The organism is Streptomyces sp. RK62 (assembly GCF_018070255.1).
Taxonomy (GTDB): Bacteria; Actinomycetota; Actinomycetes; order Streptomycetales; family Streptomycetaceae; genus Streptomyces; species Streptomyces nigra.
The window spans coordinates 1-57,671 of sequence record NZ_JAGPYD010000015.1; the positions used below are offsets into that span (position 1 = coordinate 1).

Consider the following 57,671-nt stretch of genomic DNA (forward strand, 5'->3'; position numbering starts at 1 on the left):
GCAGATGCTGGAGACGGGGTATCAACATATCTGGCGTTGACTTTTGGCACGCTGTTGAGTTCTCAAGGAACGGACGCTTCCTTTGTACTCACCCTCTCGGGCTTTCCTCCGGGCGCTTCCCTTCGGTGTTCCAAACTCTATCAGTGTTTTTCCGTCTCTCTGACCACCGATCCGCAGGCATGCAGAAAGGGATCCGAGAAGTGGATCTGACATCGTTTGGTTGCTGCCGGGTCGCGACGCACGCTGGCGTCGGTCACCCCCTGGCAGGGGTACGACTGTACACGCGGCCGACGAGCGGGGGCAAATCGGATTGCTGTATGGTCTAGACCACTCTGAGGTGCTCACGCAGAATCGGCACTTCATGTGACATACCCTGCTCAACAGTGTCGTCCCGCACAGGCTGAGACGGCCCTACGGATCTCCACCCCTGGGAGGCTCCCATGACCACCGTGACGTCCCCGCTCGCCGGACGCGCCGTAGGACTGGCGTCCGTACCGGATCCGGTCTTCTCCGGAGCCATGGTCGGCCCGGGTACCGCGATCGACCCCGTCCGTGAGCCCTCCGAGGCCGTGTCTCCGGTGGACGGAGTCATCGTCTCTCTTCATCCGCACGCGTTCGTCGTCGTCGACGACCAGGGTCATGGCGTTCTCACCCACCTCGGCATCGACACCGTGCAGCTGAACGGCGAGGGTTTTGAGCTGCTGGTGAGCAAGGGCGACACCGTGACGCGCGGCCAGGCCGTCGTGCGCTGGGACCCGTCTGCGGTCGAGGCCGCCGGCAAGTCCCCCGTGTGTCCGGTCGTGGCGCTCGAGGCCACGACCGAGGCCCTCTCGGACCTCCGCGAGAGCGGCGAGGTGAAGGCCGGCGACAGTCTCTTCACCTGGCAGTGACTTCTGTGCCGTCGTAGGGCGGCGCACAGGTAGCGATGACAACCACCGCGGCGGCGGGGCCCGCCGCGCCAACGGAGACGGGTGAGATGGAGACAACGCTGCGAGGCGTCGGCGTGAGCCATGGTGTGGCGATCGGCGAGGTACGGCACATGGGTACGGCGGTCCTGGAGCCGCCGGCCAAGCAGATCCCGGCGGAGGACGCGGAGCGCGAGCAGGGGCGCGCTCGTAAGGCCGTGGAGGCGGTGGCCGCCGACCTCATGGCGCGCGGCAACCTGGCGGGCGGAGAAGCGCAGGCGGTCCTCGAGGCGCAGGCCATGATGGCCCAGGACCCCGAGCTCATGGCCGACGTTGATCGCCGTATCGCCGTCGGCAGCACGGCCGAGCGTGCCGTGTACGACGCGTTCGCCGCCTATCGCGAGTTGCTGGCCGGTGCCGGTGAGTACCTGGCCGGGCGCGTGGCCGACCTCGACGACGTGCGGAATCGTATCGTCGCCCGGCTGCTGGGCGTCCCGATGCCCGGTGTCCCGGACAGCGACGAGCCGTATGTGCTGGTGGCCCGTGATCTGGCTCCGGCCGACACGGCGCTGCTGGACCCGACGCTCGTGCTCGGGTTCGTGACCGAGGAGGGCGGGCCGACCAGCCACAGCGCGATCCTGGCGCGAGCGCTCGGTGTGCCGGCCGTGGTCGCGCTCCCGGGTGCCGGTGAGTTCGCCGAGGGCACGGTCGTCGCGGTGGACGGCAGCACCGGTGACGTCTTCGTGAACCCGAGTGCGGAGAAGCGTGCCGAGCTGGAGGCCGCTGCCGCCGAGCGCAAGGCCGCTCTCAGCGCCTCGACCGGGCCGGGTGCGACGGCAGACGGGCACAAGGTGCCGCTGCTGGCCAACGTCGGCGGGCCGGCCGATGTGCCGGCGGCCGTCGGGGCCGGGGCCGAGGGTGTGGGTCTGTTCCGCACCGAGTTCCTTTTCCTCGACGACAGCAAGCAGGCGCCGTCCGAGGAGAAGCAGATCGCGGCCTATCGCCAGGTGCTGGAGGCCTTCCCCGAGGGACGCGTCGTCGTGCGTGTCCTGGACGCGGGTGCGGACAAACCGCTGGACTTCCTGACGCCTGCCGACGAGCCGAACCCAGCGCTGGGCGTGCGCGGGCTGCGGGCGCTGCTGGACCACCCGGAGGTGTTGCGGACGCAGCTGACGGCGCTGGCCAAGGCTGCCGAGGGGCTGCCGGTCTACCTAGAGGTCATGGCCCCGATGGTGGCCGACCGCGCCGACGCCAAGGCGTTCGCGGACGCCTGCCGTGAGGCTGGGCTGCGGGCCAAGTTCGGCGCGATGGTCGAGATCCCGTCGGCCGCGCTGCGGGCCCGGTCCATCCTGCAGGAGGTCGAGTTCCTGTCGCTGGGGACGAACGATCTGGCGCAGTACACGTTCGCCGCGGACCGTCAGGTGGGTGCGGTGTCCCGTCTGCAGGATCCGTGGCAGCCCGCGCTGCTCGACCTGGTCGCGCTGTCCGCCGAGGCGGCGAAGGCCGAGGGCAAGAGCTGTGGTGTGTGCGGTGAGGCCGCGTCGGACCCGCTGCTGGCGTGTGTGCTGACCGGTCTGGGGGTCACCTCCCTGTCCATGGGATCGGCGTCGATCCCGTACGTCCGGGCGACGCTGGCGAAGTACACGCTGGCCCAGTGCGAGCGTGCGGCGGCTGCGGCGCGTGCGGCGGACAGCGCCGAGGAGGCGCGGAACGCCGCTCAGGCGGTGCTGTCGGGCGAGTGAGCCGGACACGTTCGGCGCTTCGACGGGGCGCTCCACCTGCGGGTGGGGCGCCCCGTTCGCGTCAGTGGTGGTGTGCCGGTGGCGTCCCGCCGTCTCCGAGGTCCGGCGGTACGCAGTAGTCGACTCCGGATTCCGGGGAGACCAGGTCGCCGGACTCCACGTCGGTGCAGTAGGCGTCGAAGACCTCGCCGGCGGTGAGGGGCACGAGGCCGGAGCCCTGGTTTCCGCGCAGCCGCCAGCCGTAGATGCGGTCGGTGGTTCCCGGGGTGCTGGTGCGCATGACGAGGCCGCCAGGGCCGCCGGTGGCCAGGCCGAGGGCGAGGACGGTGGTGAACTCCAGCAGTTCGGCCTCGTCGAGCTGCTGGGTGCCGTCGGGGTCCTGGTCGGCGTGCAGGACGGCGAGGAGGGTTTCCGGGGTGCCCGTGACGCTGCACACGAGGTGGCGGTTGCCGGGTGGCGCGGTGTCGAGGATGCGGGTGATGAGGGCCGAGGCGCGGTTGAAGGCCGCGCGGCCGATGTCCTCGCCGCAGGTGACGCAGGGGCCGAGGCGAGCCAGGAGTGTCGCGGCGTACTCCCAGGTGGCCTGTCGGACGGCTTCGTCGACGAGGGCCGGGACCAGTTCGGTGAGGGGGCGGCCGTCGTAGGGGACGGTGGGGCCCGTGGTCGCGAGTTCGGCGGTGAAGCGGGTGCGGCTGGCCGGGGTGTCGGGTTCGAGGCCGGTGCCGGCGCAGAAGACGGCGTAGTCCTCCGGGTCGAAGAGGGCGATGGTGGTGTGGGTGCCCTGGGCCGCGCGGCTTCGGAGCAGCGCTTCGACCTGTTCGAGATAGGTCGTGTGGTCGTCGAAGGTGAAGCTGCGGTACCGCCGCATGGCGCGGAAGTCGTGTTCGTCGGTGAGCAGGCCGATCGTGCCGGCGATCTCGCGGCGCAGGACGTGTCGCATCGTGCGGCGGTCGGTGTCCGTCATGGTTCCCCCTGTGAGCAACGGTCGATCAATGCTCACTCACAGTAACCAGGGCCACTGACAACCGGCCCCGGGCGGGCCGGGGCCGGGGTTGGTCAGGCGGGGTTGGTCAGGCGCGCTTGCGGGCCAGGTCCTCGTAGAAGTGGAGGAGGTCGAGGTTGTCGATGGAGCCGGGGTTGACCGCCTTGTCCAGCGGGGTGCCTTGCAGGAGGCGCTTGACCGGGACCTCGATGCGCTTGCCGGTGAGGGTGTGCGGGACGCCGGGGACCTCGATGATCTCGTCCGGGATGTGGCGCGGGGAGAGCTGTTCGCGGATGGTCTGCTTGATGCGGCCGAGGAGGGCGTCGTCGAGGACGGCTCCGGGTGCCAGGTGGACGAAGAGGGGCATCCAGTAGCCGCCGTCGGGCTGCTCGATGCCGATGACGAGGGATTCCTTGATCTCGGGGAGGCGTTCCACCGCCTCGTAGATGTCGGCGGATCCCATGCGGACGCCCTGGCGGTTGAGGGTCGAGTCGGAGCGGCCGTGGATGACGACGGAGCCGCGTGAGGTCACGGTGATCCAGTCGCCGTGGCGCCATACGCCGGGGTAGGTGTCGAAGTAGCTGTCGTGGTAGCGGGTGCCTTCCGGGTCGTTCCAGAAGTGGACCGGCATGGACGGCATGGGGTTGGTGACGACGAGTTCGCCGACCTCGTCGACGAGGGGTTTGCCGCTGGGGTCCCAGGACTGCAGGTCGGTGCCGAGGCAGGGGGCCTGGAGCTCGCCGATGTGGACGGGCAGGGTGGGGACGGCTCCGGCGAAGCAGGAGCACACGTCCGTGCCGCCGCTGACGGAGGCGATCCACAGGTCGTCGCGGACCTCGTCGTGGAGCCAGCGGAAGCCGTCGGGCGGCAGGGGCGATCCGGTGGTGGCGACACATCGCACCGTGGACAGGTCGAAGTCGCGGGACGGGTGCACGCCGGCCTTGCGGCAGGCCATGACGTAGGCGGCGGAGGTGCCGTAGAGGGTGGCTCCGGTGCGTTCGGCGATCCGCCACTGGGCGCCGGTGTCGGGGTAGCCGGGGCTTCCGTCGTAGAGGACGACCGTGGTGCCGGTGATGAGGCCGGAGACGAGGAAGTTCCACATCATCCAGCCCGTCGAGGTGTACCAGAAGAACCGGTCGCCGGGGCCGAGGTCGCAGTGCAGGCCGAGTTGCTTGAGGTGTTCGACGAGGATGCCGCCCTGGGACTGGACGATGGCCTTGGGCAGGCCGGTGGTGCCGGAGGAGTAGAGCACCCACAGGGGGTGGTCGAAGGGCACCTGCTCGAAGACGGGTTCCTGGTCGGCGGCGGTCAGGGCGGACCAGTCCAGGGCGCCCTCGGGTGCCTCGGTGCCGAGGAGCGGGATGTGCACCACCGCGCGCAGGGTGGGCAGTTCGCGGCGCAGTTCGGTGACGACGGCGCGGCGGTCGTGTTCCTTGCCGCCGTAGCGGTAGCCGTCGACGGTGAACAGGACGACCGGTTCGATCTGCTGGAAGCGGTCGAGGACGCTGCGGGCGCCGAAGTCGGGGGCGCAGGAGGTCCAGACGCCGCCGACGGCGGCCGTGGCGAGCAGGGCGACGACGGCCTGCGGGATGTTGGGCAGGTAGCCGCTGACGCGGTCGCCGGGGCGTACGCCGAGGGCGCGCAGTTCGGCGGCGAGGGAGCCGACCTGGCGGCGCAGTTCCGCCCAGGTGACGGGGCGGGGTTCGTGGGTCTCGTCGACGTGCAGGAGGGCCGGTTCGTCGGCGCGGGTCTCGGCGGCGCGCAGGGCGTGCTCGGCGTAGTTCAGGGTGGCGCTGGGGAACCACTGGGCGCCGGGCATCGAGCGGTCGCCCAGCACGCGCGTGTAGGGGCTCGTGAAGCGGACGTCGAACCACTCCGTGACGGCTTTCCAGAAGGTGTCCAGCTCGTCGACCGACCAGCGGTGCAGGGCCGCGTAGCCACCCTGGGCCGGGGCTCCGTGGTGCTCGGCGGCCCAGGCCTGGAACTTGGTGATCTGGGCGTCGGCGATGCGCTGCGGATCTGGCTGCCACAGCGGCTGGGCGTTCTCGATCGTCATGGGGTGGCTCCCGGACTCTGCGCGTCGTGTGCGTCGGCCGCGCACGGGCGGGGGTGTGCGCGTGACGCGGATGACACGGACGATGCCATGTGATCGACTTCGGCACCAGGGTGCACCGCACATAGTCCGTGTCGTGAAGATGTGGTCCGGGCACGAGTGAACGGCAGTTGAACGGCCCTCCGCGCGTGGGGTCCCCGATGGCAGGCTGAGCAGCATGAACGGTCGTGACCTGGTGCGTTCGATGAGGGCGGTAGGCGCTGTGGGGACGGCCCACGCCGTACGCACCATGAGGGCGGCATGGCGTGCCCGGCGTGCCGACGCCGCCGGGCTGCCGCCGCGGGGTCCGGAGCGCGCCCGGGTGCCGGGCACCGTGCAGGAGGTGCGGCCCGGTCCGGGGGGTGGGGTCATCCGGTTCAGCCGTTCCGAGCTGCGTGTGATCGTGGCGGTGAACGGGGCGGTCTTCTGGGGGTGGGACGGGGCTTCGCCGGAGCCGTCGTACGCGCTCGCCGGTTCTCCGGAGCCCGATGCCCGGGCGGTGCTGGAGCCGGACACGGAGGGCGGCTGGCGGGTGGTGGCCGAGCGGGTGACGGTGGTGATCTCGCGGCACGGTGCGGTGGAGGTGCAGACGCCCGGTGGGGTGCTGGTGCGCCGCGAGCTGCCGCCGCGCTGGTGGGAGCCGGTCGGGGGCGGGGTGGCGCGGTGGACGCAGCGCTCCGAGGTCGCCGCGGACGCCCGGTTCTTCGGTCTGGGCGGGCGGGCGTCCGGGCCCCGGCTGCGGAACGGCACGTACCGGCTGTGGAACACGGACCCGGGCCGTGCGTTCGGTCCTGGCGACGATCCGCTGTACATCACGATGCCGGTGCAGGTGGTGGTGGCGGACGCGGCGACGCATCTGGTGTTCCACGACACGTCCTGGGACGGCACGGTGACGCTGCGCGAGGGTGAGGAGGGCGCCGGCTCGGGGCACGACCGCCCGGGGGCCAGTGAGCTGCGGATGCAGGGCGGGCCGTTGCGCTGCTGGGTGATGGTGGGCACCCCCGCGCGCGTGCTGCTCGTATGGGCCTCGCTCACCGGTGCGCCGACGCCGCCTCCTTCATGGGCGCTGGGGCACCATCACGCGCGGTGGGGCTTCGGCGGTGCGCAGGAGGTGCGCCGGATCGTGTCGGGCTACCTGGAGCGGGGGCTTCCCCTGGACGCGGTCCATCTGGACATCGACCACTACGACGCGCACCGGGTGTTCTCGGTCGACCGCGAGGCGTACGGGAAGCTGCCGGAGCTGGCCGAGGATCTGCGCGGGGACGGCGTGCGCCTGGTGTCGATCGTGGATCCGGCCGTCAGCGCGGAGCCCGGCCATGACGTGTACGACGGCGGGATGGCAGAGGACGCGTTCGTGCGGGGCGCGGCGGGCGGTGTGGTGCGCGGGGTGGCCTGGCCGGGCGAGGTGGTGTTCCCGGACTTCACGGACGCGCGCGTACGCCGATGGTGGGGTGCTCTGTACGCGGAGCGACTGGGGCAGGGCTTCGCGGGGTTCTGGCACGACATGAACGAGCCGACGTCGTTCGCGGCCTTCGGGGAGTCGACGCTGCCCCGGTCGGCCCGGCACGCGCTGGAGGGCCGGGGCGGGGACCACCGGGAGGCGCACAACGTGTACGCGCTGAACATGGCCAGAGCAGGCTATGAAGCGCTGCGGGACCTGGCTCCGGAGCAGCGGCCCTTCGTGTTCTCGCGGTCCGGCTGGGCGGGGATGCAGCGCTACGGAGGCGCGTGGTCCGGGGACGTGGCCACGGGCTGGCCGGGGCTGCGCGCGTCGCTGTCGCTGGTCCTGGGGCTGGGGCTGTGCGGGGTGCCGTACTCGGGGCCCGATGTGGGCGGTTTCGACGGCTTCCCGTCGCCGGAGCTGTATCTGCGCTGGTTCCAGATGGCCGCCTGTCTGCCGCTGTTCCGCACCCATGCGAGTCTGCGGGCGGGACGCAGGGAGCCGTGGGAGTTCGGCCCCCAGGTGCTGGAGCACGCGCGCGAGGCGCTCGTCGAGCGGCGCCGGCTGGCGCCGTACTTCGTGACGCTGGCGCATCTGGCCGGCCGTACGGGCGCGCCCTATGTCCGTCCCCTGTGGTGGTCGGCGCCGGAGGACCGGCGGCTGCGTGACTGCGAGGACGCGTTCCTGCTGGGTGACGCTCTGCTGGTCGCGCCGGTGCTGGAGCGGGGCGTCGAACGGCGTGCGGTGCGGCTGCCCAACGGGCGTTGGTACGACACGGCGACGGAGAGGGCGTACGAGGGCCCCGGGGAGGTGCTCGTCGACGCGCCGCTGTCACGGATTCCGGTGTTGGCGCGTTCGGGCGCCGTCGTCCCCGTGCGGGGGGACGACGGCGGGCTGGAGCTGGAGGTGTGGGCTCCCGCCCCCGGGCGTACCGGGGGCGGGCTGGTGGTGCCGGACCCGGGGGACGGCTGGGCGGAGCCGGAGATCGAGCGCTATGTCACCCGCTGGGAGGGCGGGAGGCTGGTCGTCGAGCTGGAGCACGAGGACGGCATGATCGCGTCACCCCGCCCGGTGCGGGTCCGCGGGCTCGGCGGGCGCCGGGCTCAGATGTAGCGGCCCTCGAAGAACGCCTGGACGGCCAGCGTGTGCAGCGGGAACGCGAGCTCCTCGGGCCGGCGCAGGAGCTGCCATCCCTCGGTCTCGTCGGTGGCGGCGGATTCGGGGAGCCGGTCGGCGGGCCGTTCGGGGAGCAGGCCGAAGAGCAGCAGATGGCCGTCGGGCGAGCTCATGGCGTCGACGAGCCGTACGTCGCGTGCGGCGGCGTCGAGGCCGGTCTCCTCCTTGAGTTCGCGGACGACGGCCTGGCGCCAGTCCTCCCGGTCGTCGATGTAGCCGCCGGGCAGGGCGATCCCCCCGCGCGCGGGGGCGATGCTCCGGGTGATGACGACCAGGGCGGTCCCCTTGGTGTCGTACACGGGCTGGAGGGCGATGGCCACGGGCAGCGGGTTGCGGTAGGCCACGGTGCCGCACGCGGAGCAGGTGCGCGGCCAGCCGGAGACGCCCTCTCCGTAGGGCGCGCCGCAGCTCGAACAGTGGGAGTTCGCTGCGGAGTTGGGGGCGGAGTGCTGAGATTCGGACACGCGCGGACTGTATCCGATCAGTGGAAGGGCGTCTTCCGGGGGCCGGTCTGTTGTTCGTCGGACGGGCGCACGGGGGCGCGGATGGGCTGGAATGCGCCGTTCGCGCGCGGGGTCCGGGCGGTCGGTGTGCGCTCCCCTGCCGTTCCGCGGCTGCCTCTGGCACACTTCTGACGGTCCGTCAGGAGTAGCGCCGGGAGGGCTCATGCCACGTACGCGCACGCCCGTGATCGCCGGGTGGTTCAGCGGCGACGGGGAGGACTTCCGGTTGCTGGGCACGCGGTGCTCCGCCTGCTCCACGGTCTTCTTCCCCCGGGAGGACACGCACTGCCGCAACCCCCACTGCCCCGGCGGCCGGCTGGTGGAGGCGCCGCTGTCGCGGCGCGGGCACGTCTGGTCGTACACCGACAGCCGCTACCGCCCTCCGTCACCCTATGTGACCGATCGGGAACTCCCGTGGGCCCCGTACACGTTGATCGCTGTGGAGCTTCCGGCCGAGCGTCTCGTGGTGCTGGGGCAGGCGGCTCCCGGGGTCACCGTCGCCGATCTGACGGTGGGCATGGAGGTGGAGGTCGTCCCCGGTGTGCTGCACGAGGACGCGGAGACGGCCTGGACGACCTGGCAGTGGCGGCCGACGGGGGTGGGGGCATGACGGGGGACGTGGCGGTGCTCGGCGCGGGCATGCATCCGTGGGGGAAATGGGGACGCAGCTTCGTCGAGTACGGGGTGACGGCGGCCCGCGCGGCGCTCGCCGACGCGGGGCTGGAGTGGCGGGACATCGGGTCGGTGGTCGGTGCGGACACCGTGCGTGGCGGCTATCCGGGGTATGTGGCCGGGGCGACGTTCGCGAAGGCGCTCGGCTGGCAGGGCACCCGCGTCACGAGCGTCTACGCGGCCTGCGCCTCCGGGGCGCAGGCCATCGCGACCGCGCGGGCGCAGATCCTGGCGGGGCTGGCGGACGTGGTGCTGGTGGTGGGCGCCGACGCGGCTCCCAAGGGGTTCTTCCGGCCGGCGGGCGGTGACCGGCCGGACGACCCGGACTGGCTGCGCTTCCGCGTCCTCGGGGCGACGAACCCGACGTACTTCGGGCTGTACGCGCGCCGGCGGATGGCCGTGCACGGGGACACACTGGAGGACTTCGCGCAGGTCAAGGTGAAGAACGCCGCCCTGGGCGCCCGGAACCCGTACGCCCGCTACCGCAGGGCCTTCACCGCCGAGGAGGTCGCCGCGTCCGCCGTGGTCGCCGATCCGCTGCGGCTGCTCGACATCTGCGCGACCTCCGACGGCGGGGCCGCGCTCGTCCTGGCGGGCCTGGACTTCGCCCGCCGGCACGGCGCCGGTGACGCCGTACGGATCCGCGCGGTGTCCACGGTGACGCCGCGCTTCCCGAACACCGTGCTGGACCTGCCCGACATCGCGACGGACTCCGCCGTAGCGGTGCCGCCGGCGCCGGAGACGTTCCGGGAGTCGATCGCGCGGGAGGCGTACGAGGAGGCGGGGGTCGGCCCCGAGGATCTGTCCCTCGCGGAGGTCTACGACCTGTCCACCGCCCTGGAGTTGCAGTGGTACGAGGATCTTGGGCTGTGCGGTGCGGGCGAGGCCGTGAAGCTGCTGCGGGACGGCTCGACGGCGCCGGGCGGCCGGATACCCGTGAATCCGAGCGGCGGTCTGGCGTCCTTCGGTGAGGCGGTCCCCGCACAGGCCATCGCTCAGGTGTGCGAGCTGACGTGGCAGCTGCGCGGGTCCGCGGGCGACCGGCAGGTTCCGGGGGCCCGGGTGGGCATGGCGGTGAACCAGGGGCTGTTCGGGCACGGGTCCGCGGTGGTCGCGGTGCGGTGACGGGCCGGGCCGGTTGCGGTGCGTGACCGCGACACGGCCGATCACCGCCCGAATCCGTTGCGTGGCGGCGAGGAGGGGCGGTCCCGGCCCGGCATCGGTGCGTAACCGTGGTGGGTGGCCGGACGACCCCGCTCCGGCCCCCTATCGGGGCGAAGGGCACGGGCAGCCGCCTACGCGGGCGGTGGCGGACCTGGGCAGAGGGTGAGATTCTTCTGTCACGAGGTCGGCGGAAGCCATCCGTACGACTTTCAAGTGAGCCATGGTCAGTGGCCACTGTCCGGCTCGGCAGGAGCTGTCCTGCCTGTCGATCCGTGCAGGGCCCCGTCGTTCGTCCCGTACCCGAGCGGGCGTGCCGCGGGCCGGGTCCGTGACGGTCCGTGAGCCGTCGGCACGCCCCACAACCGCCGGCGTCCGCGACCTTGACGCCCCTCGGACGCCGGTGAACACTTCCCGGTGTCAGCCGACATCGCCCCATATTTTGTCGGCGTATCCACGCAGCGCGCCGCGCGGTTGCGCCCGCATCAAGGCCCCTCCCCCACTGGCGACTCGGTTGCGACGGCACGCTCGTCACGGACGCCGGACGGGGCGCGGGACACGCCCCGCCTCCGGCTGAAGTCGCCAAGGGAACGCACCCCGCACGGAGAAACCGGGGCCGATCGTCCCGGCCAGGCCTAGGAGCCGCCATGAGCAATGGAGACATCTTCCTCGGTGAGGTCATAGGCACCGCGATCCTGATCCTGTTCGGCGCCGGCGTGGTCGCCGCCGTCGTACTCAACTACTCGAAGGCGAAGGACGGTGGCTGGATCGTCATCGCGTTCGGATGGGGCTTCGCCGTCATGGCGGGCGCGTACACCGCCGCCCCGTTGTCCGGAGGCCATCTCAATCCGGCCGTGACCTTGGGGATCGCCATCGACACGGGCGACTGGGACAAGGTGCCCCTGTACATCGCGGGCCAGATGGTGGGCGCGATGCTGGGGGCGGTGCTGTGCTGGCTGGTCTACTTCGCGCAGTTCCAGGCCAACGCCGACAAGGACATCGCACAGCCGACGCTGGGGATCTTCTCCACGGCGCCGGCGATCCGGCATCCCGTGGCGAACCTGATCACGGAGATCATCGCGACCATCGGGCTGGTGCTGCCGATCCTGGCGTTCGGTCTGACCAAGGGACTGGTCCTGTCCGGGACCGGCATCCTGATCGTCTCGTTCCTGGTGGTCGGCATCGGTCTGTCGCTCGGTGGCCCGACGGGATACGCGATCAACCCGGCCCGTGACCTGGGCCCGCGCATCATCCATGCCCTGCTGCCCATCCCCAACAAGGGGACGTCGGACTGGGGCTACGCGTGGATTCCGGTGGTCGGACCGCTGATCGGCGGGGCGCTGTCGGGGCTCATCTTCAACGCAGCTTTCTGACGGAAACGACGAAGGGGACGTCATGACGGACAAGTTCGTCGCCGCTATCGATCAGGGCACCACCTCCAGCCGCTGCATCGTCTTCAACCACGACGGCGCCATCGTCGCCGTCGACCAGCGGGAGCACCGGCAGATCTTCCCGAAGCCCGGCTGGGTGGAGCACGACGCGACCGAGATCTGGTCCAAGGTGCAGGCGGTCGTCGCCGGCGCGCTCGCCAAGGCGGGACTGAAGGCTCACCAGCTCAGCGCGCTGGGCATCACCAACCAGCGCGAGACGACCGTCCTGTGGGACCGCGCGACGGGCAAGCCGGTGCACAACGCCATCGTGTGGCAGGACACGCGCACGGCCCAGCTGTGCCAGCAGCTGGGCGGCGCGGAGGGGCAGGACCGTTTCCGTGAGCAGACCGGTCTGCCGCTGGCCAGCTACTTCTCGGGGCCGAAGGCAGCCTGGCTGCTGGACAACGTGCCCGGCCTGCGGGACCGGGCCGAGCGCGGGGAGATCGCCTTCGGCACGATCGACTCGTGGTTGATCTACAACCTCACCGGCGGCACCGACGGCGGGAAGCACGTCACCGACGTGACGAACGCCGGGCGCACCATGCTGATGAATCTGCAGACCCTGCAGTGGGACCCGTCGATCCTGTCGGCCATGAACGTCCCCGAGGCGATGCTGCCGGAGATCAAGTCGTCCGCCGAGGTGTACGGCACGGCCGTCGGGCAGCTCGCCGGGGTGCCGGTCGCCTCCGCGCTCGGCGACCAGCAGGCGGCCGTGTTCGGGCAGGCCTGCTACGACGTCGGCAGCGCGAAGAACACGTACGGCACCGGCAGCTTCCTGCTGCTCAACACCGGCAACCGCCCGGTGCCGTCGAAGAGCGGCCTGCTGACGACCATGGGATACAAGATCGGCAGCGAGGCGCCGGTGTACTGCCTGGAGGGCGCGATCGCCATCACGGGCGCGCTGGTCCAGTGGTTCCGCGACCAGCTCGGCATCATCCGTACCGCCGACGAGATCGAGCCGCTGGCGGCGAGCGTCGAGGACAACGGCGGCGCGTACATCGTGCCCGCCTTCTCCGGACTCTTCGCGCCGTACTGGCGTTCGGACGCACGCGGTGTCGTCACCGGTCTGACCCGGTATGTCACCAAGGCGCATCTGGCCCGGGCAGTGCTGGAGGCGACGAGCTGGCAGACCCGCGAGGTCGTGGACGCCATGGTCCAGGACTCCGGGGTGCACATCACCAGTCTGAAGGTCGACGGCGGCATGACGAAGAACAACCTGCTCATGCAGCACCAGGCCGATGTGCTGGACGTGCCGGTGATCCGGCCGAAGATCTCCGAGACGACCTGTCTGGGTGCCGCGTACGCGGCGGGGCTGGCGACCGGCGTGTGGAACGACCTGGACGAGCTGAAGGCGCACTGGGCGAAGGACGCCGAGTGGACGCCGTCCATGTCGGCCGAGGAGCGGGACCGCGAGTACCACAACTGGCGCAAGGCGGTGGAGAAGAGCTTCGGCTGGGAGGAGGACGGCGAGAGCTGAGGCCGGCTCCCGGGACCGGCCCTCCCCTGGGGGGTGCCGGTCCCGGTGTAAGGATCCCCGGACGGGGCACACGCGTGTTCGGGCCGCGCGAACCCACAGGCGCGCCGGCCCACGGGCCGCGGCCCGTACCCCGGTCGGCGGGGGTACGGGCCGCGGCCCTCGCCGGTTCGGCGGCGGGGTCAGGTGGTGACGGCCTGGCGGCGCTCCGCCTGGAACGCCATGGCGTGCTGCACGACCCCGATCAGAACTTCCTTGACCGACTCGCGGTCCCGGGCGTCGCACAGCAGCAGCGGTACGTCCGGGTCGAGGTCGAGGGCCTGCCGTACGTCGTCCGCGGGGTAACGGGCGGCTCCCTCGAAGCAGTTGACGGCGACGACGAAGGGGATGGCGCGCCGCTCGAAGTAGTCGACGGCCGCGAAGCAGTCCTGGAGGCGGCGGGTGTCGGCCAGGACGACGGCTCCGAGCGCCCCCTCGGACAGCTCGTCCCACATGAACCAGAACCGTTCCTGCCCGGGTGTGCCGAAGAGGTACAGCACCAGGTCCTCGCGCAGGGTGATACGGCCGAAGTCCATGGCCACTGTGGTGGTGCGCTTCCCCTCGACTCCGCTCGTGTCGTCGACCGGCCGTCCGGCCTCGGTGAGCAGCTCCTCGGTGCGCAGCGGCCGGATCTCGCTGACCGCGCCGACGAGCGTGGTCTTCCCCACGCCGAAGCCGCCGGCCACGAGGATCTTGAGCGTGACGGGCTCGACCGGAGGCTTCCCGCGCTCAGAACGCCCGAAGATCATCGATCTCTTCTCCTGCTTGATGGGGGTCGCGCGGCGGTGGGCCGTAGCCTCCGCCGCCGGGGGTTTCGATGACGAGTACGTCGCCGGGGCCGACGTCGGCCGAGTCGCTTCCGGCCAGTGTGGTCACGCTGCCGTCCGCGTGTTCGACGCGGTTGCCGCCGAGGGCGCCGGGGGCGCCGCCCGCCATGCCGTACGGCGGCACCCTGCGGTGCTGGGACAGCGTCGAGACGGTCATGGGTTCGAGGAAGCGGATGCGGCGGACGGCGCCGTCGCCGCCGCGCCACCGTCCGGCGCCGCCGCTGCCGGGCCGTACGGCGAACTCGTCGAGCCGTACGGGCAGCCGCCACTCCAGCACCTCGGGGTCGGTGAGGCGGGAGTTGGTCATGTGGGTCTGGACGACGGGGGCGCCGGGGAAGCCGTCGCCCGCGCCGGAGCCGGAGGCCACGGTCTCGTAGTACTGGTGGCGTGCGTTGCCGAAGGTGACATTGTTCATGGTCCCGGAGCCCTCGGCCTGGACGCGGAGGGCGGCGTACAGGGCACCGGTGATCGCCTGGGACGTCTCCACGTTGCCCGCGACGACGGCGGCCGGGGGCTCCGGCGCGAGCATGGAGCCGGGCGGTACGACGATGCGCAGGGGGCGCAGACAGCCGTCGTTGAGGGGGATGTCGTCGGCGACCAGGGTGCGGAAGACGTACAGGACCGCGGCGTTGACGACGGCGAAGGGGGCGTTGAAGTTGCTGGTCAGCTGGGGGGAGGTACCGGTGAAGTCGACGGTGGCGGTGCGGTGGACGCGATCGACGCGCACGCTGATGCGGATGACGGCGCCGGAGTCGGTCTCGTAGGAGTACTCGCCGTCGTCCAGGGCGTCGATGACGCGGCGGACGGCTGCCTCGGCGTTGTCCTGGACGTGCCGCATATAGGCCTGGACGACGTCGAGGCCGAAGTCGTCGATCATGCGGGCGACTTCGTCGGCGCCCTTCCGGTTGGCCGCGATCTGGGCCCGCAGGTCCGCGAGGTTGGTCCGGGGGTTGCGGGAGGGGTACGGCGCCTCGGTGAGCAGGCGGAAGGTCTCCTCCTCGCGGAAGCGGCCGTTCTCGGCGAGCAGCCAGTTGTCGAAGAGGACGCCCTCCTCGTCGATGGTGCGGCTGTTCGCCGGCATCGAGCCGGGGGCGATGCCGCCGATCTCCGCGTGGTGGCCGCGTGAGGCGACGTAGAAGAGGATCCGCTGTTCACCCTCTGTGTCCGCTGCCGCGTCCGTCGCCGGGTCGGTGCCGAAGACCGGGGTGATCACGGTGACGTCGGGGAGGTGGGTGCCGCCGTGGTACGGGTCGTTGACGGCGTAGGTGTCGCCCGGACGCATGCCGGCGCCGCGGCGGCGGATGACCTCCTTGACGCTCGTGCCCATGGATCCCAGGTGGACGGGGATGTGGGGGGCGTTGGCCACCAGGTTCCCGTCGGGGTCGAAGAGCGCGCAGGAGAAGTCCAGGCGCTCCTTGATGTTGACGGACTGGGCGGTGGATTCGAGGCGGGCGCCCATCTGCTCCGCGATGGACATGAAGAGGTTGTTGAAGACCTCGAGCAGAACGGGATCGGCTTTTGTGTCCAGTTCGGAACTCTCCGTGACCGCCATGCGTTCCATGACCAGATGCCCGTCGTCGGACGTCCCGGCCCGCCAGCCGTCGTCGACGACGGTCGTCGCACCCGACTCGGCGATGATCGCCGGGCCGGTGACCAGGGCCCCGGGAGCCAGCTGCTCCCGGCGGTGCAGGGGGACGTCGCGCCAGGTGCCGCCCGTGTGGAGGGGGACGGTGCACGGGGCGTCCGGGCTGCCCTCGGGGGCGGTGGAGCGGGGTGCGAGAGCGGACAGATCGGGGGGTTCGGTGATGCCGGTGGCTTCGACGGAGAGGGCTTCGACGACGATCGGGCGGTCGAGCGTGAAGGAGTACGTGGCGCGATGACGTTCTTCGAAGGCCCGCCGCATGGTGTCGGGGTCGGTGAGTTCGACGGTGAGGGTGGTGTCGGTGCCGTCGTAGCGCAGTTGGGCGCGGCGGATGACCCGGATGCGGTCGGCGGGGACGTCCTCGTCGAGGAGTTCGGCGCGCGCCGCCGCCTCCAGGTCGTCCGCCGTCTTGTGGACGCCGCCCATCGACGCGGGCTCCAGCGGTGCCTCGACCGACTGTTCCCGCATCGCCGTGGTATCGGCGAGGCCGATGCCGAGCGCGGAGAGGACACCGGCCATGGGCGGTACGAGGACGGTCCGGATGCCGAGGGAGTCCGCCACCTTGCAGGCGTGCTGGCCGCCGGCGCCGCCGAAGGTGGTGAGGGCGTAGCGGGTGACGTCGTGCCCCTTCTGGACAGAGATCCGCTTCACGGCGTTGCCGATGTTGGCGACCGCGATCTGCAGGTAGCCCTCGGCGACCTGCTCGGGGGTGCGGTCGTCGCCGGTGCTCTCCCGGATCTCGGCGGCGAGCGCGGTGAAGCGTTCCCGGACGAGGTCGGCGTCGAGGGGCTGGTCGCCCCGGGGGCCGAACACGGCGGGGAAGTGGGCGGGCTGGATACGGCCGAGCATGACGTTGGCGTCGGTGACGGTGAGCGGGCCGCCGCCCCGGTAGCAGGCGGGCCCCGGGTCCGCGCCCGCGGAGTCCGGCCCTACGCGGTAGCGCGATCCGTCGAAGTGCAGCACCGAGCCGCCGCCGGCCGCGACGGTGTGGATGTCCAGCATGGGGGCGCGCAGGCGTACCCCGGCGATCTGGGTGGTGAAGACGCGCTCGTAGTCGCCGGCGAAGTGGGAGACGTCGGTGGAGGTGCCGCCCATGTCGAAGCCGATGACCCGGTCGTACCCCGCGAGCTGCGACATCCGGGCCATGCCGACGATGCCGCCCGCCGGACCGGAGAGGATGGCGTCCTTGCCGCGGAACTGCCCTGCTTCGGCGAGACCGCCGTTGGACTGCATGAACATCAGCCGTACGCCGTGGAGTTCGTCGGCGACCTGCTGGACGTAGCGGCGCAGGACGGGCGACAGGTAGGCGTCGACGACGGCCGTGTCCCCGCGGGGCACGAGCTTCATCAGCGGGCTGACCTCGCTGGACAGCGAGATCTGCGGGAATCCGATGCGCGCGGCGAGCCGGCCGACGGCCTGTTCGTGCCCGGGGTGCAGATGGCTGTGCAGGCAGACCACGGCGACGGCCCGGATGCCGTCGTCGTACGCCTCCTGCAGCGGGCCGGTGAGTGCCTCCAGGTCGGGAGGGCGCAGGACGGTCCCGTCGGCCGCGATGCGTTCGTCGACCTCGACGACCCGCTCGTACAGCAGCTCGGGGAGGTCGATGCGGCGGACGAAGATGTGGGGGCGGTTCTGGTAGGCGATGCGCAGGGCGTCACGGAAGCCCTGGGTGATCACCAGCAGGGTTCGCTCGCCCTTGCGTTCGAGAAGGGCGTTGGTGGCGACCGTCGTGCCCATGCGGACGGCTTCGACGGGGGCGGTGGAGCCGTCGAGCAGCTCGCGGACGCCCGCGACCGCCGCGTCCGCGTAGCGGGCCGGGTTCTCCGACAGGAGTTTGTGGGTGAGCAGCCGGCCGTCCGGGCGGCGCGCGACGATGTCCGTGAAGGTGCCGCCCCGGTCGACCCAGAACTGCCAGGCTGTCACGTCTCTACCCCGCTTCCGCGCCGCTCACAGCGCCCGCAGGCCGTCGATCACGTCGCGCAGGATACTCTCGTCGACCATCTCGGCCGGTGGGACGGGGCGGTTCACATGGACGAATTCCGCGTCCACGAGGTCGCCGACGAGGACCCGCACCACGCCGACGGGCAGGTCGAGCTCGGCGGAGAGTTCGGCGACGGACTGCGGGGCCTCACGGCACAGTCCGACGATCTCCACGTGTTCCGGGGAGAGCGACGCGTCGGATTCCGGGTCGCCCGCGTGCGGTTCCGTGATGACGACCGCGATCAGGTCGAGGCGGTGCTGGGCCGCACTCGTGGTGCGGCCGCGTGTCATCGCGTAGGGGCGGACGACCGGACCGGCCTCGTCGTCGAACCAGTGGCTTCTTCCCTGACCGTCAGCGCTCATGCCTTCCCACTACCCGCCCGAGGACAGTTCGGTGCGCGGTGCGGTCCCCAGATGCACGCCGACCCGCTTCACGAGGAGCGTCATCTCGTAGGCGACCTGGCCGACGTCGGAGTCGGCGTCGGAGAGCACCGCGAGGCAGCTGCCGTCACCGGCGGCCGTCACGAACAGGAAGGCGTCGTCGAGCTCGACGACGGTCTGCCGGACGCTGCCGGCCTCGAAGTGCCGGCCCACGCCCTTGGCGAGGCTGTGGAACCCGGAGGCGACGGCGGCCAGGTGCTCGCTGTCCTCGCGGGTCAGGTCCTTCGACGCGCCGGTCGGCAGGCCGTCTCCGGAGAGCACGACGGCCTTGCGGATGCTCGCGACCCGGTCCACCAGGTCGTCGAGAAGCCAGTTCAGCTCGCCGTTCTGGGTGGTCGTGGCGTGGTCGGTCGCCTTTGGTGCGGTCATCGACCGTCCCCCTCTGTCGTTCCCTGTGGTGCTGTGCCGCCCGGGGCGGTGTCGTCGCCCGCGGCGTTCTCCTTGCGGCCCCGCTGCCAGCCGCGCTGGAGTGAGGCCATCCGGCTGCGTACCTCGTCCGCGTCCCGTTCGCCGGGGTCCGGCGCCGCGGGGCGGGGGGCGGCCGCCTTCTTCAGCTGGGGCGCCAGGCTGGCCTGCCGGACCCGCCTGGGCAGCGCGCCCGTGTCGGCCTCGGGCGGCTGCGGGGCGGTGGTCCGGTCCGGGGTGGTGTCGTCCGGTCCCGCGGCCGCGATCTCGGGGCGCCGGGCGCGTCCGGTCAGGGCGGCGGGCTCGTGCGCGCCGGTGCCGGGTCCGGCGGTGTGCGGTGCTTCGGAGTCGAAGCGGGCGGATCCGCCGGAGCGGGGGGAGTCGGTGAGACGCGCGGAGTCGGTGGGGCCACCGGGCCGCTGCGGTTCCGCGGCGCCGGCGATGCCGCCGCGCGGGCCCGTGCCACGGCGCCGGGTGGGCAGCGGGGCGGGGCCGTCGGACAGCGGACGGCTCGGACCGTACGAGGAGTCCGTCTCGGTCTTGTCCAGGCGTGGCCGGTGGTCGGTGACGGGGCGTCCGTGCGAGCTGACCAGCTTGGGGGTCCGGCGCCGGGGCAGCGGGACCGGGGCGTTCGGGTCGTCCTCGCCGTCCGAGGCGTCGTGGACGCCGGTGACCGGACCCCGCTCGCCGCGCCGGCTCGCCGCGTCGTCGTCGGAGGGGCCGAAGGCGCGCCGCGGGTGGAAGAGGCCGCCGCGCTCGCCGTCCTCCTCGTCGAGGGGGTCCGGGAAGTCGCTGAGGGCGTCGAGGTCGACGGGGGCCTCCAGCTCCACCGGGCCGTCGAGGAGCGCCGCCGGCAGGCCCGGAGAGCGGGCCGGGACCTTGGAGAGCACGGCTCGCCGCGACTCCTCCAGTTCGGCCTCCTTCGAGGGGGTGGGGCGGTCCAGGCGGAAGCCGATGCCGTTGGTGTCCGGGACGTCGTCGGTGAGGAGCGCGTCGGGGATGAAGACGACGGCGGTGGTGCCGCCGTACGGCGAGGGCTGGAGCGAGACCCGGACGTTCTGCCGCTGGGCGAGCCGGCTGACCACGAAGAGACCGAGCCGGTCGGTGTCCGACAGCTCGAACTCGGGGGTCTCGGCGAGCCGGAGGTTGGCGTCGAGCAGGGCGTCGGCGGCCATACCGAGGCCGCGGTCGTGGATCTCCAGGGTGAAGCCGTTGGCGACGCGCTCACCGAGGACCTGGACGGCGGTGTGCGGCGGGGAGAACACGGTGGCGTTCTCGAGGAGTTCGGCGACGAGGTGGGTGAGGTCGGCGACGGCCGGTCCGGTGACGGCGACGCGGGGCAGCCGGCGCACCTCGATGCGCTCGTAGTCCTCGACCTCGGCGACGGCGGCGCGTACGACGTCCATGAGCTGAACGGGTTTGCGCCACTGCCGGGACGGGGCGGCACCGGAGAGGATCACCAGGCCCTCGGCGTGACGGCGCATACGCGTGGTCAGGTGGTCCAGCCGGAACAGGTCGGCGAGTTCGTCGGTGTCCTCGGTCCGGCGTTCCATGGTGTCGAGGAGGGTGAGCTGCTTGTGCAGCAGGACCTGGCTGCGGCGGGCGAGGTTGACGAAGACCTCGGAGACGCCGGCGCGCAGTTCGGCCTGCTTGACGGCGGCCTCGACGGCGGCCCGCTGGAGGGTGTTGAGGGCCTGGCCGACGTCGCCGATCTCGTTCTTGTCGTAGGCGAGGCGCGGGACCTCGGTCTCGACGTCGACCTGTTCCCCGGCGGACAGCCGGCGCATCACACTGGGCAGCCGGACGCCGGAGGCCTCGTGGGCGTCGAGGCGCAGCTGCCGCAGGTCGCGGACGAGGCCGCGGCCGATCCGGACGGACAGGAAGAGCGAGAACAGCACGGCGAGGAGCCCGAGGACACCGGCGACGACGGCCTTCACGATGACGCCCATCGCGACGGGGCGGACGCGGTCCTGGTAGCGGTCACCGGCTTCGTCGTTGAGCTTGCCGAGCTCTTCGAGCACATCGCCGGCGGCGGTGTCCCAGTCCTGGGCGTCCACGGTGCTGGGGCGTCCGGGCTGGGAGAAGATGACGGACTGTTCGGCGACCCGGAGGGGGGCGGTGAGGCCGTTCTTCCAGAAGTGCTCGTAGCGCTGACGCTCGGCCGAGGGCAGGTCGGTGAGGCTGAGGTCGTACATCAGGGTGCGCTGGGCGATGAGATCGGAGACGTCGCGGATCTCGTCGCGGGTGAGCCGGCCGACCACGAGGGCGGAGCTGAGCAACGCGTCCTCGCGGGAGAGCAGTTCGCGGGCGCGCGTGATGTTGAGGAGGGCGCGGGCCTCCTTGTCCATGGCGACGTTGTCGATGCCGTCGAGGGAGGCGAGGAGGGCGTAGCAGGGGTCGACGAGGAGGTTGTACTGGTGGAGGGCCTCGGCCCGCTTGACCGTGCCGTCCTCGACGCTGCGGCGCAGGGGCCCGATGCCGTCGAAGGCGTCCAGCATGGTGGTGAGGCGCTGGGTGTCGCCGGCGTCCAGGCCGTCGCGGACGTCGGGGTCCTTGGCGTTCCTGCGGATCTCGGCGACGGCGGTGTCGGTGGCGCTGCGGCTCTCCCGCAGGGCGGACAGGGCGTCCGAGGCGCGGCGGTCGGCGAGGTAGACGAGGGCCTGCCGGCGCTCCTGCTGGATGACGCGGACGGCGTCCTCGGTGGAGTAGCCGATCTTCTCGACGAGGGAGGAGACCGTGAACAGCTGGGTCACCTCTCGCCCGGTGAGTACCGTGGCGAATCCCCAGATCGCGGTCAGGGACACCAGCGGCACGAGAAGCAGCGCCACCATTTTCCGGCGGATCGACTTCCCGCGAAAGCGCATGGCCTCCCCCAGCTCGGTCCCCCTGCCGACCAGGGGGCACACCTGTGCGTCAACAATGGGCGCGAGCCTACTACCGACGCACTGGTAACTCGAAGAGACATCCGGAGCCTGAACTTCCGCGCGGGTGGCGAGACATGGCGAGTTGTCCGGGCATTACGGGAATTACCTCCAGCAAACGCCGGGCGCGCCGGTGAGGCGTTCCGGCCCGCCTCCTCGGCCAGTTGGCCGGAAATCTCTCTTCAGCGGGAATCTTCACGAGGTGTCGATCGTCCTTATCCATGGGAAATGGGGGCGGATTGGACCACGAGAGCCGCATCCTGCCCCCCGGCCGCGTAAAACAGCGCAAGCCGGGCAGTCGCTGAGGGGCTGGGTCTTGGGTTGCGGGCGAGCGGTCCGCGGACGGTGGGGAGTGACACGGTGACGGTTACGGCGGAGCAGCGCGAGGTGTCCCGGGGCAGCGCTGCGGTGCACCGCGTGCGGCGGGAGCCCGGGGTACGGGATCGCGACATTCCGGTGGGCGACGGAGAGCGGGCCGAGCGCGCCGAACGTGATGAGCGGCCGTACTACCGGCCACTGTGGGTGGAGGACCCGGCGCCGCGGCGGCGGATGCCCGATCCGGTGCGGACGGCCGCGGTGCGGGCGGTGCTCATCGTCTCCGTGACGCTGATCCAGGCGATGGTGGCGTTGCTGTGCACCCTCGCGGGGTCCTGGCTGGCCTTCCCGATGGTCATCAGCAGTGTGGTCAGCGTCGTCGTGGCGACCTGGGCCGCCCTCGACGTCTGGGTGACGCGCCAGGTGTGGAACCAGCGGCATGGTGTGGTGTCGACGCCCGCCAGCACCGCCCGGTCCCTGCGGCGTGAGCGGCGTGCGGCCCGGCGGCAGGCGCGGTCGGCCGAGCGGGCCCAGGCGCGCATACGCAGGCGGGCCGGGGCGGGACAGCTGTCGCACCCCTGACACCCGCCGGCCACCGGGCCGGTCGCCCGAGCGCTCCCCCGGCTCCGTCGAAGAGCCGAGGGACGCCCCCCGCACCTTGTCTCAGGGCAGCGCGACTCACACCCCCTGGGTGTCCACGGGCGCGGGCCGCTTGAACATCCGGGTGGCCGTGATCTCGCTGTGCCCCGCCTCGCCCGCCTGCTGCTGCGGCAGTCCGGGACGCAGGTGCTCCTCCACGCTGATGTACTTCAGGCCGGCCCTGAGGTCGGCGTCGTTCCGCAGCCGGATCACGAGCGGGAACTCCGCGAGGGCCGTCGTGTCGAACAGACCGGTGGTGTAGAGCAGTTGGACGCCGAGGGCGTCGGACACGGCGCGCTGGAGCTCCAGCAGATACGTGGCGTTGGCCCGCCCGATGGGGTTGTCCAGGAAGAGCGTGCCGGCGTGCCGGTGCTTGTCCCGGCCCCGGTCGTTGGACCGCAGGGCGGCCATCGTGCAGTACAGGGCGATGGCGGCGGTGAGCAGCTGGCCTCCGGAGAACACGTCGCCCATCTGCCCGACGGGCACCCGCTCGGCGCGCAGCACGGCGTCCGGCTTGAGGATCTCGACGGCGACACCCTTCGGCTGGAGCGCCGCGGCGACACCCCGCAGAAGCAAAGACATCCCGTCCCGGCGCAGATCGGAGTTCTTCTTCACGGCCGCCCGGGTCGCCTCGTCGATGACCTCGCCCAGCCGTTCGGTGAGCGTGGCCTGGTCGGGCTCCTCGAAGCGGATGCGCAGGAACTCCTGACCGGACCACTCACCGAGCCCCTCGGGCAGCCGGGACAGCCGCTGGGCGGACCGCAGGGTCGCCAGGGCCGACTCCACGAGGCCGCGCAGACGATCGACGATCGAGTCGCGGTTGCGCTCCAGCTGGGCCAGCTCGTCGGTGAGCACGCGCAGCCGGGGGGCGAAGGCGTCCGCCCACTTCTGGGCGTGCTCGGGGAGCGCGGCGGCGGGCAGCTCGCGGATCTGCTGGCGGGCCGGGGTGCGGACCTGCTCGTAGCGGGTGGAGTTGGCGTGCCGGACGAGGACGTCGCTGGCCTCGCGCACGCCGGCCTCGGCGGCGGAGAGGTCGGCGGCGCAGCCGCGCAGCGACCGGCGGGCCTCGGCCGCGGACCGCCGGGCCTCCTCCAGGCTGCCGGGGTAGGGCTCGACGGCCTCCTGCTCCTCGTCGGAGGTGTGCTCGCGCAACAGATCGCGCAGCATCGCGGCGATCTCGTCGAACCCGCCCGCCGCGTCCTCGGCGGCTCGATGGGCGTCCAGAAGCTCCGTGTGCGCGTCGCGTGCCTGGGCGAGGGCCTCGCTGTGGGCGGCGAGTTCGGCGGTCGCCGTGCGCAGCAGGGACTGGGCGTGCTCGGCGTCGCGCGGACGCAGCTCCTCCGGCAGCTCGGTGTGCGCCTCCCCCTCCTGGGGGGCGTGGCGCTCGGCCTCGCCGCGCAGCCGGCCCAGCTGCTCGCTGGCGCCGGACATCCGGGTCTCCAGGAGCTGGACCAGCTCCTCCGCGCGCGAGACGGCCGCCTGCCGGGACGGGCCGTCGGAGCCGTCGGGTGATTCGAGGAGCTGTTCGGCCCGGGTGCGGACCTTGTTGCTCAGCCGGTCCAGCTCGGCGCGGGCCGCGCTCTCGTCGCTCTCCGCGCGGGCCTGCTCGGCGCGCAGGTCGGCGCCGACACCGACCTTCTCGTACACCTGGGACGCGGCCCGGTACGCCTCGCGCAGCGCCGGCAGGGACGCCTTCGGGGAGTCCGCGTCGCTGTCCGGTACGTCGTCGGGGGCGCCGGCGATCTCGGAGCGCTCGGCGCGCAGGGCGCGGGCGGTGCGGCGCGCGTCGTCGGCGGCGCGCTGGGCGGCGCGGCGGTCCTCGTCGGCGGCGCGGGCGCGCTCCAGACAGGACTGCGCGCGTGCCTCGGACTCGGCGGCCTCGTCGGCGAGTTCCCGCAGCCGGACCTGCCAGCCGGCCCGCTCGCGCAGCCGGAAGGCGAGGCCCGCCAGGGCGTCGGCGGCGCGCCGCGCCTTCTGCGCGGCCTCCTGGCGTTCGTCGCGGACGGCCGCGGCTTCGGCGGCGGCCTCGTCGGCCTCGGCGCGCACGCTGCGGGCCTCGGCCAGCTCCGCCTCGGACTCCTCGGCGAACGCGCGCGCGTCCCGGGCGGCCTGGGCCAGCTCCACGAGCCGGCCGGCCGGGCAGCCGGTGCGCCAGGAGGCCAGCCGTGCCGCCAGCTCCCGGTCCTTGCCGAGGCGGGCGGCGAGGCCGCGGATCTCCTCGTCGCGCTCGGTCGCCCGGGCCCGCAGCGCCTGCCGCTCCTCGTCGGCGGCGTGCTCGTCGTGCATGGCCGGGTTCGGCGGGACGAGGAAGACGTCCGTGTCCGGCGCGTCGGCGGCCGGGGTGGGGGCGAGCAACGCGGCGGCGGTGCCGACGGCGACGGTGGACCGGGGCAGCAGCGCGGCGTCGGCCAGCGCCTCGCGGGCCCGGGCGTGCGTGCCGGGGTCGGTGATGATCACGCCGTCGACGAGTTCGGGGCGGGCGGCGAGCACCCGTGCGTGGTCGACGGGGTCGACGGCCTGGGCGAGGTAGCGCCAGCCCGGCAGCGCGGGGATGCCCTGCTCCCCGAGGAACTCCACGGTGGCCAGGACGTCGGGGCCGGGCGGGAGCAGCCCGCCGTCACCGAGCGCGCCGAGGATGCGGGCGTCGTCGGCGGCGGCCGTCCGCAGGTCGAAGAGCTGGCGCTCGGCGGAGGACACGGCGTCGTCGAGCAGTTCGCGCAGTTCGTCGGCGAACCGGTCGAGGTCCTCCGGCGTGAGCGCGCCGTCCACGGGGCCGCTTGCATCCGTGCGCGCCTTCACGGCGGCCTGGTCGCCCGCGCGCGGGGAGGGTACCGAGCCGCGCCGGGGGCCCGACTCGCCGGACAGGCCGAGGAGTTCTACCAGGCGCTCCTCGGCTGCGAGGCTCTCGGCGAGACGGCGTTCGGCGTCGTAGGCACGCTCCGCGGCCAGGGCGGCGTCGGCCGCGCGGGCCGCCGTCAGCTCGGCGCGGGACTCCGTGGAGGCCGCCTCGCGCGCGTGCTCCGAGGCGCGGCGGGAGGCCTCGCGGGCGGTGTCCCAGGCGGCGACGGCGGTCTTCTCGGCGTCGCTCGCCGCGAGCGCGGCACGGGCCGGATCGGCGTCGGGTGCGCTGTCGTCGAGCCAGCCCGCGCGGACGGCCTCGGCGGTCTCCTGCTCGACCTCGGTCAGCCGCTGCCGCAGATGCCCGGCCTCGCTGCGGGCGCGCTGCGCCTCGGTCGCGGCGGCCGTGGAGTCGCGGTGGGCGGCCTCGCCGGCCTCCTGGAGCGCGGCGGAACGCTCCTCGCCCTCGTTGGCCTGCGCCTCGGCGCGCTCGGCGGCCGCGTGCAGGGCCCGTACGAGGTCGACGGCGGCCTTGGCGCGGGCGGCGAGCGCGGGGGCCGCGTCGCGTTCGGCCTCCTGGATGGCGGCGGCCACGCGCGCCACCCGGTCGGCGGCGGCGCGATGCCGCAGGACGACTTCGGCGGCCTGCCAGGCGGCGTGCAGGGTGCGTGCGTCGGCCAGCTCGCGCTTCTGCGCGGCGGCGGACTTCTCGGCGGCGGCGAGCGCCAACGAGGCGTGCCGGTAGGCGAGTTCGGCGGCGATCAGCGCGCTGCGCTCGCGCGCGGACTCGGCGTGGGTGACGGCGTGGGCGGTCTCGGTGACCCGCTGGGCGAGGTCGGCGGCCCGGACGCGTTCCCGCGTGCCGCGCGCGGAGAGGCGCCGGGCCAAAGCGCGGGTGCGACGCTCGGCGCCGGCGTGGACGTCCCGCGCGCGGGTGCGCGTCTCGGCGGCCTCGACGATCCGGCCGAGCAGGTCGACGGACCCGGCCGTGAAGTCCCGTTCGGCGATCAGCTCGGCGCGCCGGCCCAGCTTGTTGCCGAAACCGCTGACCAGGTCGGCGAGCCCGTCGGTGTCCCGGGTGTCGGTCACGGCCCGCAGCAGCAGGTCGGTGAAGTCGGAGTCCTTCTTGACCGCGAAGAGGCCGGCCGCCTCGCCCTCGTCGGCGTTCATCTCCCGCTGGTACCGGAAGAGTTCGGGGTCGAGGCCCAGATCGCCGAGGTGCTCGATCCAGCGGTCGTGGATGTCCTCCCAGTGCACCTCCAGGTGCGGATACGCCTTGCCCGCCTCGGTCAGGGCGTCCCGGAAGCCCTTCATGGTGCGTCGGCGGCCCTGGGCGCCGGACTGCCCCTCGACCGGCGGGCGTACGGCGGTGGACTCGGCGACGGGGAGGTTGTCCAGACTGAGGCCGGGGCCGGGGCGGAAGGAGTACCAGGCCTCGGCGAACTTCCGCGGGTCGTTGGAGACCTGGCGGCCCCGCCACTCGCTGACCTTGCCGACCACCACGCACTCGCCGGTCAGGGTGTGCTGCCACTCCAGGGCGACATGCCCGCAGTCGTCGGCGAGCAGGAACTTGCGCAGCACTCCGGAGCTGGCGCCGCCCAGGGTGTTGCGGTGGCCCGGCAGCATCACCGAGAAGATCAGCTTGAGCAGGACCGACTTGCCTCCGCCGTTCTCCAGGAAGAGCACGCCCGCGGGGGCGGGCCGACGCGGCGGGCCGACCGGCTCCTCCTCGAAGAACTCCGCCTGGGTGGGCGCGGGGTCGGGCACGGGCTCGCCCACACCGCGCAGGTCAAGCACGGTGTCGGCGTAGCGTGCACCGGCCGGTCCGATGGAGTAGAGGCGGACCCGGGACAGCTCGTACATGGCGGACTCTCGTAAGTCTTCGGCAGGTGGGGGAGGTCGGTGGGGCTCAGGCCGAGTGGAACGGCAGCCCGGCGTCGGCGACCAGGTCCAGCGCGTCGGTGTCCTCGGCGGGCAGCAGGGTCGGTGTGCCGTCGGTGACCGGGACGACGCCCAGCTCCAGCAGCTCGGTCATGGCGGCGCTGCCCGCCATGTCGCGGACCTGGAGCTGGTAGCGGGCCGTGGTGCGGTAGGTGCCGCCGTGGTCGTCGCCGGTCCGCTGGAGGAAGCCGGAGTCGGTGAGGAAGGCGACGGCCTTGCCGACGATGCCGGTGGTGGAACCGGCGAGCCGCCGCGCGTCCTTGGTGGCGCCGGTGGCGCTGCGTCTGATCCAGATGCGCCAGGCGGCCTCCAGGCCGGGGGCGTCCGTGGCGGGGTCGGTGTTCTCCCCCTGCTCCTCGGCACGCTCCTCCAGCCGGCGGCAGGCCTGCCGGACGAAGGCGTCGACGCCGTTGACCGTGACGCGCCCGATGTAGCCGTCGTCGGCGAGATCCTCGGGACGCGGGAACGCCATGGCGGCGACGGCGAGATGGGCCAGCCCGTGCAGGAAGCGGTCACCGCCGTCGGCGGACGTCCGGCGGGCGTAGTCGCTCATGCGCACGGCGAACACCGAGTCCTCGGCGGCGGTGACCGCCATCCCCGCGCGCGGGGACACCTCCAGGACGACCAGGCCCAGGCCCGTGGCGACGGCGTCGGCGAGCCGAGCGAAGGACGGGTCCTCGCGGTAGCGGCGCAGCAGTTCGGTGTACTCCTGGTCGCGCGCGGGCTGCAGCTTGGGCTGGAGCCCGAAGGAGACGAGCCGCGCCGCGTCGGCGGCGTCGGCGGGGGTGACGGCCGCGGGCGCCGTTGATGCGGCGGCCTCCGGCTCACTCCGATCGACGTGCTCGGTCACGGTTGCGGCTCCTTGTGGGGGTGGTGCGGGGTCGAACGGTGATACGAGGGCATGGGGTGCGCCACGTGCTGATGGCGCCGAGTCCTACGGTGCGCGGTACGGCTCATGCCGCTTCCGTCCGGTCGGCGGCCATGCCGGCCGCGTCGAGCAGTGCCATGCCGACGATGAGGTCGGCTCCGCCGAACTCGGGGTCGTCCAGCTCGGTCCCGTCGTCCACGGCGAACAGCAGCTTCTCCTCGCCCTGGCGGTAGGCGGTGCCCACCGGGGGGCTGGCGGCGTGCACGGCCAGCAGGGCGACCAGGTAAGGCAGTTCGGGATCCCTGCGGCGCGCCTCGGCGAGGAGGCCGGACAGCCGGCGGGGGGCGTCGGCCGGCAGGTCGAGCAGCTCCATGGCGGCGGCGAGCTGCTCCTCGCTGAACCGGCTGTCGTCCGGCGTCGCGATGAGGTCCGGCTCGGGCATCTCGGCGCCCAGGTGCTCCCGCTCCACCGGCGGCGTGAACAGGATGTCGACGAGGTCGCCCAACCGCACCGACACCGGCGTCCGCAGACCGGTGCCGTGCGCGAAGAAGGCGTCCGTGACCCGGACGGCCCGCTCCAGCGGCAGCGGCAGCACGGGCGCGACGAGATGCCCGTACAGGTCTATGCCCGACGTGGTCAGGGGCGTGGCGAAGGCCTGCCGGTCCTGCTCGGCGCGGAACAGCGGTCCCGCCTCCAGCAGCCGGGACTGGAGCTGGGTGTGCCGCCGGATGCAGTCCTTGACGATGTCGACCAGCTCGGCCGCGCGGCGCTTGTGCTCCGGGTCCTCGGTCTCGTCGCGGGCCTTGCGGATGTTGGTAAGGATCGCGTTCTCGTGGCGGTACCGGTCGGCGACGTGGTCGAGGGCCTCCGCGATCATGTCCGGGACGGCGTTCAGCCAGTCGACCGCCCGGACGTTGCGACGGGTGGCGTCCAGGGCGCGGCGCAGGGTCTCGGAGTACTGCACGGTGCGGTACCGGGCCTGCTCGGCGGCCAGCTGGGCGTCGGCGAGACGCCCGCGGTTGATCAGCACCTCCAGCTTGACCTCGGCGGCGATCTGCGCGCTGGTGACGTCCGTGTCCAGGGCGCCGACCAGGACGTTGACGGCCTCGTCGGTCGTACGGAGGTACACGGTGCCGCCCGGCCCCGGGACCTCCTCGATCAGCTTGAAGTCGTAGTCACGGCGGACATAGCTGCCGTCCGGCGTGAACGTGCCATACACGGCCCGGAAGCCGCGGTCGACGCTGCCGACGTTGATCAGGTTCTCCAGGACCCAGCGGGCCACCCGCTCGTGCTCGGCGACGGGGCGCCGCGGGGCCTGGGCGGCGATGCGGGGGATGAGGCGGGCGACTATCTGGTCGTGGTCGGCGCCCGTGTCGAAGTCCATGTTCAGGGTGACCAGGTCGATGGCGGCGAGGGCCACCTCGGCCATGCCGTACACCGAGTACTCGCCCGCCAGATTGGCCTTGCGGGCGTCGAGGTCGTGCAGCGGCGCGGTGCAGGCGAGCGCGCGCAGCCGCCGCGCCAGGCCCTCGTCGGCGGCCGGGCCCGGCGCGGGGCGCGGCCCCGCGCTGAGCTGGGGCGGAACGCGGTCCGTCGATGCAGGCGAAGTCACGGTGCACAGACTAGGTCCTAGGTCTGACAACGATCCAAACGGCACGGATCGCCTCCGGCGGGCGCGAGCCCCTCCGAGCGGCCCGGCGTCACGCCGTCCGCCCCGGGAACCCGGCGCCTCAGGGAACGATCTCCCCCTCCCCCACCCGCCGCCGGTACACCTCGACCACCCGTTCCAGGGAGTCGTCGAGGTAGACGGCGAGGATCCGCTCGGCCTCGGCCTTGTCGCCCGCCTCCAGCGCCTCCAGGAGCTGCTGGTTCCGGGCGAGGTAGGGCTCGTGCAGCCGGCGGGGGTCGTCCACGACGTGGAAGGCGAGCCGCAGCTCGGCGAAGACGCTGCGCATGAGTTCGTCGGTCCGTTCACTGCCGGCCAGCGCGACCAGTTCGCGGTGGAAGTGGATGTTGGCCGTCCCCAGCGCTTTCCAGTCACCTTCGCGGACGGCCCGCTGCCCCTCGGCGACGGCTTCGGCGGGCCCCTCCAGGGGGTACGGCGGCTCGCCGAGCCCGCGGACGACCGCGCACTCGACCAGGCGCCGGGTGCGGTAGATGTCCTCCACGTCCTCCACGGTCAGAACCCGGACGAACACCCCCCGGTTCAACTCGTGCACGAGCAGCCGTTCATGGGTGAGCAGGCGGAACGCCTCGCGCAGTGTGTTGCGGGACACACCGAGCGCCCCGCCGATGCTGTCCTCCGACAGCCGGGTCCCGGGCGGGAAGAAGCCTTCCGCGATACGGCTCCTGAGGATGTCCGAGACCCGTTCCGCCGTACTCGTCCGCCCGAGGAGGGCACGGTCGTCGGCCAGTCCGCCCAACTGCTCTGCCATGCCCGGAATTCAACCGCAGTCAGGAGAACGAAACAACGGGGGTATTGAAGGATCGTTCAACGATCCTCTACGTTGCTGGTCACTGTTCGGTTCCGCCCAGTCCCGTTCAGTGCCGTTCGCCTCTTTTCACCCCACATCCGCTCCCGCCCTCCCTCACATCGCCGGACCCCATCCCCCCACACCCGGCACCACAACGGGCCCCACCCGGCCCGACCCCCGTCCCCACCCACCCCTTCACTGCGAGGTGCCCATGAGCACTACCCCTCCACCGCAGACCTCGAAGACCGCTCCCCAGGACACCGCCCGCCCCTCCGCCCCCTCCGAGCAGGCAGGCGCTGACGGCGCGTTCGGCTGGCTGCGCGACCTGGGACCGCGCGGGCGCCGCGCCTTCGCGGGCGCTTTCGGCGGCTATGCCCTGGATTCGTACGACTACTTCACCCTGCCGCTCAGCATGGTGGCGCTCGCCGCGTACTTCGGTCTGGACAGCGGCCAGACCGGCCTCTTCACCACCGTCACCCTGGTCGTCTCCGCGATAGGCGGCGCCCTCGCGGGTGTGCTGGCCGACCGGATCGGCCGCGTCCGGGCCCTGATGCTCACGGTCGTCACCTACGCGGTGTTCACCGTGGCCTGCGGCTTCGCCCCCAGCTACGAGTGGCTCCTGGTCTTCCGCGCCCTCCAGGGCCTGGGCTTCGGCGGTGAGTGGGCGGTCGGCGCCATCCTCGTCGCCGAGTACGCGAGTGCCCGCAACCGGGGTCGCACCCTCGGTGCGATCCAGAGCTCCTGGGCCGTCGGCTGGGCCCTCGCGGCGGTGATGTACACCCTGGTGTTCTCGTTCGTCGGGGACGACCTGGCGTGGCGCGTGATGTTCTGGACCGGCGCGCTGCCCGCGCTGCTCGTGATCTGGATGCGCCGGCGTGTGCAGGACGCCCCCGAGGCCGTCGCCGTACGGGAACAGAGCGCGGAGAAGGGCTCGTTCACCGCGATCTTCCAGCCCGGACTGCTGCGGGTGACGGTTTTCGCAGGCCTGCTGTCCACGGGTGTCCAGGGCGGCTACTACACCCTGGCGACCTGGGTGCCGACCTACCTGAAGACCGAGCGCGAGCTGTCCGTCGTCGGCACCGGCGGGTATCTGACCTTCCTCATCTCGGGTGCCTTCGCGGGCTATCTGACCGGCGGCTACCTCACGGACCTGCTGGGCCGCCGGCGCAACATCTGGCTGTTCGCGCTCCTGTCGGCCGTGTGCATCCTGGCCTACGCGAACATCCCGGCCGGCGCCAACACCCTGCTGCTGGTGCTCGGTTTCCCGCTCGGGTTCTGCATGTCGGCGATCTTCAGCGGCTTCGGTTCGTATCTGAGCGAGCTGTATCCGACGGCGGTGCGCGGCACGGGACAGGGCTTCACGTACAACACCGGCCGCGCGGTCGGCGCCGTCTTCCCCACCATGGTGGGCTTCCTCGCCGACAGCTGGGGCGTGGGCGGCGCGCTGGTGTTCGGCGCGATCGGCTACGGCATCGCTGCGCTGGCCCTGCTCGGACTGCCGGAGACGCGTGGGAAGGAGCTGGTGTGAGCAGCACGGTCCCACCTGGCATCGACGGCTCCACCGCCACCGGCCTGGACAACGACTCCCCGGTCACCCTCATCGACCCGCACGCGCGCGCGTGGAACCCCGCCGAGGCGCGGGCCCGCTTCCGGGCCGGGTTGGCGGGCCCCACCGCGGGGGTCGCGGCCGGCCACACCCAGGCCAACCTGATCTCCGTGCCCGCCGACTGGGCCTACGACATGCTGCTGTTCTGCCAGCGCAACCCGAAGCCCTGTCCGGTGCTCGACGTCACGGACGCCGGTTCCTGGACGACGGTCCTCGCGGACGGCGCGGATCTGCGCACCGATCTGCCGCGCTACCGGGTGTGGCGGGACGGGGAGCTGGTGGACGAGCCGACGGACGTGCGCGCCCACTGGCGCGACGATCTGGTGTCGTTCCTGATCGGCTGCAGCTTCACCTTCGAGTCGGCGCTGGGCGAGGCCGGTGTCCCGATCCGCCATGTCGAACAGGGCCGCAACGTCCCGATGTACGTCACCGGTCGCCCGTGCCGTCCCGCGGGGCGGCTGAGCGGGCCGATGGTGGTGTCGATGCGCCCGGTGCCGCCGCAGCACGTGGCGGCGGCCCTGCGGGAGACCGGGCTGCTGCCCGCGGTGCACGGCGGCCCCGTGCACTGCGGCGATCCGGCCGCCCTCGGCATCGCGGATCTGGGCCGCCCCGACTTCGGCGACCCGGTGGATCTGGAGCCCGGCGACATTCCCATGTTCTGGGCCTGCGGCGTCACTCCGCAGGCCGCGGTGATGGCGTCGCGCCCGCCGTTCGCGATCACGCACGCACCGGGTCAGATGTTCCTGACCGACGCCCGCGACGAGCAGTACCGCATCGTCGCCTGACCACGGAACCGGGGAAACGACCCACTCATGACCTCGATCGATCTGAACGCCGACCTGGGCGAGGGCTTCGGCCGCTGGCGGCTCACCGACGACGAACGGCTGTTGTCGGTCGTCACCAGCGCCAATGTGGCCTGCGGATTCCACGCCGGGGACGCGGCCACCATGCGGCGGGTGTGCGAGCAGGCCGCCGCGCGCGGGGTGCGGATCGGCGCCCAGGTCTCCTACCGGGACCTCGCGGGGTTCGGGCGGCGCGCGATGGACGTGCCGCCCGCCGAGCTGGCGGCCGAAGTGGCGTACCAGATCGGCGCCCTGGAGGTCTTCGCGCGGGCCGCGGGCGCGCGCGTGGCCTACGTGAAGCCGCACGGAGCCCTCTACAACCGCGTCGTGCACGACGAGGAGCAGGCGGCTGCCGTGATCGACGGCGTGCTGCTCGCGGACGCCTCCCTGCCGGTGCTCGGCCTGCCCGGTTCCCGGCTGCTGGAGCTGGCGGACAAGGCCGGACTGCCCCCGGTCACCGAGGCGTTCGCGGACCGGGCGTACACCGAGCAGGGCACGCTCGTGCCGCGCGGCCGGGACGGCGCCGTGGTCACCGACCCGGAAGCCGTCGTGGCGCGCTCGCTGGGGCTGGCCCGCGCCGGCGAGGTCACCTCCCACGCCGGAACGCGGGTCGCGGTACGTGCGCGGTCGCTGTGCCTGCACGGCGACACCCCCGGCGCCGTCGAACTGGCCCGCCGGGTGCGGGACCGTCTTGAGGAGTCGGGCGTCCGCGTGGAGGCCTTCGTATGAGGACGCTGCCCGTCGGCGACGACGCGCTGCTGGTGGAGGTCTCCTCGGGCGAGGAGGCCCGGGCGCTGCACGCGGAGTTGCTGCGCCGCCGTGCCGAGGGCTCGCTGTCGGTCCGTGAGATCGTCCCCGCCGCGCGCACGGTCCTGCTGGACGGCCTCACCGACCCGGACCGCCTCGCCGCCGAACTCGCCCTGTCCGACGTCCCTTCCGCCCCGGCACACGCGCGTGACGTCGTCCGGCTCCCCGTCCGCTACGACGGACCCGACCTCGGCGACGTCGCCGCGCACTGGGGGGTGTCGCCGCGGGAGGTGGCCCGGATCCACGCGGACACCGAGTTCAGCGTCGCCTTCTGCGGGTTCGCCCCCGGCTTCGGCTATCTCACCGGGCTGCCCCGGCGGTACGACGTCCCGCGCCGGGCGACCCCCCGCACGGCCGTCCCCGCGGGCGCGGTGGCTCTGGCGGGGCCGTACACGGGCGTGTACCCGCGGTCCTCGCCGGGCGGCTGGCAGCTGATCGGTACGACGGACGCGGTGCTGTGGGACCACACGCGGGTGCCTGCGGCGCTGCTGGCCCCGGGCACGCGCGTGCGGTTCGTCCCGGTGGACGGCTCATGACCGACCACGCGCTCTCCGTCGTCCGCGCCGGCGCCCTGACCACCGTGCAGGACCTGGGCCGCCCCGGTCACGCCCACCTCGGCGTGCCCCGTTCGGGGGCGCTGGACCCGCCCGCGGCGGCGCTCGCCAACCGGCTCGCCGGCAACCCCGCCGACGCCGCCGTCCTGGAGACGACGCTCAACGGCTGTACGGTACGGCCGCGTTCGACGGTCACGATGGCGGCGACGGGCGCACCCTGCCGCGTCACGGTGAACGGCCGCCCGGCCGCCTGGGGCGCTCCGGTGCGCGTGCCGGCGGGCGCCCTGCTGGACGTCGGCCCGGCCGTCTCGGGCGTCCGCACCTATCTCGCCGTCTCCGGGGGCGTCGCCGTCGAGCCGGTGCTCGGCAGCCGCTCCACGGACCTCCTGTCCGGTCTGGGTCCGCCGCCCCTCACGGACGGCGCCGTCCTCCCTCTGGGCCGCCCTGCGGGCCTCCACGCGCGCGTGGACGTCGCTCCGCAGCCGGGGCCGCCCACCGAACTGGTCCTGCGCGTCACGCTCGGCCCGCGCGACGACTGGTTCTCCCCCGAGGCGGTGCGCGTCTTCACCTCGCGCCCCTACCGCGTGTCCCCGGCGAGCAACCGCATCGGCCTGCGCACCGAGGGCCCGGTCCTGGACCGGGCGGTCACCCGTGAGCTGCCCAGCGAGGGCATGGTCCTGGGCGCGATCCAGGTCCCGCCCGACGGCCGTCCCGTCGTCTTCCTGGCCGACCACCCGACCACGGGCGGCTACCCGGTCATCGCCGTGGTCCGCGCATCCGACCTCCCGGCGGCGGCGCAGACCCCTCCGGGCACCCCGATCCGCTTCGTCCCGGTACGCCGCCGCTGAACCAGCCGTAGGCGCCCCACCGATCCCCCAGGGCGGCGACGAACGCCGAAGGCCGGCGGCTCTGACCCCGCCGGCCCTCACAAGCGCGCACCCCGCGCCCACGCATCCGCGCCACGCGGCACGCAGCACGCGCCACGCTTCCGCGTCAGCCCGTAGTCGCGTCCGGCCCGATCCGGCTGCGTACGGCCGTCTGCACCTCGTCCTCCTCCGCCGGATCGGCGGCGAGGCGGCGCAGGCGCTCCACGACCCGGGTGTCGCCGGTCTCGGCGTGCCGGGCGGCGATCTCGCGGGTGCTCTCCTCGCAGTCCCAGAGGCACTCGACGGCGAAGCCGGCGGGGAAGGAGGGGTCGGTGGCGGCGAGGGCGCGGGCGGTGCGGCCGCGCAGATGGGAGGACGCGGTCTCCCGGTAGATGTGCCGCAGGACGGGGGCGGCGCAGGCGATGCCGAGGCGTCCGGTGCCGTCCACGAGGGTCCACAAGGTGGGCGCGTCGGGGCCCTCGCCGCGGACGGCCTCGCGCAGCGCCGCGAGGACGAGATCCTTGTCCTGGGCGCCGCCCCGGCAGGCGAGCAGCCGTCCGGCCGCGGCGCCGAGCGGGTCGGGCCGCCGGGCCCAGCCCCGCGCGCGGTCGACGGCGGCGACACTGCGCATGCGTTCGAAGGCGTCGACGGCGGCCTCCACGACGACCGGTGAGCCGGTGACGACGGCGGCCTCGACGAGGTCGAGCACCTCGGGGTCGTCGGTGTCGGCGAGGTAGCGCAGCGCCGTGCAGCGGGCTCCGTCGCCGCCGTCCCGGGCCGCCTCGAGGATCTGCGGCCGGTCCTCGGGTCCGGCGACGGCCGACAGGCACCGGGCGGCCGGCACATGCAGTGCGGCGCCGCGGTCGAGGCCCTGCTGGGCCCAGTCGAAGACCGCCTGCACGCTCCAGCCCGGGCGGGGCCCGGTGGGGCTCATCTGGCGCTGCCAGCGGTCGAAGCAGCCCGTCTCGTGCGCGGCACGCACGCGCGTGGCGATCGACGGGCGGGGATCGTCGGCCCACAGCCGCCAGGGCCGTGGCTCGAAGGCGTCGCGTACGGCGACGGCCAGCTCGGCGTCGCCCTCGGGATCGGCGGGGAAGCGCGCCAGGACGGGCGCGGCGAGGGCGCGCAGGCCCGCGTCGTCGTCCCTGAGCGCGAGCTCGTCCAGGGCCCAGGCCCAGTTCGAACCCGAGGCGGCGTACCTGCGGAGCAGTTCGAGGGCGTCCCGGCGTCCGTAGGACGCGAGATGGCCGAGGACGGCGAGGGCGAGCCCGGTGCGTGACTCGTCGGAGTCGAGGGCGTCCTCGACGTCGAAGAGATGGGCCTCGATCGCGTCCAGCTCGCCGTTCAGGTCGAGGTAGAGGCGGGCGTAGTAGAGGGAGCGGTTCTCCACCTGCCACTCGTGCCGGGGATCGTGCAGCACGCACTGGTCGAGGGCCGCGAGCGCCTCGGCGCGGGGGGCGGTGAGCGCGTGCAGCGTTCCGTCGCCGCGGCCCCGCTGGAGCAGGCCGAGCAGCGTACCGCTGGGCGCTATGACCGGTTCGAACATGGGAAACAGCCTCACATCAAGCGTCGACGCAACCGGGGATCTTGCTTCACCTGGCCGCGTGACAACACGTCGGGGCGCCCGCCGTTTCCTGCTTGCTGTAGACCATCTTCCTCTGCCTCTCGTCGGTGGCCCATGCGGACCGATCACGGCCCGCGCGGTGCGGCAACACCTGCCCAGCCCTCGCGTCCGTGAATCACGACGTCATGATGACTCGGCACTTCCGTCCGCCGCGACCGAAATTACGGCGGCCCTGCACCGCCTCCCCCGATTTCCGTGTTCGCGCTGGTCAGAACCGTCGGATCAGTGCGCGCCGAACAGCTCGAGCAGTTCGGTCTTGCCGAACATCCGGGCGGTGTCGACGGCGGACGGCGTCCCCGCCGCCGGGTCGGCGCCGCCCTCCAGGAGAGCCTTGATGACCTCGGTCTCGCCCTTGAAGACCGCACCGGCGAGTGGTGTCTGGCCTCGGTCGTTGACGCGGTCGGCCTCGCCCCCGCGCGCGAGGAGGGCGCGTACCGCGTCGGCGTGCCCGTGGTAGGCGGCGAGCATCACGAGGGAGTCGCCGCGGTCGTTGGTGAGGTTGGCCGGAACGCCCGCGTCTACATACGCCACGAGCTGCTCGGTCTCCCCCTGCCGGGCCAGATCGAAGATCTTGGTCGCCAGCTCCACGACCTCGGGGTCGGGGGCTTCGCTCATGACCGGACCGCCTTCCTGCGTGCACGGGGACTGGTGTTCTGCGGGGAGCAGGGTACGGCCGGCGAGCGGGGCGCGGCCGTACGGGTGATTCGCCAGGGTACTGGCTCGCGCGGCACATGACCCGATGCGTCCGCGGCAAAGATCATCGCAGACACAGTGGGGCGCAGGAGCCCGGCTCATCCGGCCAAGGACACTCCGCCGACCGGGGGAAATCAGCGGAATTTCACCCAGTTGCACCTTTTATCGTATGGATACATCCTGTGAGCCTGGAAGTACTCATGGTGACTGTCCCCACAAACCAGGAGCACTCAGATGATCCTCTCCATCTCAGGCGTCGTACTGCTCGGCATCGTCGTCTTCATCTTCTTCCGCAAGGACGGGCTGAAGGCGTCGCACGCCCTGATCTCGGCCCTGTTCGGCTTCTATCTGGCAAGCACGGCCATCGCCCCGAGCATCAAGGCAGGCGGCGAGAGCCTGGCGAGCCTCCTGGGCGGCATCCAGTTCTGACGCCGCCCCCTCCCGCCCGTACGCACTCGTAGGAGACAGCAGTGGCCCGCCGCCCCCTCCCCCGCATCCTGAGCACCGGCAGCGCACAGTTCGCCCGGAGCCGAGAGCTGGCCCGGACGCAGTTCGCCCGTAGCCGGGAGCTGGCCCGGACGGCGGGCGACAGCGCCTCCGACGTCCTGCACCCGCTGATCACGATCACCCGCGGTCTGCGCCGGCTGGCTGCCGCCGGACGGCGCAGATGGGCCGAGACCCCCAAGGACAAGCGCGGTGCGCTGCTCTTCCTGGTGGCCTCGGTGGTCCTGGTCGTCGCGCTCGTGCCGTACGGGCCGCTGCTCGCCGTCATCACCCTGATGGCGGCGGCGGCCTGGCAGGGCAGGGACCGCAAGCCGGCGGCTCCCGACGGACCCGACCCGTCCCGGACGGAGCGGCTGAAGGCGCTGTACGAGGCGCTCGTCCCGTACTTCTCCGCCCCCGACGACCCCGAGCCGCTGTACTCCCACGGCGGCGACTGGGAGAAGGCGCTGCCCGAGTACGAGTTCGACGCCACCGGCCGGGTGGCCCGGCTGCTGATCCGCTACCCGGCCTACTTCACCGACGGTGAGACGCAGGCCCGTACGCGGATCGAGCATCTGCTGACCTCCAAGGCCGGACGCGGCCGGGAGTACCACTTCGACTGGGACGAGGAGGGCAACGAACTGACGGTGTCGGCGCTCGCCCCGCTGCCCACGGACATCGCCGCGCAGCGCTTCGTCACGGCGCCGGGCGAGACCGTGCTGGGCTTCACCGACGCCACCCGGGTCCGCCGCACCCTGCCGCTCACCCACGGCGGCCAGCAGCGCGACGTCCCCCCGGTCGTGTGGCGCACCGGTCTGCGCTCCACCGAGCCGCATCTGCTGGCCGTCGGGCAGCCCGGCAGCGGCACGTCCACCTTGCTGCGCTCCATCGCGCTCCAGGCCCTCCAGCACGGCGACGTGGTCATCGTCGAGGGCGGTGGCACCGGCGAGTACGCCTGCCTCACCGGCCGCGACGGTGTCCTGGCCGTGGAGTGCGGGCTGGCCGGGGCGGTGGCCAGCATCGAATGGGTGGCGACCGAGACGGAACGGCGCCTGATCGCCGTCAACCGGGCCCGCCAGGCCGGCAACCCGCCGCCCGAGGACACCAAGCGCCCCCTGTGGGTCCTGCTGGACCGCCCGACCGTCTTCACGCACCTGGCCGCCGCCGACGGCCGCAAGGACCCCCAGTCCCTGCTCCAGGTGCCCCTGCGGCACGGCCGCGCCGCCGGCATCACGGTGGTCGTGGCCGAGCAGTGGGACGCCCTGGACGCCCTCGGCGACCCCGTACGGCAGCACACACGCGCGCGGGTCGTGCTCGGCCCGGCGACGGCGGAGCAGCTGGAGTCCGTCCTCGGCGCTCCCCCGCACACCACCCCGGTCGCCGACACCCCGCCCGGCCGCGGTTACGCCCGTCTGGGCACCGGCCCGGTCCACCGCCTCCAGGTGCCGGCCACCCCGGACCCGTACGACGACGCGACGAGCGAGGCGCACCGGCAGGCGGTCCTGGACCTGCTGCCCGAGCGCACCACGCCGATGGAGGCGGAGCCGTCCCCGCGCCTGACGAAGACGGACCCGGAGCCCGAGCCGGAGCCGGTCCCCGTCGAGGCCGTGGTGGCCGAGTCGTCCTGAGTCACGAGTCGTGCTGAGCCGCGCCCTGACCGGGCGCGGACCGGGCGCGGCCCGGTCAGGCCACGAAGGGCCGTGCCGTCTCGGCGCCGCCGGTGACCCCGCTCTCCACCAGGCGCGCCGCCGCGGCCAGCCGGCTGGCGGCCTCCTCGGCGACCGCGCCGCCCACGGTGAACGGCAACCGCACATACCCCTCGAAGGCGCCGTCCACGCCGAAGCGGGGCCCGGACGGCACCCTGACGCCGACACGCTCGCCCGCCTCCGCGAGCCGCGAGCCCGAGAGGCCGCCGGTGCGGACCCAGAGGGTGAGGCCGCCGCTCGGCACCTCGAACTCCCAGCCAGGCAGTTCCCGGCGGACGGCGGCCACCAGGGCGTCCCGGTTCTCCCGGGCCTGGACGCGCCGCGCCTCCACCGCCTGCTCCCAGCCACCGGTGCCGAACAGCCAGTTGACGGCGAGCTGCTCCAGCACGGGCGTGCCCAGGTCGGCGTAGGCACGGGCGGCCACCAGGCTGCGGATGACGTCCGGGGCGGCCCGGACCCACCCGATCCGCATACCGGCCCAGAACGCCTTGCTGGCCGAGCCGACGGTGATGACGGTCGACCCGGCGGGGTCGAACGCGGACACCGGCCGGGGCATCTCCAGGTCCGGGTCGAGCCACAGCTCGCTCATGGTCTCGTCGGCGATCAGCACGGTCCCCGCCGACCGGGCGGTGTCCACCAGCCGCCGGCGCTGGTCCTCGTCGGCCAGGGCGCCGGTCGGGTTGTGGAAGTCGGCGACGACGTAGGCGATGCGCGGCGCCGCGTCCCGCAGGACCTGCCGCCACCGGTCCATGTCCCAGCCGGTCAGCCCCTCCGCCATCGCGACGGGCACGAGGCGGGCGCCGGCCTCCCTCATCAGCTGGAGGATGTTGGCGTAGGACGGCGACTCCACGGCGATCCGCTCGCCGCGCCCGCCGAACAGATGGCAGATCGCGTCGATGGCGCCCATCGCGCCGGTCGTCACCATGATCTGCTCGGGCATGGTGGGGATGCCGCGTGCCGTGTACCGGTCGGCGATCATCGCCCGCATCGCGGGCAGCCCGGCGGGATAGTCGCCGTGCGTGTGCGCGTACGGCGGCAGCTCCTCCAGGGCGCCCTGGACGGCACGGGTCAGCCAGGGCTCGGGGGCGGGCAGCGCCGCGCACCCCAGGTCGATGATCGAGCCGAGCGCCTCGGGCGGCAGCGGCTCCAGCCCGCGCGCGGGCAGCGGATTGCCGGCCGGTACGGCCGTCCAGCTCCCGGCCCCGCGGCGCGACTCCAGGAACCCCTCACCGCGCAGCGCCTCGTAGGCGGCGGCCACGGTCGTACGGCTCACGGACAGCGCGAGGGCCAGCTCCCGCTCGGCGGGCAGACGGGCGGCGACCGGGACACGGCCCTCCAGGACGAGCAGCCGGATGCCGTCGGCGAGCGCCCGGTACGCGGGCGGACGCCGGGTGCCGGGTCCGGCGGGGCGGTCCTGCTGCGAGGTGAGCAGACGGGCGAGCTGCGCGGCACCCACCGCGGAAGTCCACTGCGCCATGATTACCAGTCCACCTACTTCGAATTGGCCATGGATGGCGTTGCATCCCACGCCACAGGGTGTCACGTACCAGGCCATTACCACCACCAGGGGGCGGAATTGTCCACCCAGCGGCATCTGACACGACGGCTCTCCCAGCTGTACGCCGGGCTCGCCCTCTACGGAGCGAGTTCGGCGATGCTCGTCGGCGCCGGGCTCGGACTGGAGCCCTGGGGCGTCCTCCACCAGGGTCTCGCCGAACGCACCGGCCTGACCATCGGCGTCGTGTCGATCATCGTCGGCGCGGCCGTGCTGCTGCTCTGGATCCCGCTGCGCCAGCGCCCCGGCCTCGGCACCGTCTCCAACGTCTTCGTGGTCGGCCTCGCGATGGACGGCACCCTCGCGCTGCTCCCCGAGACGAGCGCCCTGGCCGCGCGGATCCCGCTCCTGGTGGCCGGCATCGTCCTGAACGGCGTGGCCACCGGCCTCTACATCGCCGCCCGCTTCGGTCCGGGCCCCCGGGACGGCCTGATGACCGGCCTGCACCAGCGCACCGGGCGCTCCATCCGGCTGATGCGCACGGCCGTCGAGATCACGGTCGTCGCGACCGGCTTCGCGCTGGGCGGCACCGTCGGCGTCGGCACGGTCCTGTACGCGCTGTCCATCGGACCGCTCGCCCAGCTGTTCCTGCGGGTGTTCGCCGTCCCCGCGGCGTCCGGCAGCCGTGCGGTCGTTGCCGGCGCGCGCCCCGAAGGAGCGATACTGCGTCCGTGAGCACCCCGCGGATACGCCACCCCTACCTCGACCATCCCGGCCCTCTCCCCTTCGCCCACCGGGGCGGGGCGGCGGACGGCCTGGAGAACACGGCACTGCAGTTCCGGCGCGCCGTGGAACAGGGCTACCGGTACATCGAGACCGACGTCCACACCACACGCGACGGACGGCTCGTCGCCTTCCACGACGCCACGCTGGACCGGGTGACGGACGGCGCGGGCCGGATCGCGGACCTGCCCTGGGCCGAGGTGCGGCAGGCCCGGGTGGCGGGCCGGGAGCCGGTGCCGCTGTTCGAGGAGCTGCTGGAGACGTTCCCCGAGGTCCGCTGGAACGTCGACCTCAAGGCGGAGCCGGCGCTCCACCCCTTCCTGGAGCTGATCGAGCGGGCGAACGCCTGGGACCGCGTCTGCGTCGGCTCCTTCTCCGAGGCGCGCGTGGTCCGCGCACAGCGACTGGCGGGCCCGCGCCTGGCGACGTCGTACGGCACACGTGGGGTGCTCAATCTGCGGCTGCGCTCCTGGGGCGTGCCCGCCGCGCTGCGCCGCTCGGCCGTTGCCGCCCAGGTTCCCGAGGCCCAGTCCGGCGTCCGGGTCGTCGACCACCGCTTCGTGCGGACGGCCCACGCGCGCGGGCTCCAGGTCCACGTGTGGACCGTCAACGATCCGGAGCGGATGCACCGGCTCCTGGACCTGGGAGTGGATGGCATCATGACCGATCACATCGACACGTTGCGCAAGGTCATGGAGGACCGGGGCGTCTGGGTCTGACCCGATCCCCGTCCGGCTCGGCCCTCGCGCGGGATCTCCACGGGGAAGCGAGGGCACGGGGTGGGCACCGATACCGTGCGCACGGAGGCGGCCGACGACGCCGCCGGACGGCGCCGCGAACAGCGCGGCTGGTATTTCTACGACTGGGCCTGCTCCGTCTACTCGACGAGCGTGCTCACCGTGTTCCTCGGACCGTATCTGACGTCCGTCGCCGAGGCCGCGGCGGACGCGGACGGATTCGTCCACCCGCTGGGCATTCCGGTGCGCGCGGGGTCGTTCTTCGCGTACTCGGTGTCCCTGTCGGTCGTCGTGGCCGTGCTGGTGATGCCGCTGGTCGGGGCCGCCGCCGACCGGACGGGCCGCAAGAAGCCGCTCCTGGCGGCCGCCGCCTACACGGGCGCCGCGGCGACCACGGCGATGTTCCTGCTGGACGGGGACCGCTATCTGCTCGGCGGCCTGCTGCTCGTGGTGGCGAACGCCGCGCAGTCCGTCGCGATGATGCTCTACAACTCCTACCTGCCGCAGATCGCCCCTCCCGAGGAGCGCGACGCCGTCTCCTCCCGGGGCTGGGCGTTCGGCTACGCGGCGGGCTCGCTGATGCTGGTCGTGAACCTCGCCCTGTATCTGGGGCACGAGACCTTCGGGGTCTCCGAGGGCATGGCGGTCCGCATCTGCCTCGCCTCGGCGGGTCTGTGGTGGGGCGTCTTCGCGCTGGTGCCGCTGCTGCGGCTGCGCGACCGCGGGCCGTCCACCGAGAAGGCCGGCGGGCAGCGCGGCACGACGACAGGGTTCCGGCAGCTCGCCGCGACCTTGCGCGACATGCGCCGGCACCCGCTGACGCTCGCCTTCCTGCTGGCCTATCTGGTCTACAACGACGGCATCCAGACGGTGATCACCCAGGCGTCGGTCTACGGCTCCAAGGAGCTGGGGCTCAGCCAGTCCACCCTCATCGGGGCCGTGCTCCTGGTCCAGGTGCTCGCGGTGGCCGGCGCGCTGACCATGGGCCGGCTGGCACGCGTGTACGGGGCCAAGCGGACGATCCTCGGTTCGCTGGTCGCCTGGACGCTCACGCTGGCGGCCGGATACTTCCTGCCGGCCGGGGCGCCGGTGTGGTTCTTCGTGCTGGCGGCCGGCATCGGACTGGTCCTCGGCGGCAGCCAGGCGCTGTCGCGCTCCCTGTTCTCCCACCTGGTGCCGCCCGGCAAGGAGGCCGAGTACTTCTCGGCGTACGAGATCAGCGACCGGGGCATGAGCTGGCTGGGCCCGCTGCTGTTCGGTCTGACCTACCAGCTCACCGGGAGCTACCGGGACGCGATCATCTCGCTCGTCGCCTTCTTCGTGATCGGGTTCATCCTGCTCGCGCGGGTACCCGTACGGCGGGCGATCAGCGACGCGGGCAACCCCGTACCGCCCACGATTTAGCGTTCGGAGTGAAAGGGCGGTAGTGTACGCGTTTGGCCTACCAGGCGTACCGTTACTGCGCGTCAAAGATGCCGAAACGCTGGGTCACATCTCCTCACAGATGTGACAAACCGGGCGCCGGTGGGTACGACATTGGTCAGCAAGGCTGCGGCTACGACGGCGACGCATGACCCGGAACGTGACTCGGAACGGGAATCTTTACCGCCGACCGGACGTTGACCGGATGACGACGACAGCGACACCTGTCCTGTGGGCGACAAGCCCGGGAGGCACGATTCATGAGTGAGCGAGCTCTTCGCGGCACGCGCCTCGTGGTGACCAGCTACGAGACGGACCGCGGCATCGACCTGGCCCCGCGCCAGGCCGTGGAGTACGCATGCGAGAAGGGGCACCGGTTCGAGATGCCCTTCTCGGTCGAGGCGGAGATCCCGCCGGAGTGGGAGTGCAAGGTCTGCGGGGCCCAGGCACTCCTCGTCGACGGCGACGGCCCTGAGGAGAAGAAGGCCAAGCCCGCGCGTACGCATTGGGACATGTTGATGGAGCGGCGTACCCGCGAGGAACTCGAAGAGGTCCTCGAGGAGCGTCTCGCCGTTCTCCGGTCAGGGGCGATGAACATCGCCGTTCATCCCCGGGACAGCCGCAAGTCCGCCTAGCGGACCTTCGGCCAACGAGCGCACATACACCGCAGGTGCCCACGGCACCTGCGGTGTATGTGCGTTGTGCGGAAGCCGGACGTAGTACGGGAGCCGGACGTTGTACCGGCGCTGGACCGCGCTAGCGCGTCAGCGGCGGGCGCGGGTCCTGCGGCTCGTCGTCCCCGGGCCGCTCGCGGATGACCTCGCCCTGGACGACCTTGCCGTCGGGGCGGTGGATGCGCGCCTGCTGGAAGGCGTCGCCGAACGACCCGGCCCCCGCCTCGCGCAGCTTCCGGTCGAACGTCCGCTCCGCCAGCCGGCCGACCACCTTCTGCACCGGCGGAATCAGCAGGAGCAGACCCAGCGCGTCCGAGACCAGGCCCGGCAGCATGATCAGCAGGCCGCCCAGCATCATCAGTCCGTTGCCGCCGCCGCGCTCCGGGGTGCCGCCCCGCTGCAGCGCCTCGTTGAGCGCCTGGAACGCGCGACGGCCCGCCCGCTTCACGACCACGGAGCCGAGCACGAGTCCGGCGACCAGCAGCAGGAAGACCGTGAGCCCGCCGGCCGCGTCCGCCACCACCGTCAGCAGCCAGATCTCCAGCACCAGCCACGCGGCGACGCCCAGCGGCAGGAAGCCGCGCAGACGGGACCGCCGGGGCCGGGCGGGCGAGGTGGGAGTGGGTGCGCCAGTCGTCATGGGTCCAGTGTGCCTGGGCCCGGTTCAGAGCGGTATAAGAGGCGGTGCCTACGGCCGCTGCGGCGCGGACGGCTTGGCGCGGTTGACGAGCTTGCCCACGCGCTCCCGCGCACCCCAGGTGGTGACCCGCCACAGCGCCTCGACGAGGATGTCGCGGCTCATCTTGGAGTCGCCGAGCTCGCGCTCCACGAAGGTGATCGGGACCTCGACGACGTGGTAGCCGGCCTTGACGGCACGGCGGGCCAGGTCGACCTGGAAGCAGTAGCCCTGGGACGCGACGTCGTCCAGGCCGAGTCCTTCCAGGGTCTCGCGGCGGAAGGCGCGGTAGCCGCCGGTGATGTCCCGCAGGGGCAGGTCGAGGGCGAGACGGGAGTAGAGGCTGCCGCCGCGGGAGATGAACTCACGGGACTTGGGCCAGTTCACCACCCGGCCGCCCGGCACCCAGCGCGACCCGAGGACCAGGTCGGCCCCCTTGAGCGCGGTCAGCAGCCGGGGCAGTTCCTCGGGCTGGTGGGAGCCGTCGGCGTCCATCTCGATCAGCACGCCGTAGCCGTGTTCCAGGCCCCAGCGGAAGCCCGCGAGATAGGCCGCGCCGAGGCCCTCCTTGCCCTTGCGGTGCAGGACCTGGACGTGATCGTCCTCGGCGGCCAGCTCGTCCGCGAGCTTGCCCGTGCCGTCGGGGCTGTTGTCGTCGGCCACGAGCACGTGCGCGTCGGGGACCGCCGCGCGGACCCGGCCGACGATGGCCTTGATGTTCTCCGCCTCGTTGTAGGTCGGGATGATCACCAATGCCGTGCCGAGCGGCCCGAACTCTCTCCCCCGGTCCTGTGCCGCGAGGGTCCCGTCGCCGTCGTTCACTGCTGCCCCTTCATGTCCGTCCGCAGAGGTCCACCATAGTGGGCGCGGCCTGCGCCGACGTGACGGCACGGTCGTACGGGGGCGATGGATGCGCGGGAGCGGTGCGCGGCCGTCTGCGGATGGGGGCCCGGCGCCCTTCGGGCCGACCTGGGACCCGCTGGCTGCGGGTCGACCTGAAGCCGTTGTCTACTGAGCGCCCGGGCCCCACCCGGGTCACACCTCCCCGACAGGCCGGAACGTTCCGTCGTCGCCGCGCCGGCGCTGAGCCTGGCTCCCAGTGGCGGTGCGCCGGTGCGGCACACCGTCCCTGACCCAGCGGCGTTGCGACGGTTTCCCGGAAGTTCCCCGGTGGTCCGGTCGGGCGTCCGGTGGTGGACGCCGCCGAACCTACCGGCCCCGGACCTCCGCCTGTCAACAGGCGTGCGACCTGCGGCTTTTCAGAAGCGTCCCAGGTCAGCGCAAGGGATTCCCAGGTCGTACGACGCCGCGGCGCGGGTCGGGGCCGCGCACGCCACCCCGGTAGATCACTCGCCCGGCCGTACGAAGACCGTGCGTCCGCCCACCACCGTGCGCAGACAGACCGGCAGGTCACGGCCCGGGGACAGGTCGGGAAGGCCGGGGGTGCCGGAGCGCGGGTCGGTCGACCAGCGCGCGACCCGGTCGTCGGGCGCCTGGACCACCAGGGCGCCGGTGCGCCACACGGCGTAGTCGGCGGGGGCGCCCGGCACCAGGACGCCGGCGTCGTCCCGTCCGACGGCGCGCCAGCCGCCCCGCGTGTGCGCGGTGAACGCAGCGCGCACCGACACCCGGTGCTCCGGCGTGCGGTGGAAGGCGGCGGCGCGGACCGTGCCCCAGGGGTCCAGGGGCGTGACCGGGCTGTCCGAGCCGAACGCGAGCGGCACCCCGGCGCGCAGCAGGGCCGCGAACGGGTTGAGGCCGCGGGCCCGTTCGGCGCCCAGGCGCTGGGCGTACATGCCGTCCTCGCCGCCCCACAGGGCGTCGAAGGCGGGCTGCATGGAGGCGGTCAGGCCGAGTTCGGCGAAGGCGGCGACGGTCTCGGGGGTGAGCATCTCGGCGTGCTCGACGCGATGGCGGGCGGCGCGGATCCGGGCGAGGCCGACCTTGTCGGCGGCGGCGCGCATCCCCTCGACCACGGCGGTCACGGCGGCGTCGCCGATGGCGTGGAAGCCCGCCTGGAGGCCCGCCTCGGTGCAGGCGACGACATGGGCGGCGACGGCGGCCGCGTCCAGGTAGGCGGTGCCGGTGTGCCCGGCGTCGCGGTAGGGCTCGTGCAGACAGGCGGTGTGCGAGCCGAGGGCGCCGTCGACGAAAAGGTCGCCCGCCGCGCCGACCGCACCGAGCTCGCGGGCCTTGTCGACGTCCTGCTCGGCCCAGTAGCCCACGACACGCGGGCCGGTCTCCTCCGCGGCGAGCCGGAGCAGGCCGGTGAAGTCGTCCTCGGAGGAGATGTCGGGTCCGCCGCACTCGTGGACGGTGCCGATGCCGAGGGACGCGGCGTGCGCGAGGGCGGCCCGCTGGGCCTCGGTGCGCTGGGCCGCGGTGAGGGCGGCCAGGGCGGTGGCGCGGACGGCGTGGTGCGCGTCGGCGACGAGCGGGGCGTCCGGCGCGCCGGCGGTGCCCGGGGTCATCTCGAGCAGGGCCGTCGTGACGACCGCCGAGTGGACGTCGATCCGGGAGAGGTAGAGCGGACGGCCGCCGGTGGCCTCGTCGAGCTCGGCGCGCGTCGGGGGGCGGCCGCCGGGCCAGCGGGCGGCGTCCCAGCCGTGTCCGAGCAGGACACGGTCGCCCGGGCGGGCGGCGGCGAACTCCCGCACCAGGGCGAGGGCGGCCTCCAGGGAGGGGGCGCCGGAGAGGTCGAGCCCGGTCAGCGCGAGGCCGGTCGCGGTGGTGTGCACGTGCGCGTCGGTGAACGCGGGGGTGACCAGCGCGCCGTCCAGGTCGACGACCTCGTCCACACCGTCCGCGAAGGCGTCGGCGGCCCCTTCGGAACCGACCCAGGCGATCTGGCCGCGCTCCACGACCATCGCGGTGGCGAAGGGATCGGCGGGGCTGTGGACCTCTCCGCGGCGGAGGAGGACGGTCTGCGGCTGGGCGGTGCTCTCACTCATGGGAACAGTCTCGCGCCTCGGCCGGGCGCCCTCGGACAGGGGTCGCCGGGAGAGCCGTCAGATCCTCGGCGGCCGTGCCTCGTACGGCGTGGAGAGGACCACGGTCGTACGGGTCGAGACGCCCGCCAGCGAGCGCAGCCTGGCCAGCAGCTCCTCCAGCTCGTGCGGGGTCGCCACCCGGACCTTGAGGATGTAGTTCTCGTCGCCTGCCACGCTGTGGCAGGCCTCGATCTCGGGCACGCCCGCCAGCCGGTCCGCGATGTCGTCGGGGGCGCTGGGGTCGAAGGGTTTCACCGAGATGAAGGCGGTCATGGGCAGTCCCACGGCCTCCGGATCCACGACCGCGGCATAGCCGCGGATGACGCCGCGCTGCTCCAGCCGGCGCACCCGCTGATGCACGGCCGACGTGGACAGGCCGGTGGCCTTGCCCAGGTCGGTGTAGCTCATCCGCCCGTCCTTGACGAGCAGCTGCACGATCTGTCGGTCCAGCTCCTCCATGGCAAGAACCTACAGGGCTCGTGATCTCCTCGGATACCTCGCGTCCCAGGTCATGCCCGCTTCGTGATGTCGGCACCGGGCCGCCGCCGGTCCGCCGGGGGACAAACCGGCCGCCACGGGCACCTGCGGGCGGCATGTGACGAAGGCCACAGGCGCCGGACAGGCTCCGTGATGGGCTCGTGATTAACGCCCTGGGCCGGAGGGAAGTGCTTGCTGTGGTCGAGGCCGCAGCGCCTTCACGGCCCAGCCCGAGGGGGAGAATCCCATGCAGAGTCTTAAGCGTCCTGGTCGTACGGCACCCAAGCGCCGGCAGCTCGTCGTCGAGCCCACTCCGGAGGGTGTCGAACCCGACGCCCTGGAGGACGACGAACTCGACGCGTACGACACCTTCGAGATGTACCGGGTGATCTGCCCGGACTGCGCGCAGCCGATCGCGCTGCTGGCGGACGAGGAGGTCCTGCCCGAGCACGCGCTGTGCGCCTCGCCGTGGAACCCGTTCGGTCTCACCGTGTGCGCGGGGACCGGACGCCCGGCCTCCGAGGCCCGCTCCGCGGACGAGTCGGCGGAGCCCCAGGAGCAGGACACCGCCCTGCTGTTGACGCTCCCTCAGGGGCTCGACTGGCGGACCCAGCCCTTCTCGCACGTCGGCGGCCCTGGCTCACGGCCCATGCGGGTGCCGGTCATGCGCCGCCACGCCGCCTGAGCGGACGCGCCCCGCGGCCTCGCCGCGCGCATCCTGAACTCTCTTCACCGCCGCCCCGCACCATGGCACCGCACTGTGCGCCGTGGTGCGGGAGTCGTGCGCACGCCACCCCGTCAACAGGCCGTGCGCCGGGGCGTGTTGACGTTCGGTGTGCGCGCGCGGGCCGTACCGGCCGTGACGGGTGTGGCCGCGAACGCACGCCCGAATCACCGGGGCGGTGACTTGTCCGGCCGCCTCCGCGTTGCCCTGGTATGCCCCCCACCTACTCCGCGACCGGGCCTCAGCGACGCGTCTTCGTGCCGCGCCCCACGGGAACGCTTCAGCCGCCGGCGCCCCCGCAGCAGCAGGATCCGCCCATCTACCGCGACCTGATGCGGATGTGGGCGGACCGCGGCCGGACGCTGCCGGGGCACCACGACCCGGAGTGGATCCGGCTCGCGGCGCCGCAGGTCAAGCGCGGGCAGTTCAGCGTGACTCGGGACCCGCTAGGTGACGGGCGATGACCATCCGCTGAATCTGGTTGGTGCCCTCGACGATCTGCAGGACCTTGGCCTCGCGCATGTACCGCTCGGCCGGGAAGTCGGCGGTGTAGCCGTACCCGCCGAGGATCTGGACGGCGTCGGTGGTGACCTTCATCGCGGTGTCGGTGCAGTGCAGCTTCGCCATGGCGGCCTGCTTGGCGAACGGCCGGCCCTCGTCCCGCAGCCGCGCGGCGGCCAGGTACAGGGCGCGGCCGGCCTCGATCTGCGTGGCCATGTCGGCGAGCATGAAGCGCAGGCCCTGGAAGTCGGCGATCGGCTTGCCGAACTGCCGGCGCTGGGTCGCGTAGGCGACGGCCTCATCCAGCGCCGCCTGGGCCACCCCGATCGCGCAGGCCGCGATGCCGAGCCGACCCGAGTCGAGCGCGGACAGGGCGATCGCGAAGCCCTGGCCCTCCTCGCCGAGGCGCCGGTCGTCGCCGACCCGGACGCCGTCGAAGTGGACCTGCGCGGTGGGCGAGCCCTTCAGGCCCATCTTCTTCTCGGGCGGTGCCGCGCCGACCCCCTCGGCGTCGCCGGGCACCAGGAACGCGGTGATGCCGCGCGGGCCCTCCTCGCCGGTGCGGGCCATGACGGTGTAGAAGTCGGCGACGCCGCCGTGGGTGATCCATGCCTTGGTGCCGGTGATCACCCAGTCGTCGCCGTCCCGGACGGCCTTGGTGCGCAGGGAGGCGGCGTCGGAGCCGGACGCCGGCTCGGAGAGGCAGTAGGCGCCGAGCAGGCCGCCGCCGAGCATCGCGGGCAGGAACCGGCCCCGCTGCTGCTCGGTGCCGTAGGCGGCGAGGGCGTAGCTGGCGAGGGTGTGGACGCTCACCCCGAGTCCGACGGTGAGGCGGGCCGCGGCGAGCTCCTCGAGGACCTGGAGGTAGACCTCGTACTCCTGGTCGCCCCCGCCGTACTCGTAGGCGTAGGGCAGGCCGAGCAGGCCGGAGTCGGAGAGCAGGGTGAAGACCTTGCGCGGGAAGAGTCCGGCCTCCTCCTCCTCGGCGGCCTTCGGGCGGATCTCGCGCTGCGCGATGTCGCGGACGAGTGAGATCAGATCCCGGGCCTCGTCCGAGGGCAGTAGGCGGTCCACCGGCTGCGGGGCGCGGTCGGTCATGGCGACGATCCTCCCTGTCGGGCACGTCGGCGGACGTATCGCCTCGGGTATGGCGGCTCCGCCAGGTCTCTCGGGTGCCAGTCCGATGCTCGCCAACTCCGGGTCTCGGAGGCTGCTGACCAGCGGCTGTGCGCTGTGAGTATGCCCGATCGGACGCATGCCGTCACCAGTTAACGACCGCTCACTCCCAGACGTGTCCAGCACGTTATCGCGGGCGGATTGGTCCGAACCATTGACGTACTGGTCTAGTCCTCCTACCTTGACGGAGCGGTTCACATCATCGCGTTCATGCCAATCGGCTCAGCTCCCCTCTCCCCACGGAGGAGACACACCCCGATGCACTTCTCACACCCCCCACGCTCCCGGTTCCTGGCGCTCGTGTCCGCCGTCTGCGCGGCGGTCCTCGGCGCCGGACTCCTCGCCGGCGCGGGCCCCGCCACCGCCGAGCCCGCCTCCCCCGCCCCACGGGCCGCAGCCGGTTCCAAGGTCGTCGGCTACTTCACCGAATGGGGCACGTACGACCGCAAGTACTACGTCAAGAACATCGAGACGTCCGGTTCCGCGGACAGGCTGACCCACATCAACTACGCCTTCGGCAACGTCACCGGCGGCAAGTGCGCGATCGGCGACTCCTACGCCGCGACGGAACGCACCTACACCGCCGCCGAGTCGGTGGACGGCGTCGCCGACACCTGGGACCAGCCGCTGCGCGGCACCTTCAACCAGCTGCGCGAGCTGAAGAAGAAGCACCCGGGTCTGAAGGTCCTGTGGTCCTTCGGCGGCTGGACCTGGTCGACCGGCTTCGGTGAGGCCGCCCGCAACCCGGCCGCGTTCGCGCAGTCCTGCTACGACCTGGTCGAGAACTCCAAGTGGGCCGACGTCTTCGACGGCATCGACATCGACTGGGAGTACCCGAACGCCTGCGGTGCCACCTGCGACACCAGCGGCCGGGCCGCGTTCAGGAACCTGATGTCGGCGGTCCGCGCCAAGTTCGGCTCCGGCAACCTGGTCACCGCAGCGATCACCGCGGACGCCACGAGCGGCGGCAAGATCGACGCGGCGGACTACGCCGGCGCCGCCCAGTACGTCGACTGGTACAACCCAATGACGTACGACTTCTTCGGCGCCTGGGACGCGACCGGTCCCACGGCTCCGCACTCGGCGCTGACCTCGTACTCCGGCATCCCGAAGGCCGGCTTCCACAGCTCGGCGACCATCGCCAAGCTCAAGGGCCTCGGCATCCCGTCGTCCAAGCTGCTGCTCGGCATCGGCTTCTACGGCCGCGGCTGGACCGGCGTCACGCAGTCGGCACCCGGCGGCACCGCGACGGGCGCCGCACCCGGCACGTACGAGGCGGGCATCGAGGACTACAAGGTGCTGAAGAGCAGGTGCCCGGCGACCGGCACGGTCGGCGGCACCGCGTACGCCAAGTGCGGTGACCAGTGGTGGAGCTACGACACCCCGGCCACCGTCGGCACGAAGATGACCTACAAGGACCAGCAGGGCCTCGGCGGCACCTTCTTCTGGGAGCTGAGCGGCGACACCGCGAACGGCGAGCTGATCAAGGCCATCAGGTAACCGGTCCCACGGGGGACTCGGGGCGGAGGACCACGAGCCTCCGCCCCTTGCCGTGTCGGTCAGGGCGCGCGGCGTGCCGGCTGCGGGGCCCGGTAGGCGGGCTCGAGCTCCTCGATGGCGCGCAGGGAGCCGCCCAGGGTCTTCACCAGCAGCTCGCGCATGGTGTCGCGGGACAGCTCGGGGCGGTCGATCCAGTCGAGGGTGGCACCCTCCACGCTGCACACCCAGGCCAGCAGGCCCATCCGCGCGAGCGGGGCGATGTCGGTACGGCCGTACGCGCCCTCCGCGATGGTGGCGACGATCGCCTCGCGCACGCCGTCCCGGACGGAGTGCACCTCGGTGTCGAAGCCGACGCCGCCGCTGACGATCGTGCGGTACGCGGCCTGGTTGTGCTCGGCGTAGCGCAGATAGCTGTCGATGGTGCGGTGCACACGGTCCACCGGCTCCAGCTCGCCGCCGCTCGCCGCGAAGGTGACCAGGTCGGCGACGGAGTCCTGGATGATCGCGAGGTAGTAGCCGCGCTTGGACTGGAAGTAGTAGTAGATGAGCCCCTTGGCCACATGGGCCTGCCGGGCGATGTCGTCCATGGAGAGCGCGTCGTAGGACGTGTCGGCGAACAGCTTCCGCCCGATGGCGATGAGTTCGGCACGGCGCGCCATCGAGCGCTCGGTGCCGCGGGCCCTGGGACGGGCCGCGTCGCGCTGCTGACTAATATTCAATTTCGACCCTGTTATCCAACGGGCGGCGGGACATCCCGGCAGTATGGCAGACGTGCGCCAGCTGCCTGTTCGAGTGTGATCGAGGCTGACGGGTCCGCCCACGGCAGGGTCGGTATATGTCCGGCCCGGAGGCTCGATGTGGGTCAGCTCACAGCAGTCCGAGCTGAGTGACGAGCATGGCGAGCACCACGACGAGGGTCCAGCCCATGAGGTGCTCGAAGATCTTGGGGCCGTCTTCCCGGGGTCCGCCGGTGCGGACGCGGCCCGCCGAGGTGGAGTGCGCGGTCATATGCCCCACCTTGCCACCGCCGACCACCCGTGCGGCCGAGACGTTGCTCACAGCGCCGTTGAGCAGACAGGGCCCCGGTCGGCCCGGAGCCCTGTCATGCCGGATCAGCTCAGCGCACGCCCACCGCCGCGAGCGCGGCACGCTGGCGGGGCGTCGGCCGCGCCGGGAAGTACAGGTAGCAGACGCCGCCCGTGCCGGAGACGACCTTGCCGCTCGCGTTGTGGCGCTTGGTCCGGAGCCAGATGTTCTCCCACTCGCGCCGCTGGTAGACGCGCCGCACGGCCTCGTTGGTCGGCGAGTTGGGGTCGTTGGCGATCACGTCGCCGTCGGCGGTGAAGCCGACGACGGTCATGAGGTGCCCGGAGGTGCCGTATCCGGCTCCGGTCAGCTCCTCCGCGAGGAACGACTGGGACGTTATGGCCGGGATGCCGGCGGCGATCAGCGTCTCCAGGTCGGTCAGCGAGCCGAGCCGGGTGACCACGCCCTGGAGGCCGTCGAAGGTGGCCGCGTAGGCCGCGTTGAACGGCCAGTTCCCGCAGCCCTCGTACTGGTGGTCGTAGGTGAAGCGGGCCGCGTGGCAGACCTGCGGGTCCGTGAACTCCGGGTTCACCCAGGCCAGTTGCTCGGGGGTGAGCCGACCGCCCCAGTACTCGATGATCATCTGCGAGGAGGTGGGGCTGCACCAGGCCTCGCCGCCGTTGTCGTACTCCGGGTACTGGCCGACGTGCAGCTCCTGCGAGTAGCGCGGGACCTTCAGCTCGCGGGCGAGGCCGGGTTCGGAGGCGGGGACGGTGAAGCGGTCCGGCACGTCGGAGCCCATCACACCGGCCCGCCAGACCTTCGGGGTGACCTTGGTTCCGGGCTTGCGGTACAGGGTCAGCCGCAGCCGGTACGAGGCGAGGCGCAGCCCGGTCGCCGGGTCGTCGATCGCGAAGGTGTCCGTCCAGACACTGCTGCGGTCGTCGCTCTGGTCGTCGACGGAGGTGCGGCGGATGTCCTGGTCGCCGGCCGCCCAGCGGCCCATGACGTACCAGGGCGTGGCGGTGCCGTCGGAGTAGGTCCCCTTGAGCTCGATCTGGATCCAGCTCCCGACGGGCGTGTGCGCGTTCCAGGACGCGATCGCCTCGGTGGCCGGGACGGAGAGGCGGTGGACGGGGGACGTCCAGGTCGCGTACTCCCAGCGGGCCGTCTTCCCGGTGTGCGGGTCCGAGTAGTCGGAGGTGCCCGCGGGGGTGCCGATCACCAGGCCGGGGCGGGCGCCGGCGACGGGGCGGGTGCCCGCGGCGGTGCCGTCGCGCCAGTCCGTGTACGAGGTCCAGGCGTGGTTGTCGACCTGGCGGGCGGCGGCCCGGTCGGGGCGGCCGGGCCGGCCGGTGTCGGGCCCGACGGCGGTGCCGGCGGCGGCCGCGGGTCCCGCGGCGCCGGTGACGGCGGTGGCCACCGCTGCCGCCAGAACGATTCTGCGGGACGGTTGTTCGGCTGAGCTCATGGGCGGGAGACCCCCAGGTGTCGAGTCGGGTGGGTCCGGTGCACGGGTGTGCGCCAACTATGGCTGCCCGAGGCACCGTCTGCCAGCACTTCGACCCCGGGCGCGCCCGCCAATATTGGTCTCGACCACTGGCATGACCTGCGATTGTGCAGGGAGGTGCCTGTCATGTCCGGCCCCGGCCCGGGTGCGCCCGGGCCCCGGCGTACACCGGGACGGCGTACGCCGGGGCCTGTGACGCACGCTCAGACGAGGTCCATGGCGGCGACCTCGTCGGGGCGGCCGTAGCTCACCGGGCCGTGGAAGCGGCGCCGCGCCGAGGTGAACCACCACAGCGTCGCCACGCCCAGGACGCCCGCCAGGACGACCGGGGCGTAGTTGAACGAGGTCACCGTGACCGGCGCGGCGTGCGGCAGCATGAACAGCACACTGCTGAACAGGATCCACGTCACCGCCACCACTCCGACGGGCCGGCCCCAGCGGCCCAGGTGCCACGGGCCGGGCTGGAAGGCGTCACCGAGCCGCAGCCTCAGCAGGATCGGGATGCCGTAGGCGAGGAAGAGCCCGACGACGTTGACGCTGACGATGGCGGTGAACGCCGTGTGCGACCACCAGCCGGGCAGGACCAGCACGAGCGAGCAGCCGACCGCGAGCCAGACCGCGTTCACCGGGGTGCGGGTGCGCGGGGACACCGAGTGCCACCAGCGGGAGCCCGGCATCGCGCCGTCCCGCGAGAACGCGAAGATCTGCCGGGCGTTGCTGGTGAGGTTGGCCAGTCCGCAGAACAGCATGGCGCCGATCACGATGAGCAGCAGCGCCTTCGCGGCGGCCAGACCGACCCCGTCGATCAGGATGCGTACGGGAGGGGAGTCGGCCGCCGCCACCCGGTCGTAGTCCCGTGCGCTGTAGACGAGGGCGCACATCAGTACGAGGCCGGCCAGTGCCGAGGAGGCGATGGAACGGGTGATCCCCTTCGGCGCGTTGACGGTCGCCCGGACCGTTTCCTCGGACATGTGGAAGCTGCCGTCGAAGCCGGTGAACGTCCAGCTGGTGACGAGCAGTCCGAGCATGCCGCCGTAAAGGCCGCTCGTGAAACCGGTGTTGTTCGCGAAATGGGTGACGAACGACGCCGGCTGGTGCTGATCGGGCCCGGTGACGAGGGCGGTCACGATGACCGCCAGCCCGATGAGCAGCCACCACACGGAGATCCGGTTCAGCACGGCGACCAGCTGCACGGTGTAGGTGTTGGCGAGCCCCTGCGCCACGATGATCAGGGCCGTGATCAGCACCGTCCGGTGGCCGGTCGGCTCGTAGCCGGGCCACTGCAGCGTGATCAGGGCCTGCAGGAAGATGGCGGCGGCATACCCGGTGGCGGCCGTCCCGCCGACCTGGCCGGCGAAGTTGAGCCAGCCCGTGTACCAGGACCAGGCGCCCTTGTGCCGGCGGGCGAGTTTCCCGGCGGAGAAATACAGGGCACCGCTCGTCGGATAGGCCGAGGCGACTTCCGCCATCGATGCCCCCACGAAGAGCACCATGACGGACACACCGGTCCAGCCGAAGACGAGAATTGCGGGACCGCCCGCGTTCCAACCGAATCCGAAACCGGAGAAGATTCCGGCGACGACATTGATGACGGTGAAGGATATGGCGAAATTGTCGAACGCCTGAAAACGACGTGTGAGTTTCCTCGGATAACCCATCGCATGCAGGGTCGCGTCGTCGTCCAGGGCGATCGGATCCACTGCCCCGCGCGCCCGGGCACGCGAGGCCGATATCCGTGAGGACACGGGTCGGACCTTCCTCTCGGTGGGGGGTGGAGGGCCGTCAGGTGCCCGGGACGGGCAGCCCGCAGGCGCGGCGCGCCCGGGACAGCTCGTCGGCCGGGTCGCCGAAGGCGGCCCAGGGCATGCGCGAGGCGTACGGCCCCATGGCC

Annotated in this window: 47 protein-coding genes (1 of these 47 running past the window's edge); 22 read left to right on the forward strand and 25 right to left on the reverse strand. The window is 72.6% G+C overall.

Annotated features, from left to right (window positions below):
* The 3 genes from KBY32_RS26780 to ptsP form a co-directional block, all read left to right on the forward strand.
* The coding region (locus KBY32_RS26780) for a hypothetical protein (protein WP_210981939.1) at positions 1-210 on the forward strand (210 nt) is incomplete at its 5' end.
* Between the two features lie 230 nt (positions 211-440).
* Positions 441-890: a PTS glucose transporter subunit IIA gene (locus KBY32_RS26785; protein WP_210981940.1), complete on the forward strand. Its 450-nt coding sequence runs from the start codon at positions 441-443 to the stop codon at positions 888-890.
* Between the two features lie 86 nt (positions 891-976).
* Positions 977-2,647, forward strand: a complete 1,671-nt coding sequence (ptsP, locus tag KBY32_RS26790) for a phosphoenolpyruvate--protein phosphotransferase (protein WP_210981941.1) — start codon at positions 977-979, stop codon at positions 2,645-2,647.
* Positions 2,648-2,708: 61 nt separating this feature from the next.
* Here the strand turns inward: ptsP and KBY32_RS26795 are convergent, their stop codons facing one another.
* Both KBY32_RS26795 and KBY32_RS26800 read right to left on the reverse strand, forming a co-directional pair.
* Positions 2,709-3,611 (reverse strand): hypothetical protein, encoded by a 903-nt coding sequence (locus KBY32_RS26795; RefSeq protein WP_210981942.1) that lies wholly within the window; start codon positions 3,609-3,611, stop codon positions 2,709-2,711.
* A 106-nt stretch (positions 3,612-3,717) separates the two neighbouring features.
* On the reverse strand, positions 3,718-5,685 hold the full coding sequence (locus KBY32_RS26800; RefSeq protein ID WP_210981943.1) for an acetoacetate--CoA ligase: 1,968 nt from the start codon (positions 5,683-5,685) through the stop codon (positions 3,718-3,720).
* Positions 5,686-5,899: 214 nt separating this feature from the next.
* On the opposite strand from KBY32_RS26800, the gene KBY32_RS26805 reads away from it, so the two are divergent.
* A complete protein-coding gene (locus KBY32_RS26805; protein ID WP_210981944.1) occupies positions 5,900-8,275 on the forward strand; it encodes a glycoside hydrolase family 31 protein in 2,376 nt (791 codons plus the stop codon).
* On the opposite strand, the gene KBY32_RS26810 is transcribed toward KBY32_RS26805, so the two are convergent.
* Positions 8,266-8,802, reverse strand: coding sequence for an NUDIX domain-containing protein (locus tag KBY32_RS26810; protein ID WP_055623700.1), 537 nt, complete (start codon positions 8,800-8,802; stop codon positions 8,266-8,268). The genes KBY32_RS26805 and KBY32_RS26810 overlap by 10 nt on opposite strands.
* Positions 8,803-9,004: 202 nt before the next feature.
* On the opposite strand from KBY32_RS26810, the gene KBY32_RS26815 reads away from it, so the two are divergent.
* From KBY32_RS26815 to glpK, 4 genes are all read left to right on the forward strand, one after another.
* Positions 9,005-9,451, forward strand: coding sequence for a zinc ribbon domain-containing protein (locus KBY32_RS26815; protein WP_247690059.1), 447 nt, complete (start codon positions 9,005-9,007; stop codon positions 9,449-9,451).
* Positions 9,448-10,638, forward strand: coding sequence for a lipid-transfer protein (locus KBY32_RS26820; RefSeq protein ID WP_210981945.1), 1,191 nt, complete (start codon positions 9,448-9,450; stop codon positions 10,636-10,638). The genes KBY32_RS26815 and KBY32_RS26820 overlap by 4 nt, the downstream gene beginning before the upstream one ends.
* A gap of 683 nt (positions 10,639-11,321) precedes the next feature.
* Positions 11,322-12,047 (forward strand): MIP/aquaporin family protein, encoded by a 726-nt coding sequence (locus KBY32_RS26825; protein ID WP_055623702.1) that lies wholly within the window; start codon positions 11,322-11,324, stop codon positions 12,045-12,047.
* 22 nt (positions 12,048-12,069) lie between these two features.
* On the forward strand, positions 12,070-13,581 hold the full coding sequence (glpK, locus tag KBY32_RS26830; RefSeq protein WP_055623703.1) for a glycerol kinase GlpK: 1,512 nt from the start codon (positions 12,070-12,072) through the stop codon (positions 13,579-13,581).
* A gap of 179 nt (positions 13,582-13,760) precedes the next feature.
* Here glpK and KBY32_RS26835 read toward each other — a convergent pair whose 3' ends face one another.
* The 5 genes from KBY32_RS26835 to KBY32_RS26855 are packed head-to-tail and all read right to left on the reverse strand — an operon-like array spanning position 13,761 to position 21,776.
* Positions 13,761-14,366 carry an ATP/GTP-binding protein gene (locus tag KBY32_RS26835; protein WP_055623704.1) on the reverse strand — a complete coding sequence of 202 codons (606 nt, stop codon included), beginning with the start codon at positions 14,364-14,366 and terminating at the stop codon, positions 13,761-13,763.
* A complete protein-coding gene (locus KBY32_RS26840) occupies positions 14,347-18,009 on the reverse strand; it encodes a hydantoinase B/oxoprolinase family protein (protein WP_210981946.1) in 3,663 nt (1,220 codons plus the stop codon). Before KBY32_RS26840 ends, KBY32_RS26835 begins: the two co-directional genes overlap by 20 nt.
* 24 nt (positions 18,010-18,033) lie before the next feature.
* Positions 18,034-18,429, reverse strand: coding sequence for a DUF742 domain-containing protein (locus KBY32_RS26845; RefSeq protein ID WP_210981947.1), 396 nt, complete (start codon positions 18,427-18,429; stop codon positions 18,034-18,036).
* Positions 18,430-18,438: 9 nt separating this feature from the next.
* On the reverse strand, positions 18,439-18,876 hold the full coding sequence (locus tag KBY32_RS26850; RefSeq protein WP_055623707.1) for a roadblock/LC7 domain-containing protein: 438 nt from the start codon (positions 18,874-18,876) through the stop codon (positions 18,439-18,441).
* Positions 18,873-21,776, reverse strand: coding sequence for a nitrate- and nitrite sensing domain-containing protein (locus tag KBY32_RS26855; RefSeq protein WP_210981948.1), 2,904 nt, complete (start codon positions 21,774-21,776; stop codon positions 18,873-18,875). The genes KBY32_RS26850 and KBY32_RS26855 overlap by 4 nt, the downstream gene beginning before the upstream one ends.
* A 417-nt stretch (positions 21,777-22,193) precedes the next feature.
* Between KBY32_RS26855 and KBY32_RS26860 the strand changes: the two genes are divergently transcribed.
* A complete protein-coding gene (locus tag KBY32_RS26860) occupies positions 22,194-22,730 on the forward strand; it encodes a hypothetical protein (RefSeq protein ID WP_374224996.1) in 537 nt (178 codons plus the stop codon).
* A 96-nt stretch (positions 22,731-22,826) separates the two neighbouring features.
* Here the strand turns inward: KBY32_RS26860 and KBY32_RS26865 are convergent, their stop codons facing one another.
* The 4 genes from KBY32_RS26865 to KBY32_RS26880 all read right to left on the reverse strand — a co-directional run bounded on the left by KBY32_RS26865 (position 22,827) and on the right by KBY32_RS26880 (position 30,869).
* Entirely contained in the window at positions 22,827-27,488 is a 4,662-nt protein-coding gene (locus tag KBY32_RS26865) for a hypothetical protein (protein ID WP_210981950.1), read from the reverse strand.
* A 46-nt stretch (positions 27,489-27,534) separates the two neighbouring features.
* On the reverse strand, positions 27,535-28,416 hold the full coding sequence (locus KBY32_RS26870) for a hypothetical protein (protein ID WP_115506466.1): 882 nt from the start codon (positions 28,414-28,416) through the stop codon (positions 27,535-27,537).
* Positions 28,417-28,519: 103 nt separating this feature from the next.
* Positions 28,520-30,046: a hypothetical protein gene (locus KBY32_RS26875; protein WP_055623712.1), complete on the reverse strand. Its 1,527-nt coding sequence runs from the start codon at positions 30,044-30,046 to the stop codon at positions 28,520-28,522.
* Positions 30,047-30,164: 118 nt separating this feature from the next.
* Positions 30,165-30,869, reverse strand: coding sequence for a GntR family transcriptional regulator (locus KBY32_RS26880; protein ID WP_055623713.1), 705 nt, complete (start codon positions 30,867-30,869; stop codon positions 30,165-30,167).
* Positions 30,870-31,119: 250 nt separating this feature from the next.
* Between KBY32_RS26880 and KBY32_RS26885 the strand changes: the two genes are divergently transcribed.
* From KBY32_RS26885 to KBY32_RS26905, 5 genes are read left to right on the forward strand one after another with little or no spacing between them, the layout of a single operon-like run.
* Positions 31,120-32,436 carry an MFS transporter gene (locus KBY32_RS26885; RefSeq protein WP_210981951.1) on the forward strand — a complete coding sequence of 439 codons (1,317 nt, stop codon included), beginning with the start codon at positions 31,120-31,122 and terminating at the stop codon, positions 32,434-32,436.
* Positions 32,433-33,299 (forward strand): putative hydro-lyase, encoded by an 867-nt coding sequence (locus tag KBY32_RS26890; RefSeq protein ID WP_374224997.1) that lies wholly within the window; start codon positions 32,433-32,435, stop codon positions 33,297-33,299. Before KBY32_RS26885 ends, KBY32_RS26890 begins: the two co-directional genes overlap by 4 nt.
* 27 nt (positions 33,300-33,326) lie before the next feature.
* Complete coding sequence (locus KBY32_RS26895; protein ID WP_210981952.1) at positions 33,327-34,085, forward strand: LamB/YcsF family protein; 759 nt, start codon at positions 33,327-33,329, stop codon at positions 34,083-34,085.
* Positions 34,082-34,699, forward strand: coding sequence for an allophanate hydrolase subunit 1 (locus KBY32_RS26900; protein ID WP_210981953.1), 618 nt, complete (start codon positions 34,082-34,084; stop codon positions 34,697-34,699). The genes KBY32_RS26895 and KBY32_RS26900 overlap by 4 nt, the downstream gene beginning before the upstream one ends.
* On the forward strand, positions 34,696-35,565 hold the full coding sequence (locus tag KBY32_RS26905; protein WP_210981954.1) for a biotin-dependent carboxyltransferase family protein: 870 nt from the start codon (positions 34,696-34,698) through the stop codon (positions 35,563-35,565). The genes KBY32_RS26900 and KBY32_RS26905 overlap by 4 nt, the downstream gene beginning before the upstream one ends.
* A 145-nt stretch (positions 35,566-35,710) precedes the next feature.
* On the opposite strand, the gene KBY32_RS26910 is transcribed toward KBY32_RS26905, so the two are convergent.
* Together KBY32_RS26910 and KBY32_RS26915 are read right to left on the reverse strand one after the other, a co-directional pair.
* A complete protein-coding gene (locus tag KBY32_RS26910; RefSeq protein WP_210981955.1) occupies positions 35,711-37,129 on the reverse strand; it encodes a HEAT repeat domain-containing protein in 1,419 nt (472 codons plus the stop codon).
* 300 nt (positions 37,130-37,429) lie between these two features.
* Complete coding sequence (locus tag KBY32_RS26915; protein ID WP_055623719.1) at positions 37,430-37,822, reverse strand: ankyrin repeat domain-containing protein; 393 nt, start codon at positions 37,820-37,822, stop codon at positions 37,430-37,432.
* 312 nt (positions 37,823-38,134) lie between these two features.
* On the opposite strand from KBY32_RS26915, the gene KBY32_RS26920 reads away from it, so the two are divergent.
* Positions 38,135-38,329: a hypothetical protein gene (locus KBY32_RS26920; RefSeq protein WP_004002760.1), complete on the forward strand. Its 195-nt coding sequence runs from the start codon at positions 38,135-38,137 to the stop codon at positions 38,327-38,329.
* Positions 38,330-38,370: 41 nt separating this feature from the next.
* Positions 38,371-40,011 carry a hypothetical protein gene (locus KBY32_RS26925; protein ID WP_210981956.1) on the forward strand — a complete coding sequence of 547 codons (1,641 nt, stop codon included), beginning with the start codon at positions 38,371-38,373 and terminating at the stop codon, positions 40,009-40,011.
* Between the two features lie 55 nt (positions 40,012-40,066).
* On the opposite strand, the gene KBY32_RS26930 is transcribed toward KBY32_RS26925, so the two are convergent.
* Entirely contained in the window at positions 40,067-41,566 is a 1,500-nt protein-coding gene (locus KBY32_RS26930; protein ID WP_210981957.1) for a PLP-dependent aminotransferase family protein, read from the reverse strand.
* A 99-nt stretch (positions 41,567-41,665) separates the two neighbouring features.
* Between KBY32_RS26930 and KBY32_RS26935 the strand changes: the two genes are divergently transcribed.
* From KBY32_RS26935 to KBY32_RS26950, 4 genes are all read left to right on the forward strand, one after another.
* On the forward strand, positions 41,666-42,319 hold the full coding sequence (locus tag KBY32_RS26935) for a YitT family protein (protein ID WP_210981958.1): 654 nt from the start codon (positions 41,666-41,668) through the stop codon (positions 42,317-42,319).
* Complete coding sequence (locus tag KBY32_RS26940) at positions 42,316-43,086, forward strand: glycerophosphodiester phosphodiesterase (protein WP_210981959.1); 771 nt, start codon at positions 42,316-42,318, stop codon at positions 43,084-43,086. Before KBY32_RS26935 ends, KBY32_RS26940 begins: the two co-directional genes overlap by 4 nt.
* Positions 43,087-43,146: 60 nt before the next feature.
* Positions 43,147-44,508, forward strand: coding sequence for an MFS transporter (locus KBY32_RS26945; protein WP_210981960.1), 1,362 nt, complete (start codon positions 43,147-43,149; stop codon positions 44,506-44,508).
* 278 nt (positions 44,509-44,786) lie between these two features.
* Positions 44,787-45,161, forward strand: coding sequence for an RNA polymerase-binding protein RbpA (locus tag KBY32_RS26950; protein ID WP_003977404.1), 375 nt, complete (start codon positions 44,787-44,789; stop codon positions 45,159-45,161).
* A gap of 121 nt (positions 45,162-45,282) precedes the next feature.
* On the opposite strand, the gene fxsA is transcribed toward KBY32_RS26950, so the two are convergent.
* The 4 genes from fxsA to KBY32_RS26970 all read right to left on the reverse strand — a co-directional run bounded on the left by fxsA (position 45,283) and on the right by KBY32_RS26970 (position 49,325).
* Positions 45,283-45,840 (reverse strand): FxsA family membrane protein, encoded by a 558-nt coding sequence (gene fxsA, locus KBY32_RS26955; protein ID WP_210981961.1) that lies wholly within the window; start codon positions 45,838-45,840, stop codon positions 45,283-45,285.
* Positions 45,841-45,888: 48 nt separating this feature from the next.
* Positions 45,889-46,698 (reverse strand): polyprenol monophosphomannose synthase, encoded by an 810-nt coding sequence (locus tag KBY32_RS26960; protein ID WP_210981962.1) that lies wholly within the window; start codon positions 46,696-46,698, stop codon positions 45,889-45,891.
* Between the two features lie 524 nt (positions 46,699-47,222).
* Complete coding sequence (locus KBY32_RS26965; protein WP_210981963.1) at positions 47,223-48,827, reverse strand: amidohydrolase; 1,605 nt, start codon at positions 48,825-48,827, stop codon at positions 47,223-47,225.
* 57 nt (positions 48,828-48,884) lie between these two features.
* A complete protein-coding gene (locus KBY32_RS26970; RefSeq protein ID WP_004002750.1) occupies positions 48,885-49,325 on the reverse strand; it encodes an Lrp/AsnC family transcriptional regulator in 441 nt (146 codons plus the stop codon).
* A gap of 265 nt (positions 49,326-49,590) precedes the next feature.
* On the opposite strand from KBY32_RS26970, the gene KBY32_RS26975 reads away from it, so the two are divergent.
* Positions 49,591-50,028 carry a hypothetical protein gene (locus tag KBY32_RS26975; protein ID WP_210981964.1) on the forward strand — a complete coding sequence of 146 codons (438 nt, stop codon included), beginning with the start codon at positions 49,591-49,593 and terminating at the stop codon, positions 50,026-50,028.
* 465 nt (positions 50,029-50,493) lie between these two features.
* Here the strand turns inward: KBY32_RS26975 and KBY32_RS26980 are convergent, their stop codons facing one another.
* Positions 50,494-51,666: an acyl-CoA dehydrogenase family protein gene (locus KBY32_RS26980; RefSeq protein ID WP_210981965.1), complete on the reverse strand. Its 1,173-nt coding sequence runs from the start codon at positions 51,664-51,666 to the stop codon at positions 50,494-50,496.
* Between the two features lie 336 nt (positions 51,667-52,002).
* On the opposite strand from KBY32_RS26980, the gene KBY32_RS26985 reads away from it, so the two are divergent.
* A complete protein-coding gene (locus KBY32_RS26985) occupies positions 52,003-53,244 on the forward strand; it encodes a glycoside hydrolase family 18 protein (RefSeq protein ID WP_210981966.1) in 1,242 nt (413 codons plus the stop codon).
* 59 nt (positions 53,245-53,303) lie between these two features.
* Here KBY32_RS26985 and KBY32_RS26990 read toward each other — a convergent pair whose 3' ends face one another.
* From KBY32_RS26990 to KBY32_RS27010, 5 genes are all read right to left on the reverse strand, one after another.
* On the reverse strand, positions 53,304-53,963 hold the full coding sequence (locus KBY32_RS26990) for a TetR/AcrR family transcriptional regulator (protein ID WP_055623732.1): 660 nt from the start codon (positions 53,961-53,963) through the stop codon (positions 53,304-53,306).
* Between the two features lie 148 nt (positions 53,964-54,111).
* Positions 54,112-54,252, reverse strand: a complete 141-nt coding sequence (locus tag KBY32_RS26995) for an SCO1431 family membrane protein (protein ID WP_107096825.1) — start codon at positions 54,250-54,252, stop codon at positions 54,112-54,114.
* Positions 54,253-54,361: 109 nt separating this feature from the next.
* Positions 54,362-55,741, reverse strand: coding sequence for a peptidase C39 family protein (locus KBY32_RS27000; RefSeq protein ID WP_210981967.1), 1,380 nt, complete (start codon positions 55,739-55,741; stop codon positions 54,362-54,364).
* Between the two features lie 242 nt (positions 55,742-55,983).
* Positions 55,984-57,525 (reverse strand): amino acid permease, encoded by a 1,542-nt coding sequence (locus KBY32_RS27005; RefSeq protein ID WP_210981968.1) that lies wholly within the window; start codon positions 57,523-57,525, stop codon positions 55,984-55,986.
* 37 nt (positions 57,526-57,562) lie between these two features.
* Positions 57,563-57,671, reverse strand: partial view of a hypothetical protein gene (locus KBY32_RS27010; RefSeq protein ID WP_210981969.1) — the final stretch only. The gene runs 845 nt beyond the window's last position; only the last 109 of its 954 coding nucleotides appear in the window; the start codon falls outside the window, past its right edge; it ends in the stop codon at positions 57,563-57,565.

Excerpts from the sequence above, each read along its gene's own strand:
- KBY32_RS26785 (WP_210981940.1), top strand. The coding sequence starts at position 441 with ATGACCACCGTGACGTCCCCGCTCGCCGGACGCGCCGTAGGACTGGCG.
- ptsP (WP_210981941.1), top strand. The coding sequence starts at position 977 with ATGGAGACAACGCTGCGAGGCGTCGGCGTGAGCCATGGTGTGGCGATC.
- KBY32_RS26795 (WP_210981942.1), bottom strand. The coding sequence starts at position 3,611 with ATGACGGACACCGACCGCCGCACGATGCGACACGTCCTGCGCCGCGAG.
- KBY32_RS26800 (WP_210981943.1), bottom strand. The coding sequence starts at position 5,685 with ATGACGATCGAGAACGCCCAGCCGCTGTGGCAGCCAGATCCGCAGCGC.
- KBY32_RS26805 (WP_210981944.1), top strand. The coding sequence starts at position 5,900 with ATGAACGGTCGTGACCTGGTGCGTTCGATGAGGGCGGTAGGCGCTGTG.
- KBY32_RS26815 (WP_247690059.1), top strand. The coding sequence starts at position 9,005 with ATGCCACGTACGCGCACGCCCGTGATCGCCGGGTGGTTCAGCGGCGAC.
- KBY32_RS26820 (WP_210981945.1), top strand. The coding sequence starts at position 9,448 with ATGACGGGGGACGTGGCGGTGCTCGGCGCGGGCATGCATCCGTGGGGG.
- KBY32_RS26825 (WP_055623702.1), top strand. The coding sequence starts at position 11,322 with ATGAGCAATGGAGACATCTTCCTCGGTGAGGTCATAGGCACCGCGATC.
- glpK (WP_055623703.1), top strand. The coding sequence starts at position 12,070 with ATGACGGACAAGTTCGTCGCCGCTATCGATCAGGGCACCACCTCCAGC.
- KBY32_RS26835 (WP_055623704.1), bottom strand. The coding sequence starts at position 14,366 with ATGATCTTCGGGCGTTCTGAGCGCGGGAAGCCTCCGGTCGAGCCCGTC.
- KBY32_RS26845 (WP_210981947.1), bottom strand. The coding sequence starts at position 18,429 with ATGAGCGCTGACGGTCAGGGAAGAAGCCACTGGTTCGACGACGAGGCC.
- KBY32_RS26850 (WP_055623707.1), bottom strand. The coding sequence starts at position 18,876 with ATGACCGCACCAAAGGCGACCGACCACGCCACGACCACCCAGAACGGC.
- KBY32_RS26855 (WP_210981948.1), bottom strand. The coding sequence starts at position 21,776 with ATGCGCTTTCGCGGGAAGTCGATCCGCCGGAAAATGGTGGCGCTGCTT.
- KBY32_RS26865 (WP_210981950.1), bottom strand. The coding sequence starts at position 27,488 with ATGTACGAGCTGTCCCGGGTCCGCCTCTACTCCATCGGACCGGCCGGT.
- KBY32_RS26880 (WP_055623713.1), bottom strand. The coding sequence starts at position 30,869 with ATGGCAGAGCAGTTGGGCGGACTGGCCGACGACCGTGCCCTCCTCGGG.
- KBY32_RS26885 (WP_210981951.1), top strand. The coding sequence starts at position 31,120 with ATGAGCACTACCCCTCCACCGCAGACCTCGAAGACCGCTCCCCAGGAC.
- KBY32_RS26895 (WP_210981952.1), top strand. The coding sequence starts at position 33,327 with ATGACCTCGATCGATCTGAACGCCGACCTGGGCGAGGGCTTCGGCCGC.
- KBY32_RS26900 (WP_210981953.1), top strand. The coding sequence starts at position 34,082 with ATGAGGACGCTGCCCGTCGGCGACGACGCGCTGCTGGTGGAGGTCTCC.
- KBY32_RS26905 (WP_210981954.1), top strand. The coding sequence starts at position 34,696 with ATGACCGACCACGCGCTCTCCGTCGTCCGCGCCGGCGCCCTGACCACC.
- KBY32_RS26910 (WP_210981955.1), bottom strand. The coding sequence starts at position 37,129 with ATGTTCGAACCGGTCATAGCGCCCAGCGGTACGCTGCTCGGCCTGCTC.
- KBY32_RS26915 (WP_055623719.1), bottom strand. The coding sequence starts at position 37,822 with ATGAGCGAAGCCCCCGACCCCGAGGTCGTGGAGCTGGCGACCAAGATC.
- KBY32_RS26920 (WP_004002760.1), top strand. The coding sequence starts at position 38,135 with ATGATCCTCTCCATCTCAGGCGTCGTACTGCTCGGCATCGTCGTCTTC.
- KBY32_RS26930 (WP_210981957.1), bottom strand. The coding sequence starts at position 41,566 with ATGGCGCAGTGGACTTCCGCGGTGGGTGCCGCGCAGCTCGCCCGTCTG.
- KBY32_RS26950 (WP_003977404.1), top strand. The coding sequence starts at position 44,787 with ATGAGTGAGCGAGCTCTTCGCGGCACGCGCCTCGTGGTGACCAGCTAC.
- fxsA (WP_210981961.1), bottom strand. The coding sequence starts at position 45,840 with ATGACGACTGGCGCACCCACTCCCACCTCGCCCGCCCGGCCCCGGCGG.
- KBY32_RS26965 (WP_210981963.1), bottom strand. The coding sequence starts at position 48,827 with ATGAGTGAGAGCACCGCCCAGCCGCAGACCGTCCTCCTCCGCCGCGGA.
- KBY32_RS26970 (WP_004002750.1), bottom strand. The coding sequence starts at position 49,325 with ATGGAGGAGCTGGACCGACAGATCGTGCAGCTGCTCGTCAAGGACGGG.
- KBY32_RS26975 (WP_210981964.1), top strand. The coding sequence starts at position 49,591 with ATGCAGAGTCTTAAGCGTCCTGGTCGTACGGCACCCAAGCGCCGGCAG.
- KBY32_RS26980 (WP_210981965.1), bottom strand. The coding sequence starts at position 51,666 with ATGACCGACCGCGCCCCGCAGCCGGTGGACCGCCTACTGCCCTCGGAC.
- KBY32_RS26985 (WP_210981966.1), top strand. The coding sequence starts at position 52,003 with ATGCACTTCTCACACCCCCCACGCTCCCGGTTCCTGGCGCTCGTGTCC.
- KBY32_RS26995 (WP_107096825.1), bottom strand. The coding sequence starts at position 54,252 with ATGACCGCGCACTCCACCTCGGCGGGCCGCGTCCGCACCGGCGGACCC.
- KBY32_RS27000 (WP_210981967.1), bottom strand. The coding sequence starts at position 55,741 with ATGAGCTCAGCCGAACAACCGTCCCGCAGAATCGTTCTGGCGGCAGCG.